Raw genomic sequence first — 57,442 nt, 5'->3', positions numbered from 1 at the left:
CCACGTCTTCGAGCGCGTGGACAAGGACTTCGTGGCCCGCGCCGAGTCCGCCGGCCAGGGCCTCATCCTGGGCGGCGACAACTACGGCCAGGGCTCCAGCCGCGAACACGCGGCCCTGGCCCCGCGCCACCTCGGTGTGCGCATCGTCCTGGCCAAGTCCTTCGCCCGCATCCACAAGGCCAACCTGATCAACTTCGGCATCCTGCCCCTGGTCCTGGCCGACCCGGCGGACTACGACGCCCTGGCCCAGGGCGCGGTCCTGCGCTTCGACCTGACGGCCCTGGCCGCCGGGCAGCCCCTTGAGGCCACGACGGCCGAAGGCCGACGGATCGCGCTCGGCCATGATTTGACGGGTAATGAAATAGCCATTATCAAGGCGGGCGGTTTGCTCAACTTCGTCAACGACAGGCAGAAATAGGCCCGGTCGGCGATACCATTTAACCTCAGACACTCCGTCGGAGACTCCATGCTCGATATACTGCGCCAAGGCGCTCAAAGTTGGGGAATCAAGATACTCTTCGGCATCATCATCGCCGTGTTCGTCCTGGCGTTCGGCATGAACCGCATGCACAACGACAAGACCACTGTGGTGGCCACGGTCAACGACGCTCCCATTCATCTGCAGCACTTCCAGGAGCGTCTGCAGCGCAACCTGGAGATGATCAGGCGCCAGAACCCGAACGTGACGTCCGAAATGCTAGCCCAGATGGGCTTCAAGCGGCAGATCCTCGACCAGATGGTTGGCGAGGAGCTCATGCTGCAGCAGGCCGCGACCTTGGGACTGAGCGTCTCCAAGGAAGAGCTCGCCAAGCAGATCCACCTCATCCCGGCCTTCCAGAAGGACGGAAAGCTCTTCGACCCTGAAACCTACCAGAGCGTGCTGCGGGCCAACAACCTCACCCCCGGCAAATTCGAGTCCGAGTACATGCGCAGCATGCTCATGGACAAGCTCCAGGCCTACCTGGGCCTCACGGGACGCCTGGGCGAGGAGCAGGCCCGGGACTATTACGACTACGGCCGCAGCACTGCCGTGATCGCATACCTGAAGTACCCTTGGGAAAAGTACAAGGACCAGGTCAACGCCACCGAGGAAAAGATCGCCGAGCAGTACGCCGCGCGCAAGGACGCTTTCGCCGTGCCGGCCAAGGCCAGGGTCGACTACATCGTCCTGACCCCCGGCGCCCTGGCCGACACGGCCTCCGTGACGGATCAGGAAGCCCGCGCGTATTACGACCAGCACAAGGACAACTTCAAGATCGAAGAGCAGGTCCAGGCGCGCCACATCCTGGTGCGCGTCGATGAAAACGCCACTGAAGCCGATGTCGCCAAGGCCATGGACACGATCAAGAAGGCTCAGGCCGTCCTGAAGACCGGCAAGAGCTTCGAGGAAACGGCCGCCAAATACACCGAAGACCCGTCCGGAACCCAGACCGGCGGGGAGCTGGGCTGGTTCGGCCGCGGCCGGATGGTCAAGCCCTTCGAGGACGCCGCCTTCGCCCTGGACAAGGGCGCGGTCAGCGAACCGGTCCGCACCCAGTTCGGCTTCCACCTCATCAAGGTCGAGGACAAGAAGGCCGCCGGCTTCGAGGATTTCGCCAGCGTCGCCGACACGATCCGCCGCTCCATCGCCGAGGACCGCGCCACCGAGACGCTGCAGGACCGTCTGGACCAGGCGCTGGAGATGGTCCTCATCGGCGATTCCCTCGATGCCGTGGCCAAGACGCTCGGCATCGAAGTCCGCACGACCGACTCCTTCACCCGCGAACAGGGTCCCGTGGAGCTTGCGGCCCTGTCCCCGGAAAACACAGCCACCCTCTTCGACCTTGCGCTGAACGCCACGACCCAGTCCCCCGTGCCCTTTGAGGACGGATACGTGCTCGCGACCAAACGCGAACAGCTGGACGCCTCGGTGCAGCCGCTGGACGCCGTCCGCGAAAGCATCGTGGCGACCATCGTACGGGAGGAAGCCATGAAGCTGGCCAAGACCGACGCCGACGCCGACCTGGCCCTGCTCATGAAGGGCGAAGCCCCGTCCGCGGCGTCCAACGCCACGGCCATGGAGACGGAACCCTTCGGGCGCCAGGGCTCCATCCCGGGCCTGGGCGCGAACCAGATGCTTTCCGAGAAGGCGTTCATGGCCCCTGCCGGCGCCTGGATTCCCGAATCCTTCGCCTTCCCCACCGGATATGTCCTGGCCAAGCCCGTCAAGGTCGTCCCGCCCACGCCTGAGGAATGGGAGACGGAAAAAGACCTGTGGGTTTCGACCCTCAATGAACGCACCGAAGGCCAGGCCATGCAGGCCTTCATGGCGGATCTGCGCGCCAAGGCAGATGTTCGCCTGACGAACCCGGCCCTACTCGACAACTGACGCTTCCCGAACACGACATGCGCGAAGGCCCGCCTCGAATACCGAGGCGGGCCTTCGTTTTTTGAAAAGTACTCCGCGAATCAGGACTCCGCGCGCTTCAGAGCGTCACCCACTCCACCTCCGGGTCCCGGCCCCGTTCGAGTGTGAGTCTGGCCAGCCCGCCTTCCCCGCCCCTCGGCCAGAAAAGGGAGCCGGGGTTGAGGAGCCTGACTCCGTTGCCCAGCCGGCGCCAGTCGCGGGTGTGCGTGTGCCCGTAGCAGACGATGTCCGCCCCGGGGAACTGCTCGGCCACGGCCTCGCCCACGCGGGAGCGCGGTCCCCAGCCGTGGCCCATGCCCACCCGAAAGCCTTCCAGTTCGAGTTCGCGCAAGCCGGGCAGCGATCCCCGCAGCGGCGGCAGGTCGCAGTTGCCCTGCACGGCGTAGAAACGGGGATGGGAGTTGAGAAAGGCCCACGTCTCCTCGCCCACGCAGTCCCCGCAGTGCAGGAGAACGTCCGCGTCGCGGCAGAAGCGCTCGAACACGGCCGCCAGCAGCCGGTCCGGCCGTTCGAGATGGGTGTCGGAAATGACCGCGACGATCATGAGGCCCCTTTGCCTTTCATCGGTTGAATGACGAACTCGCATTCGATCCACAGCGGTTCGCCGGCTCCGCCGAGACTGCCCGAGGTGGCCTTGAGCGTTGACAGGAAGGAAAGGAGAAAGGCCTGGAACTCCTCCCCGCCGGAGATGCGGTTGAGGACGAACTCGCCGATGCTGCCGTCCGCTCGGATGTTCAGGCTGACCAGGGCGTAGCCCGGCCGCTCGGGGGACATGCTCTCCCACAGGCTCCTGATGGCGCGCTGCACCGCCCTGGCCCTGACGAGTTCCGTCTCGCTGCGCGGGCCCGAGACCCGCTTCCCGGTGTCGGGGCGGGCCTGCATGGATACGGTGATGTTCAGCGGCGCAGCGGCGGCGGGCTGGACCGAGCCGTCAGGTGGGCGTTCCCGGAAGATGCGCTGCCGGTACCAGTTGATGGCGTCGATGTTGAGTTCGAGAACGCTCGGCAATCCGTAGAGATGGCCGAAGAAAAGGTACCAGGCCGGGCCGGCGTGCAGGCAGAGGGCGAGAAGGACGCTTGTCACCGCCCACCCGAGCCGGGGCGCCTTCCGCTCTGGCCTGACCATGCCGCCTCAGGACCGTCGCTTCCCGTTGCCTTTGCGCCACCAGGATTCATCGGGCCGGGCGAACCACCACTGCGACTGGTCGGTCTCCCGGATGACCGCGGCGAACTCGCGGGCCACGTCGGTCCTGAGCCGCGGCAGGGCATGGGCCAGCCACTTGGCCGCATAGGGGTTGCCCAGGTCCTGCTCCTCCTTCAGGTTGGCGATGAAGTCGAGCTGGTCCGCGTCATGGGCCAGTTTCGACTCCAGCGTCTCGCCGGCTTCGAGCTCGCGCCACATATCCAGCACCTCCGCCCGCAGGCCCGTACCCTCCAGGGCGTGGGTGAAGGCCAGGACCGGGTCGCTCGTGTTGTAGATGCGGTTGACGTAGTTGAAGTCGCCGATGCGCGCCTCGTGCACGTCGTGAAACAGGCACAGGAACACGGTGCGAGCCACGTCGGCCCCGGCCCTGCGGGCCAGGATGTAGCCGATCATGGCCGTGCGGAAGGAATGCTCGGCCACGTTCTCGGCGCCGGAGCCGAGGAACTGGTAGCCCGTGCGCGGGGTGCGCCGCAGCATGCCAAGCTCGAAGACGAAATCGGCCAGGCGTTTCCAGGTGGGGTCGGCCACGACGGCGGCCTCAGGTTCGGTATTCAGCATTGATCTTGATGTACTCCTCGGTGAAATCGGACGCCAAAAGCGTCAGTTCGGCCCCTCCCGCGTTCAGCTCGATGTCGATGTCCACGGTGTCGCGACGCAGGGCCGAGGCCAGCAGGCTGTCCCAGTCGGCCTTGACCGGCGTACCCTGGCGAAAAATGGTCAGGCCGGCGATGCGCACCACCACGGCCTCGGGCGTGAAGGAGGCGCCGCTGCGGCCCAGGGCGGCCACGATGCGGCCCCAGTTCGGGTCGCGGCCATAGAGGGCCGTCTTGACCAGGGGCGAGTTGCCCACGGCCCTGGCGGCCAACTGGGCGTCGGCCATGCTGGCTGCGCCGCTGACGTTGACGCGCATGACCTTGGTGCCGCCCTCGGCGTCCTGCACAATCATGTAGGCCAGGTCCTGGCAGATTTCGAGCAGGGCCTCTTCGAGGATCTGCAGATCGGCACCGGCGGCGGTTGCGGCCGCGCCGTTGGCCAGGGCCAGCACGCAGTCGTTGGTGCTCGTGTCGCCGTCCACGGTGATGGCGTTGAAACTCTTCTCCACGCAACGCGTCAGGGCAGCCTGCCACCAGGCCGGGTCCACGCCCGCGTCGCAGAGGATGAAACCGAGCATGGTGGCCATGTTCGGGCAAATCATGCCGGCGCCCTTGCAGAAGCCGGCCAGTCGCACGGTTCCGGAGCCGAGGGACACTTCGCGCGAGGCGATCTTGGGAAAGGTGTCCGTGGTCATGATGGCCCGGGCCACATCGACGAGACCCGCCCGGCCGAGGTTGTCGCGCAGGGACGGCACGCCCAGTTCCCAGAGGTCCATCTTCAGCTGATCGCCGATGACGCCGGTGGAGGCGGGCAGGACCTCTGAGGGCTTGAGCCCCAGGCAGCCCAGCAGTTCAAGGGTTGCCCGGCATTTGTCAATGCCTTCCTGGCCGGTGCAGGCGTTGGCCTGGCCGGAATTGACGACCAGGGCGCGGATGCCGGCCGGCGAAGCGGCCAGGACTTCCCGGGCCACCAGGACCGGCGCGGCCTGGAAGCGGTTGGTGGTGAAGACGCCTGCGGCCGCGGCCGGCGCATCGCTGACCACGAGGGCCAGGTCCGAGCGGCCCGGACGTTTGAAACCGCACTGGGTGGTGGAAAAGCGGAAACCTGACGGGATGTTCATGACTCCTCCGGATACGAAAAAATCCCGCGCCCGAGCACGGGATTCCTCCCTGACAGGGGAAAAAACCTTTGTCAAAGGGGTTGGTCGCGATCGAAATAGTCTTCTGTCAGTTGGCAGCAGTTTGGCGCCCCCTTGGCCAGCTCGGCCAGGGTTATGGTGTCCAGCTCGCGCAACATGGCGTCCGTGGCCCGCTGCCAGGCAGCCCTGGTCAGGCAGTCATCGGTCCTCCCGCAAAGCTTCGGGTCGCTCAGGCAGGCCGAAAGCTCCACCGAGCCCTCCATGACGCGCACGATGTCGCCAAGGGTGATGTCTTCGGCGGACTTGTTCAGCTGATGCCCTCCCGCGGCGCCGCGCTTGCTCGCGACCATGCCCGCGTGCTTGAGGGGCTTGATGATCTGCTCGATGAATGGGATGGTGATGCCCGTCCGCTCGGAGATGTCGTTGACGCGGTGCGGGACGCCTTCGTTGTGCAACGCCAGGTCAAGGAGAATGCGGGACGCGTATCTGGATTTTGCGGAGAGTTTCATGTTTTCTCGAATGATGCGGGTTGATGTTGCGCGGCCGTCCGACCTTCGGCCAGACTCCTCGAATCCGTGGCCGCGCGTGGGGCGAGCCCCTTGCGCGGTTCTTCGTGGCCGGCTTCAAACCATCCCCTACCTTCTCGGCGCGCGCACCGCAATATTGCACCTTCACGGCTGCGGGAGTACGTGGGGAGTATCATGAAACACCTTCGCGACATACCGCTCAAAAATTTCTGCACCTACCGTATCGGCGGCGTGGCCCGGGATCTCTATTTCCCGGAAAGCATCGACGAGATGGCCGAAATCGTCCGCCTGCATCGCGCCCAGGCGCGCCCTTTCTGGATTCACGGCGGCGGGGCCAACACCCTCTTTCCGGACGGCGAAATCCGGCTGCCCATCATCTCCACGAGCGAGATGACGGCCACTTCGCGCGACGGCGGCACCGTCTTCGCCGAAGCCGGGAAGGTCATGGACGCCTGGGTCCTGGAGAACCTGCGCGAAGGTCTGGGCGGCGTCGAATGCCTGTCCGGCATCCCCGGCACCCTGGGCGGCGCGCTGTTCATGAACGCCGGGGCCTATGGCCAGGAAATCTCCGACTGCCTGCACAGCGTCACGGTCCTGACCAGGGACAGCCGCGTGGTCGAAATTCCCAAGGCCGAGTGCGGCTTCGGCTACCGGCGCGCCACGGCCCTGCACGACTCCGTCATCCTGGCCGGGACATGGATTCTGCCCCTGGCAGACACCGCAGCCCTGCTGGCCAGGCGCAAGGAAATCCTGGCCAGACGCAAGGAAAAGCAGCCCCTGGAATTCCCGTCCGCCGGCAGCGTTTTCAAGCGCCCCGAAGGGGCCTACGCCTCGGAGCTCATCGACCGGGCCGGCCTCAAGGGCGCCCGCGTGGGCGGGGCCCAGGTTTCGGAGAAGCACGCCGGTTTCATCGTCAACGTCGGGGACGCCACGTGCCACGACGTCCTCGAACTGGTCGAACTGTGCCGCCGGACCGTGCGCGAACGCTTCGGCTACGAGCTCGAACTTGAACAATGCCTCTGCCCCTTGTGCCCCGATCACGAATAAGCCAGGAGAGCGCCATGCCCGCAACCGCCAAGTCCGACATCTCCATCGCCCAGCAGGCCAAGATGCTGCACATCCGCGACATCGCGGCCAAGCTCGGCCTGAGCTACGACCAGCTCGAACCGTACGGCAAGCACAAGGCCAAGCTGCCCCTGCACCTGGCCGAAAAGGACCAGTGCAAGTACGGCAAGCTCATCCTGGTCTCGGCCATCACGCCCACCCCGGCCGGCGAAGGCAAGACCACGGTGTCCATCGGCCTGGCCGACGGCCTGAACCGCATCGGCAAGAAGGCCATGGTCGTGCTGCGCGAGCCGTCCCTGGGCCCTGTCTTCGGCATCAAAGGCGGCGCCACGGGCGGCGGGTATTCGCAGCTCCTGCCCATGGAGGACATCAACCTCCACTTCACCGGCGACTTCGCGGCCATCGAGAAGGCCAACAACCTCCTGGCCGCCCTCATCGACAACAACCTGCAGAGCAAGGGCCGGTCCCTCAACCTCGACGGCCGCACCGTGGCCTGGAAACGGGTCATGGACATGAACGACCGGTCGCTCAGGCGCCTGGTCTGCGGCCTGGGCGGCCTGGCCCACGGCGTGCCGCGCGAGACGGGCTTCGACATCACGGCGGCCTCGGAAATCATGGCCATCCTCTGCCTGGCCGACGACTTGCCGGACCTGAAGAAACGCCTGGGCGACATCTTCATCGGCTTCACCCATGGCCGCGAGCCCATCCACGCCCGAGACTTAAGCGCCCAGGGCGCCATGGCCGCCCTCTTGAAGGACGCCGTCAAGCCCAACCTGATCCAGTCCCTGGAGGGCAACCCCGCCATCATGCACGGCGGCCCCTTCGCCAACATCGCCCAGGGCACCAACACGGTCCTCGCCACGCGCACAGGCCTGTGCCTGGCCGACTACGTGGTCACGGAGGCCGGTTTCGGCTTCGACCTGGGCGGCGAGAAGTTTCTGGATATCAAATGCCAGTCCGCGGGCTTCGACCCCTGCGCCGTGGTCCTGGTGGCCACGGTCCGGGCCCTCAAGTACCACGGCGGCGTGGAGTTGCAGCATCTGTCCGTGCCCAACGCCAAGGCCCTGGCCAGGGGCCTTGAGAACCTGTCCAAGCAGGTCGAGAACGTGCGACTCTTCCACCTCACGCCCATCGTGGCCATCAACCGCTTCGCCACGGACACCGACGAGGAGCATCAGGTCATCCTCGACCACTGCCAGTTCATGGGCGTGCAGGCGGCCGTCATGGAAGGCTGGGAAAAGGGCGGGGCCGGGGCCGAGGAACTGGCCGAACTGGTCGCGGCCACGGCCGACCGCTGCACGGCCCACTACAAGCCCCTCTACGACTGGAAGCAGAGCGTGCGCGAGAAGATCGAGATCATCGCCACCCGCGTCTACGGCGCGGCCTCGGTGGAGTACGCCCCCGGCGCCCTGCTGGACCTGGACAAGATCAAGCGGCTGGGGCTCGAGCACCTTCCCATCTGCATCGCCAAGACCCAGAGCTCCCTCTCGGACCAGCCCGGCCTGCGCGGCCGTCCGCGAGACTTCACGGCCACGGTGCGCGAGGTCGAGATCGCGGCCGGAGCGGGCTTCCTGGTGCCCATCACCGGCAACATGATGCGCATGCCCGGCCTGCCGGAGATACCTTCGGCGGAAAAGATCGACATCGACGCCAACGGGGTCATCAGCGGCCTGTTCTAGTCCGATTGCCTGCCCAAATAAGCGAGCCCCTGCCAGACGATGGCAGGGGCTCGCTTCATTATTTTGGAAGATGGATCCCCGCCTTCGCGGGGATGACGCGATGGTGGGGTGAAGGAACCGGACTTTAACCGTAAACCGAACTGCCGCATGGAACGATGTGTCATTCCCGCGAAGGCGGGCTTGTGCCCGTCAGGGTAAATCCATGCCTTTCAGCTCAGGAATACAGTCACAAAATCAGGACACCTTGCTCCCGTTGACCACGCCGGAACTCGGCCCCAGCAGGGCCAGGCCGCCTTCCTTCTTGACCGCCAGGACCATGCCCTGGGAGACGGTGCCGCGCAGCTTGCGGGGCTTGAGGTTGAAGACCACGACCACCTGCCGGCCGACCAGTTCCTCGGGCTTGAAGAACTCGGCGATGCCGGCCACGACCTGCCTGGGGCTCTCCTCCCCGGCGTCGACCTTGAGGACCAGCAGCCTGTCGGCTTCGGGGTGCGGGGCCGCTTCGAGGACCGTGCCGACGCGCAGGTCGACCTTGGCGAAGTCCTCGAACTCGATGCACTCGGGGCAAGCCATCTCGATCTTGGGACCGGGCTTGGCCTCCTTGGGGGCCTTGACCTTCTTCGGCTCGGCGGGCTTGTCCTCCTTGGGCTCCAGGTCCTGGCGGGGAAAGAGGTTGGAGCGTTCGGCCACGGGCGTGCCCGGGGCCAGACCGAACCAGGACGACGTCTCGGCTTCCAGGTCCACGCCCTCCAGGGCGAACTTGATTCCGAGCTGGGTCAGCATGGTCTCGCTGGTGGACGGCATGACCGGCCACAGGTGCAGGGCGACCTTACGCATGCCTTCGAGAATCACATAGATGACCGTGCCCAGCCGGTTCATGTCCCCGTTCTTGTACAGGGTCCACGGAGCGGACGAGTCGATGTACTTGTTCAGGTGGCGAATGAGCTCCCACAGGGACTTGAGCGCCCTGGAGAACTGGAAGTGCTCGAACTGGGTCTGGAAATTGGCCATGGCGTTATGGCCGATTTCGAGAACCTCGCGGTCGAGATCCTCAAGCTCGCCGCATTCGGGCACCACGCCGCCGAAATACTTGTGCGTCATGGACAGGCTGCGCGAGAACAGGTTGCCCAGGTCGTTGGCCAGGTCGGCGTTGAAGCGGCCCACCAGGGCATCCTCGCTGAAGGACGAGTCCTGGCCGAAGCTCATCTCCGACAGCAGGAAGTAGCGGAAGGCGCTCAGGCCATACTTCTTGGCCATGTCCAGGGGCGCGACGACGTTGCCCAGGCTCTTGGACATCTTGGTCTCGTTCACGGTCCAGTAGCCGTGCACGCGCAGCCCCTTGTACAGGGGGATGCCTGCCGACATGAGCATGGTCGGCCAGAAGATGGCGTGGGGCTTCAGGATGTCCTTGGCCACGAGATGATGGGCGCCGGCCCAGTATTTGCGGAAATCCTCGCCGTCGGGGTAACCCAGGGCCGAGATGTAGTTGATGAGGGCGTCGAACCAGACGTAGGTCACGAAATCGCTGTCAAAAGGCAGCTCGATGCCCCAGGTCAGCCGCGTCTTGGGCCGGGAGATGCACAGATCGCCCAGGTCCTCCTTGAGCATGGACAGGACCTCGTTGCGGTAGCGCTCGGGCTGGATGAAATCCGGGTTGGCCTCGATGTGCTGGCGCAACGGTTCGAGGTACTTGCTCATGCGGAAGAAGTAGTTCTTCTCCTTGATGAAGGTCGGCACGGTCTGGTGATCCGGACACTTGCCGTCCACCAGCTCCTTCTCGGTGTAGAAGCGCTCGCAGCCGAAGCAGTAATGCCCGCCGTACTCGTCGAAATAGATGTCCCCGTTGTCGAAGACCTGCTGCAGCACGTGGCGCACGCAGAGCTTGTGCCGGGTGTCGGTGGTGCGGATGAACTGGTCGTTGGATACCTCAAGCTCGGGCCAGAGATCCTTGAAGAGCTGGCTGATGGTGTCCGAATAGGCCTTGGGATCCTGACCGTTGGCCTCGGCGGCCTGCACGATCTTGTCGCCGTGCTCGTCGGTGCCCGTGAGAAAAAACGTGGCGTCGCCCCTCAGCCGGTGAAAACGGCTCACGCTGTCGGCGACGATGGTCGTATATCCGTGCCCGAGGTGCGGCCGGGCGTTCACATAGTAGATGGGAGTCGAAATGAAAAACGGTTTCAACGCTGTGCTCCTTGTCTGCCGGAGGTTATTGCTGCTCTGTGGGCTTGGGGGCCTGGTCCTTTCGCGGGCCGGACCTGCGCCGCTTGTCGCGTGGGCGCCCGTCCCTGCGGTCACGGGGCTGGCCTGACCCTTCGGGCCTGCGCTCGCCGCCCTCGCCGCTTTCGGGCCTGGGCCTGGGCCGCTCGGCCCGGTCTGGACGGTCCTGGCGATCCGCGCGCTCCGAGCGGTCCGGGCGGTCCGGGCGGTCCGTTCGTTCTGAACGATCATGCCGGTCGGCGCGTTCCGCACGCTCGGACCTGTCAGTGCGCTCAGGACGCTCGGGTCTGTCCGTGCGTTCAGAACGCTCGGGCCGTGGACCGCGATCGCCGCCCTGGCGCGGGCGGTTGTCCTTGCGCATGGGCTTGGGCCGGCGGTCCTGGCGCCCGCCCTGACCCCGGACCTCGGGGTCCATGAGAGCCGCGAGTTCGGCGGGCACGTCATCGGACGAGTCGTCCTGCGCGACAACGCGCGGCTGGTCCGGCAGAACCATGGCCGCCCAGTCCGTCAGGGAAAAATCGAGTTCCTCGCCGTTTTCGGTCACCACGCTGACGGAGTCGCGGAACATGTTGGCCCGGAGAGTCTTCATGGGTCCCTGCGTGGTCATGTAGCGGCGGCCGAGCTTGGGGGCGCGACGCTGAAAATCGGCGTAATTGTCCTTCTCGTAGGCCAGGCAGCACAACAGGCGCCCGCAGACGCCCGAAATCTTGGCCGGGTTCAGGAACAGGTTCTGGTCCTTGGCCATCTTGATGGTCACGGGCTCGAAACGGCGCAGGTAACGGCGACAGCAACACATCTGCCCGCAGTTGCCGAGCGCCCCGATCATCTGCGTCTCGTGGCGCACGCCGATCTGGCGCAGCTCGATGCGGGTGCGGTAGTTGCGCACCAGATCCTTGACCAGCTCCCGGAAATCGACCCGGCCAGGCGCCGTGAAATAGAAGATCATCTTGCTCTTGTCGAAATAGATCTCGACGTCGACGAGCTTCATGTCCAGGTGCAGGCGGGCCATGGAACGCTGGCAGTATTTGCGTGCCTCGCTGGCCAACTCCCGGTTTTCACGGTCGATGGCGATGTCCTCGGCCGTGGCCGGACGGTAGATGGGCTTGACGGTTTCCGGGTCCACGCCTTCGGGCAGATCGTCGCGCAGGGCCACGATCTCGCCGAAGCCGATGCCCTCCTCGGTCTTGACCAGGACCATGTCGTGCAGGGAAAGCACGAAGGGCGTCGACAGGAAGAAGTATATCTGTCCCTGGCGTCTGAAAGAAACACCTACGTATTGAGCCATATATATTCCAAAGGATGATCCCGTCGCGCTGCGCGGGAGGTGATGACGGTTTCACGTTCGTGCGCCACGGCGCAAAAAACCGGTTCCAGGCCGATGCCCGGAACCGGTTGTGTAGCGGGAGAAGCCGAAAGTGACAAGCTAGAGAAGGCCGAGCCTGCGCGCGATTTCCCGGGCGGATTTACGCCCAGCTCCCATGGCCAGGACCACCGTGGCCGCGCCGGTGACGATGTCGCCGCCGGCGAAGACCATGGGGATGTCCGTCTCGCCGGTTTCGGGGTCGGCCTGGATGTAGCCCCACTTGTTCAGCGTCAGCTCCGGGGTCTCGCGCAGCAGGACCTGGTTGGGGCCCGTGCCGATGCCCAGGATGGCCAGGTCCGTGGGGATGTCGAAGAAGGCCCCATCCACCGGCACCGGCTTGCGCCGCCCCGAGGCATCGGGTTCGCCCAGCTCCATGCGCTGCACGGTCAGGCTCCGCAGATGGCCCTTCTCGTCGCCGTTGAAGGCCACGGGGGCGACCAGGTTTTCCAGGCAGACCCCCTCCTCCAAGGCGTGCTCGAGCTCTTCGAGGCGGGCCGGCATCTCTTCCTTGGTGCGGCGGTAGACGATGGTCACCTTCTCGGCTCCCAGGCGCAGGGCCGTACGCGCGGCGTCCATGGACACGTTGCCGCCGCCCAGGACCGTGACCTGGCGGCCGGCGGCCACGGGCGTGTCCACTTCGGGAAACTTGTAGCCGCGCATGAGGTTGACGCGGGTCAGGTACTCGTTGGCGCTGTACACGCCCAGGAGGCTCTCGCCGGGAATGTTCAGGAACTTGGGCAGGCCCGCGCCCACGCCGATGAACACGGCCTTGTAGCCCTGATCGAAGAAGTCCTGGACGGACACGGTCTTGCCCACGACCCAGTTGGTCTTGAAGACCACGCCCATGCGCTTCAGGAATTCCACTTCCGTGTGCACGATGGACTTGGGCAGGCGGAACTCGGGGATGCCGTAGGTCAGCACGCCGCCGACCTCGTGCAGAGCCTCGAAGACGGTCACGGACACGCCCAGGGCCGCCAGGTACCCGGCCGCCGTCAGGCTGCTCGGGCCCGAGCCCACGCAGGCGACCTTGAGATCCTCGCGCAGAAGCTTGCAGTCATCCCCGCCGGTGACGGCGTCGCACGGATTCACGGCGTAATAGGAATCGGCCACGAAACGCTCCAGGCGGCCGATGGCCACAGGCTGGCCCGTGGGGTTCAGCTTGCACCTGGCCTCGCACTGCTTCTCCTGGGGACAGACCCGGCCGCAGACCGCGGGCAGGCTGTTGGTGGCCTTGATGACCTTGTAGGCCTCGTCGAGCCGCCCTTCGGCCACCTCATGGATGAAGGCCTTGCAGTCCACCTCGACCGGGCATCCGGCCTGACAGGTGGGGTTCTTGCATTGCAGACAGCGCCTGGCCTCGGCCTGCGCCTGCTCCAGGGTATACCCCAGGGCGACCTCGTTGAAGTTGCCCCGGCGGACATGGGGGTCCTGCATGGGCATGGACACGCGTGGGAGAAGCTTAGCTTTCTTTGCCATGGCACTCACAGTAGCACTTGTAGGACTGTTTTTCCTGCGGAACGTACGACCCCAACCGCATCATCAGCTCGTTGAAATCCACCTTGTGGGCGTCGAACTCCGGCCCGTCCACGCAGGCGAAGCGGATGGCGTTGTCCACGCGCACCCGGCAGGCGCCGCACATGCCGATGCCGTCCACCATGATGGAATTGAGGCTGACCACCGTCTTCACGCCAAAGGGCCGCGTCACTTCGGCCACGGCGCGCATCATGGGCACCGGCCCCACAGCCACGACCTCCTTGACCTCCGGGTCCGACTCCAGGCGCTCCTTCAGCACCTGGGTCACGAAGCCCTTCTGCCCCTTGCTTCCGTCGTCCGTGGCGATCAGGACTTCGTGGCTGAACTTGGACAGTTCCTCCTCGAAGAGCAACAGATCAGCCGAACGCGCGCCGATGATGGACACCACCTTGTTCCCGGCCTGGGCATGGCCCTTGGCGATGTGGTGCATGGCCGCGATGCCCGTGCCGCCGCCCACGCAGATCACGGTGCCGACCTTGTGAATGTCCGTGGCCCGGCCCAGGGGGCCGCACAGGTCAAGGACCGCATCGCCTTCGCCCAGACTGTCCAGAATGGCCGTGCTCTTGCCCAGGACGAGGTAGACGATGGTGATGGTCCCTTTCCCGGCATCGGCGTCGGCGATGGTCAGCGGAAAGCGCTCGCCGTCCTCCGCCACGCGCAGGATGACGAAATTGCCCGGCTTGGCCTTGGCCGCGATCTCGGGTGCGTCCAGGGTCATCTCCGTGACCCGGCCTGGGATGAGAATTCTTTTTTTCAGTATGGTCGTGCTCACCAATTCCTCCATGCCCTAAGCGGGGCGTCTTATTGAACAAGTGGCCCAGAATTCCGCCGCTTCATCGCTGCTTGTCAAACTACCTGGGCGATTGTAAAGAAATATGACCGTCAAAGGAAGGATGTGCCCATGACCTCAGACCCCATCAGCGCGTATTCCAGTCAGAGCCTCGGCTCCGACGCGCAGTGGAGTTCGGGGTTTTCGCGGCAGATGCTGTCCGCCCGCGTCTCCACGCGCACGGTCGGCGTGCAGCTCGGCAAGCTCGGCGTCAGCCTGAGCACCCAGAACATCTCATTCGCCGACGAGCCCGAGCCCAAGATCCTGAAGGACTTCGCCCAGGAGCTTGAACTGCAGTACCTGACCCAACACGTTCGGCCCTTTGCGGCCGCAGGCAGCTATGCCGCCAATGCGACCACCAGGCGCCTGGGCGCCATGGCCTACGGCCAACAGGCCAACCTGCGCAGCGTCTCCCCCATGATCAGCGTCGTGGTTTAGACCCCGTCGCGGCCATCTCGCCAAAAAGATTATCGATTGTCAATGACCGTCCGAGCGGGACCGAAAGCGAAAGGGCCGCCCGAAGGCGGCCCTTCCCCGTCACTGCGCCAGAAACGCCTCGAGCCTGGCCAGGGCCCGGTCGATGCCCGCCGGCTCGGAGCCGCCGGCCTGGGCCAAATCCGGACGCCCGCCGCCACCGCCCTTGATCTCGCCCGAGACCTCCTTGATGAGCGCCGGGGCCGTGAAACGGCCGTGCAGGTCCTTGCTGACCGCAAGCACCAGCATGGCCTTGCCGTCTATCTCGGCGGCCAGGGCAATGATGCCGCTTGAGATCTTGGAGCGCAGGTCGTCCATGAGATTCCTGAGCGCGTTCATGTCCGGGGCCTCGACCTTCCTGGCCAGCACCTTCATGCCGGCGATGTCCTTGGCCTCGGAGGCCAGATCCTTGCCGCTCTCGGACATGACCTTGGCCTGCAGGGCCTGCAGTTCCTTGGACAGGGCCTTGGCCTGGTCCTGCAGGGCCGCGATCTTCTTCGAGACCTCGTTCGGGGCGGCCTTGAGCAGGGCGGCAGCATTGCGGACCTCCTCGCGCTGGGCCTGCCAGTGGCGCAGGGCGTCCCAGCCCGTCAGGGCCTCGATGCGGCGCACGCCCGCTGCGATGCCGGCCTCGGACAGGATGACGAAGGAACCGGCCTGGCCCGTGGACTCCAGGTGGGTGCCGCCGCACAGTTCGACGGATTCGCCGGCCATCTCGACCACGCGCACGTCGGCCTCGTACTTCTCGCCGAACAGGGCCATGGCCTGCTTCTCATTCACGGCCGCGTCATAGGACATGACCTGCGTGGTGATGGGCGCGTCGGCCAGGATGGCGCGGTTGACCTCGTTCTCGACCTGCTGCAGCTCCTCGGCCGAAAGCCCGGAGATGTGGGTGAAGTCGAAGCGCAGGCGCGACGGGCCCACCAGGGAGCCGGCCTGCTTGACGTGCTCGCCCAGCACCCGGCGCAGGGCCGCGTGCAGCAGGTGGGTGGAAGAGTGGTTGCGGGCCGTGGCCACGCGCTCGCCTTCCTCGACGAAAAGCTCCACTTCCTGGTCGGCCAGGATCTCGCCGCCGGAGACCTCGATCTTATGCACGAAAAGCGTCGGCGCGGGCTTCAGGGTGTCGACCACGCGGGCCGCGCCCGTGGGGGCCTGCACCCGGCCCGTGTCGCCCATCTGGCCGCCGGACTCGCCGTAGAACGGGGTCTTCAGCGTGACCATGAAGCCCGTGCCGCCGGTCAGGCGCTCGACGGGCTGGCCTTCGGCGTCCAGCAGGGCCACGATGCGGCTCACGGCGGACAGGCAGTCGTAGCCGATGAAGGCGGATTCCAGGCCCGAACCCATGAGGGCCGCGAACTGCCCGGCCAGGCCCTTGTCGCCGGAGCCGGCCCAGGCTTCCTTGGATTTCTTCTTCTGCACGGCCATGTGCTCGCGAAAGCCCGCCTCGTCCACGGCAAAACCCTGCTTCTCGGCGATGTCGTTGACGATATCGAGGGGGAAGCCGTAGGTGTCGTAAAGCTTGAAGGCCGTCTCGCCGCCGATGGTCCGTTCGCCCTTGGCGGCCAGGGCCGCCATCTCGTCCTCGAGGATACGCAGGCCCTTGTCCAGGGTTTCGCCGAAACGCTCCTCCTCCTGGCGTACGACGCGGACCATGAAGTCCCGGCCGGCCACGAGTTCGGGGAAGGTCGCACCCATCTCGGCCACGACCTGGGCCGTGGTCTCGCACAGGAAGGGCTCGCCAAAGCCCAGCAGCTTGCCGAAGCGGTAGGCGCGGCGGATCAGGCGGCGCAGGACGTAGCCGCGGCCTTCGTTGGAGGGCAGCATGCCGTCGGCCAGCAGGAAGGCGATGGAGCGGCTGTGGTCGGCGATGACGCGAAGCGCCGTATCCGAGTCGGCATGCTGGCGGTAGGCCACGCCGGCCTTCTTGGCCATGGCCTGGATCAGGCCCTGGAAGAGGTCGGTGTCGAAATTCGAGCGCTTGCCCTGGCAGATGGCCGTGATGCGCTCCAGGCCCATGCCCGTGTCGATGCTCGGCTTGGGCAGGGGCGTCATGGTCCCGTCGGCCGAGCGGTTGAACTGCATGAACACGAGGTTCCAGATTTCCAGGAACCGGTCGCAGTCGCACTTGCCGATGCCGCAGTCCGGCCCGCAGGCCATGTCCGCGCCCTGGTCCACGTAAATTTCGGAGCATGGGCCGCAGGGGCCGGTGTCGCCCATAGCCCAGAAATTGTCCTTCTCGCCCAGGCGGAAGATGCGCTCCACCGGCACGCCGGCCACCTTCTGCCACAGCTCGCCGGCCTCGTCGTCGTCGCGGAAGATGGAGACGTAGAGCCGCTCCTTGTCCAGGCCCAGCTCCACGGTCACGAAGTTCCAGGCGAAGCGGATGGCGTCTTCCTTGAAGTAGTCGCCGAAGGAGAAGTTGCCGAGCATCTCGAAGAAGGTGTGGTGGCGCGCCGTGCGGCCGACGTTCTCCAAGTCGTTGTGCTTGCCGCCCACGCGCAGGCACTTCTGGGACGTGGCGGCCCGGCTGTAGTCGCGTTTCTCCTGGCCCAGAAAGATCTTCTTGAACTGGACCATGCCGGCGTTGGTGAAGAGAAGGGTCGGGTCGTCCTGGGGGACCAGGGATGAGCTGGGCTGCACGCTGTGGCCGTGCTTCTCGAAATATTCCAAAAACCGTTTGCGGATTTCACCGGCGCTGATCACGTTGTCTACCTCGTTGATCCCCGTTCTCGCCAGGGCATGATATGGTGAAAGGCATGGATTCCCGCCTTCGCGGGAATGACGTCGTGCCATGACGCCAAGGTTGCGTCATTCCCGCGACGTGCGCCCGACAGGGTAACTCCATGCCTCTGATGTTACTGAAAATCAGCCGAAACTACTCGGCTGGCGCCGCCGCGGGCGCTTCCTCGGGCACGGGCATGCCCAGCTGTTCAAGCAGGGCGCGTTCGATCTGCATGCGCAGCTCGTCGTTGTCCTGCAGGAAGGCGCGCACGTTCTCCTTGCCCTGGCCCAGGCGCTCGGAGCCGAAGGCGTACCAGGCGCCGCTCTTCTCGACGACGCCCTGTTCCACGCCCAAGTCCAGCAACTCGCCCACACGGGAGATGCCGGTGCCGAAAAGCACGTCGTACTCGGCCTCGCGGAAGGGCGGGGCCATCTTGTTCTTGACCACCTTGACCCGCACGCGGTTGCCGTACGACTCCTCCTTGTCCTTCAGGGTCTGGATGCGTCGCAGATCCATGCGCACGGAGGCGTAGAACTTGAGGGCGTTGCCGCCCGTGGTCGTCTCGGGGCTGCCGTAGCCGGTCATGCCGATCTTCATGCGCAGCTGGTTGATGAAGATGATGGACGTGCGGGACTTGTGGATGGTGCCCGTCAGCTTGCGCATGGCGTGGGACATGAGGCGGGCCTGGCTGCCGACCTGGGTCTCGCCCATGTTCCCCTCCAGTTCGGACTGGGGGATGAGGGCGGCCACGGAGTCCACCACGACCACGTCCACGGCGCCGGAGCGGACCAGCATGTCCGCGATTTCCAGGGCCTGCTCGCCGTAGTCGGGCTGGGAGATGAGCAGATCTTCGGTCTTGACCCCGAGCCTGCGCGCGTAGTTGATGTCCAGGGCATGCTCGGCATCGATGAAGGCCGCCACGCCGCCGCGCTTCTGGGCCTCGGCGATGATGTGCAGAGCCTGGGTGGTCTTGCCCGAGGATTCCGGCCCGAAAATCTCCGTCACGCGGCCGCGTGGAATGCCGCCGACGCCCAGGGCCAGGTCCAGCCCGATGGATCCCGTGGGGATGACCGGAACGACCTGATGGGACGTGTCGGAAAGACGCATGACCGAGCCCTGGCCGTAGCGGCGCTCGATGGTGGCCAGCGCGGTTTCCAGCGCTTCGCGGCGCGCGTCTTCGGGGGATGCGGTTTTTGGTCGGGCCATGAGATGCTCCATGAAAGTTGGGGTTCGGCGAAAACAGAGAAACAAGCGCTCGTAGCAAATAAGGGTATGGAAGACAATGCCGGGAAACCGGTGCCCGGCGGCGCCCCCGGTTCGACAATATGCCCACGCCGAGCCGGTTTCCCCCGGGGACGCCGGTTGCGTTCGACGCCCCGCGCTCGCCTTCAGGCGATGCGCCGCCCGACGAAGGCGGCGACGAGAATGACCGCCATGCCGACCACGGCGTGGGGCGTCACGGCTGCGCCGCGGGCCAGGGCCGCCAGCAGGACGGCCAGGGGCGGGGTGAGGTAGGAGAGGTAGCCGATGACGGTCATGTTGCCCGTGGTCACGGCCCGGTTCCAGAGGGTGAAGGACAGGCCCAGAGGCACGAGCCCCAGATACAGGGCCGAGAGCAGGGCTCCGGCCGGCGGCAGTCCCTGGGGGGCGCCGGCGGCGTAGACCGCGGTCGAGCAGGCCGCGGCCAGGACGGTGAAGGCGGGCATGTAGTCCCCGGTGGGCCGCAACCGGGACAGGGCAACGGAGAAGCCGCTCCAGATCAGCCCGCAGCACAGGGCCAGGGCGTAGCCGGGGAGATAGCGCGGGTCGAACTGCAGGCTTCTGCCGCCGGACACGACCAGCCCCGCCCCCAGGAGCCCGGCCAGGGCCACGGCCAGCACCGGCATTGACAGGCGGCGCTTGGCCAGGACCGAGGAAAAGACCACGATCCAGAAGGACCAGGTCGTCGTCAGAATGGCCCCCTCCACCAGAGGCGCGTGGTCCAGGGCCAGGTAGTAGACCGCATGGTAGCCGAAGATGCCGACGAGCCCCAGGGCGGCCATGCGGGGAGAAGGCCAGGGGATGGCCGCGCGCTTCGAGATGACCATTTCCTGAGCGGTCAAATACAGCGCGGCCGGCACGAAGCTGAAGAACAGCAGCTCCGGCACCGAGAGGCCGTCCAGGCCGCTGCCCGTTGCCGCCGGCAGGCTGGCCCAGCAGAGCACCGCGCCCATGGCGTAGAGGTAGGGTTTCATCGGCGCGGCCTAGAAGAGCTTGCTGCCGAGCTTGGCGTTCACGGCCGGCGAGACGAAGGTCGCCTCGCCGCTGTCCTTGCCCGGATACTGCACGCCGAGCACGAGGGCTTCCGAGACGACCGGCCCCATCTGCCGAGCCGGGAAGTTGAGCACTCCGAACACCAGCCGCCCCACGACCTCGTCCACGGGGTGGGAGGTGAACCTCCCGTAGCTCGTGCGGCGCCCGTATTTGCCGAAATCGATGACCATCCTGTACGTCGGCTTGGGGGTCTCGGCGCAGGGCTCGGCCTCGACGATGCGCCCGAGACGGGCGTCGAGCAGGGCGAAGGATTCTTCGAAGCTCACCTCGGGCTTCAATTCAGCAGCCATGATTTCTCCTTGTGCGATGGGGCCCTCACGCCTGCCGCAGCGAGGCCAGGGCCAGTGTCAGGCCCAGGCAGACTAGGACGCCGCCGATGCCCCGCTCCACGTGGTGCCGGGCCGAGGCGACGACCCGCTGGGCCGGAACGGAGGAAAAGGCCAGGGCCACCAGGACGAACCACGCCAAATGGGCCAGGGACATGAACGCCCCGTAGCCGAGTTGGACCGGCAGGGGTGTCCGTGGGCTGATCACCTGTGTGAACAGGCTGACCACGAAGAGGGTGGTCTTGGGGTTGGTGGCGTTGGTCAGAAAACCGCGGCGCAGGGCGCCGAGGTCGGACAGGGGCGGCAAGGGCACCGCGCCGGGCGCCGCGGGCATGGCCCGAAGCATGCCGATGCCGAGCCAGACGAGATAGGCTGCGCCCAGATACTTGATCAGGCTGAAAAGCATCTCCGACCGGGAAATGACGAGTCCCACCCCCAGAAGGCTATAAGCCACATGGACCAGCACGCCCAGGGAGATGCCGGCGGCGGTCAGCACTCCGGCCCGCCTGGAGATGACCATGCTGTTGCGGGTGACCATGGCGAAATCCGCGCCGGGGCTGATGACGGCCAGGATGGTGATGGTGGCGACGGTGACGAGTTCGAGCATCTTCCTTATCCGCAGAGGATGGCGGCCCGGGCGCAAAGCCGGGCGGACGCATGGGCCTTACGCCGTGTTGCGCAGGAAACGCAAGCCTTTGCTTCTTCCCGCTTGTCCCTCGGGGAGAACTCGGATAGCGAGGGAAACGCAGCGCTCAAACGGTTCAAGGAGTCCCTATGTCCATCAGAACCAAGGTCTTCCTCATCATCTTCGTTCTCTTCGCCGCCCTTGGAGCTGCGGATTTCATTATCCAGCGCTTCATCATCTACCCCAGTTTCCTGGAGCTGGAATATCGGGAAGCCGGCGAGAACCTGCAGCGCATCTTCCACGCCATCGACCGCGAAACCTACCACGTGGGGCGTCTGTGCCGCGACTGGGCGACGTGGAACGATTCCCACGACTTCATGGCCACTGGCTCCGAGCGCTTCATCGAAAGCAACCTGAGCGACGATTCCCTGGACAACATCTCCCTGAACATGATCGCCTTCTGCGACACCAGAGGCAACATCGTCTGGAGCCGCGTCCGCGACCTGGAGGAAAAGACGACGCTGCAGCTCGGCTTCATGGACGGGGGACACATCGACCTGAAGCACACGACGCTCTCCGTGCACCCCTCTCCCGAAGGCGGCAGGGGCAACAGGGGCATATTCAACACCGAAGCCGGGCCCATGCTCTTCGCCTCCCGGGAAATTCTGCGCTCCGACGGGTCGGGCCCCTCCAACGGCTTCCTGATCATGGGACGCTTCCTGAACCAAGCCATGCTCGAGACCCTGAAGGAGCAGACCCGCCTGTCCTTCGAAATCGTCGCCCCCTTCGACACGTCGAAGATGCTCTGCCGCACGGCCGGCATGAAGCCCATGACCGTCGGCGACCTGCACTACTTCACCAAAACCGAAGGCGGGAACATGGTGTCCTGTGCAGGATACCAGGACGAAACCGGCGAAACCCTTTTCGGGGTCCAGTACCTCTTTCCCCGCGAGACCACCCGCAAGGGCCTCGCCAGCATCCGTTACGCCGTCTTTCTGGTCATCGGTTCCGGCGTGACCGTGCTCGTGATCCTGAACCTGATGATGCAGGCCGTGGTCCTGAGGCCCCTGAAGCGTCTGACCGACCATGCCGTCAAGCTGCAGGAGGAGGGTGACTATTCCCTGCGCCTGGGGCTCGAGCGCAAGGACGAGATCGGAGTCCTGGCCAAGAGCCTCGATTCCCTGGTCCAGACCATCAGCGACCGCACCGTGGAACTCCAGCGGGCCAACGAACAGCTCACGCAGCTCTCCCTGAACGACGCCCTGACCGGCATCGCCAACCGTCGCATGTTCGACGTCTACCTCAAGCAGGAATGGCGACGGGCCATGCGCGAGCAGGCACCCCTGTCCATCATGCTGGCCGACGTGGACCATTTCAAGAACTACAACGACACCTACGGGCACCAGCAGGGCGACATGTGCCTCATCGGCGTGGCCGCTGTCATGCAGCTGCACATGCAGCGTCCGGCCGACCTGCTGGCCCGGTACGGCGGGGAGGAGTTCGCCGTGATCCTGCCGGGCACCGACGCCGAAGGGGCCGGGCACATCGCCGGGGTCCTGGCGCAGGCCGTTCGGGATCTGCGCATCGAGCACTCCGGGTCCGACGCAGCGCCCTGCGTGACCCTGAGCATCGGCGTCGTGACCACGATCCCCTCGCCCGAGGAAGGGGACGGCAGCATGGACATACTCCTTGAACAAGCCGACCAGGCCCTGTACCAGGCCAAGAATTCCGGCCGCAACAAAGTCCAGACCTGGACGCCCGAACAGTTAAAGGCCGAATAGCGCGCCCGCCGGATCTCTCCTCGCCGGGCGCGGGAAACGAACCCGCCGCCTTCATCCTCCGGCAGTAAGCCGGACCCAAAGGAAATCTATGTCATTCGAATCACTCGGATTACCCATCCCGCTTGTTCAAGCCCTGGCCGCACGCGGGCTGCGCGAAGCCCTGCCAGTGCAGGAGGCCGCCCTGCCCGTCCTGGCCGCCCGCGAATCGGCCATGCTCGTCTCCCGAACCGGGTCGGGCAAGACCCTGGCCTATCTCCTGCCCATCCTGGCGGGCATCGACCCGCAAAGCCCGCACGTGCAGGCCGTGATCCTGGCCCCGACCCACGAGCTGGCCATGCAGATCAACCGCGTGGCCAAGGAGCTGTCGGCGGAGGCCGGCCTCGGGGTCAGAGTCCAGTCCCTCATCGGCGGCGCGGCCGCCAGCCGGCAGATCGAGGGGCTGAAGAAAAAGCCGCACATCGTCGTCGGTTCGGCCGGACGCATCACCCACCTCCTGGACCTGGGCAAGCTGAAGCTGCGCGACACGGCCTGGCTGGTGCTCGACGAAGCGGACCGCCTGCTCATCGAGGAAGGGCTCGAACATGTGCGGCGCATCACCGGCGAACTGGGGCCGCAGACGCGCTTCGTCTTCGTCTCGGCCACCGAAGGCCCGGCCACGACCCGCATCGCCAAGGGCCTGGCCCCGGACCTCAAGTTCGTGCGCGTGCAGGCAAGCATCAGCCCCACCATCCGCCACTGCTACCTCGTGTGCGAGGAGCGGGACAAGATCGAGTGGCTGCGCAAGGCCCTGCGCGGCCTCGAACCCAGCCGCGCCCTCGTCTTCGTGCACCGCGGGGCCAGCGCCGAACGCATCTCCGAGCGCCTCGACTATCACCAGCTGGCCGTGGCCGACCTGCACGGGGCCAGGGACAAGTTCGAGCGCCAGGCCGCCCTGGACAGCTTCCGCAGGGGCAAGGCCCGGGTGCTCATCGCCTCGGACATCGCGGCCCGCGGCCTGGACATTGCGGACGTGGAGCTGGTGGTCAACCTCGACGCCCCGAGCCAGAGCCGGGACTACCTGCACCGCGCCGGACGAACCGGCCGCGCCGGGGCCGCCGGGCTCGTCCTGACCTTGCTGACCGAGCCCGAAACCCGCCTGGCCAGACGCTATGCCGAGGAACTCGACATCGCCATGGAGCCCGTACGCATGGTGCGCGGCGCCTTGGCGCCGTCCGACGCGTCCGGTGCGCAGCCCCTGGCCCCTGCGCCGCGCAAACGCGGACCGGCGGCCCCCGGTTCACCGCGCACGCCAGGCAAGGCCCAGACAATCCGGAAATCCGAGCCATCAGCCCCAAAATCCGGGAAAGGGCCGCGTCGCCCGGAAGCCAGGCACGGAGAATCTGCCGACAAGCAGCAGCAAAACCCGAACCAAAAATCCGGCGGCCATGCCAAACCGACCGCAAGACGGCCCGACGCCGACAGACCCGGCTCCCCGTCCAGCCGCAAGCCCGCGCAGGCAGGAAGGCCCGCGGGCAGCCCTCCCGCACGGCGTCCCAAATCCAAGAAACCCGCATGAAACGTCCGCAGGTCGCCCGGATGAACCGCCACATCCAGACGGCCTGCGTTCACGCCTCTTTGTAACGCAACCCCTCAAAATCATGATTGACAACAATCTTGTTTCGGCAGTAGTTCATCCGCCAGTGTTATGATTTGATTTTCGGTGTTATCCTTTCGGCTCTTTCTTGAATTCAATACTCTTCCAACGTGATTTCCGGGGCGAACCGTATTCCACGCACGTACCCGGGACAGGAGGTGCGCCGCGATGATGAGAATCTTTCTGCTCTGTTTCACCCTGGTCTTCTGCGCCGCCAACTCGGCCCTGGCGCATTTCGGCATGCTCATTCCCTCCGCGGGCAGCGTCGCGGACAAGAAGGACGCGGCCCTGACCCTGACCCTGTCCTTTTCCCACCCCATGGAAATGGTCGGCATGCCGCTGGCCTCCCCCGCATCCTTTAAGGTCTTCGCCGACGGGGAATCCGCGGACCTGCTGCCTGCCCTGAAACCTGCAAAGGTCATGGGCAACGAGGCCTGGAGCGCCGGCTACGCCGTCACGAAGCCCGGCGTGTACCAGTTCGTCATGGAGCCCAAGCCCTACTGGGAGCCGGCTGAGGACTGCTTCATCGTCCACATCACCAAGACCGTCGTGCCGGCTTTCGGCGAAGAGGAGGGCTGGGACCGCCCCCTGGGCCTCAAGACCGAGATCGTGCCCCTGACCCGCCCCTTCGGCAATTACGTGGGCAACGTCTTCCAGGGACAGGTGCTCCTCGACGGCAAGCCCGTGCCCGGAGCCATGGTCGAAGTGGAGTTCTACAACCGGGACGGCAAGCGTGAAGCCCCCAACGATTACATGATCACCCAGGTCGTCAAGGCCGACGAGGGCGGCGTGTTCACCTACGGCGTGCCCTTTGCCGGCTGGTGGGGCTTCGCCGCCCTGAACACGGCTGACGCGAAGATGGACCACGACGGCTCGCCCAAGGACGTGGAACTCGGAGCCGTGCTGTGGACGGAATTTCTTGAACCCATGCGCAAGTAGGGCTACACGACTGCCTCGACAGATGCGTTCACCCCGACCCGCCGGCAACCCTCCCGGCGGGTCCGACACACGGCCGTAACGGGCCGGAGACTGCGGGAGCCGATCGTGCACATTTCCGAAGGAGTCCTCTCCCCCGCCATCCTGGGCGCCGGCGCGGCCCTGGCCGCCGCAGGAACGGCCGTGGGCCTGCGCCACCTCGACTACGACCGGCTCATGACCGTGGCCATCCTGTCCGCGGCCTTTTTCGTCGGCTCCCTCATCCATGTGCCCATCGGCCCGGCCAGCGCCCACCTCATCCTGAACGGCCTCCTGGGCGCGATCCTGGGCTGGGCAGCCTTCCCGGCCATCCTCGTGGCCCTGGTCCTGCAGTCCGTACTTTTCCAATACGGCGGTTTCACGGTTCTGGGGGTCAACACCTTCAACATGGCCTTCCCGGCCGTGCTGTGCTTTTACCTGCTGCGGCCCCTGCTGACGCGAAACGCCCGGCTGCGCACCGCGGGCGCGTTCTGCTGCGGAGCCCTGTCCGTGGCCGGGGCCGGGTTGCTGACCGCCCTGTCCCTGTCCTTCACCAGCGAAGGCTTTCTGCAGGCCGCGCGCATCCTCTTCGTTGCCCACATTCCGGTCATGATCGCGGAAGGGATCGTCACCGCGCTGGCCGTGTCCTTTCTGGCCCGAGTGCGGCCGGAACTTCTGAACCTCACCTGAACCGCATTGAGGAGAAGCCCCATGCGCCGCATTCTGCTGCCCCTTGTCCTCGCCCTGTTGACCCATACCGCGGCCCTGGCCCACAGGGTCAATGTTTTCGCCTATGTCGAGGGTGGAGACGTGGTGGTCGAGTGCAGCTACAGCAAGTCCAAGCGGGTCAACCGCGGGGCCATCGAGGTGCTGAGCCTGCAGAGCGGAGAAACCCTGCTGACCGGGGAAACGGACGAAGACGGCCACTTCCGCTTTCCGGTGCCCGAAGCGGCCAAACGGACGGCTTCCGGACTGCGCATCGTGCTGCGGGCCGGGGAAGGCCATCAGAACGAGTGGGTTGTGGACGCCGCGGAGTTCATGCCCTCAGGTTCGGAATCAGCCGAAGGGGCGGGTGCGGCGCAGCCGACCGTCGCCCCGGAGCGGACCGCGCCCGACAACGCCGAAGGGCCCGGGGCGCTGTCGCGCGGCGACGTGGAGGAAATCGTGAACGCGGCCCTTGACGCCAAGCTCGCGCCCATCAGGCGCGCCGTGCTGGAACGGACGGAGGAGGGCCCGGGCATGCGGGAAATCATCGGCGGCATCGGCTGGATCTTCGGAATCGTCGGCCTGGCCGCATATTTCAAGGGCCGGTCCCGTGTTTGACGAGCCTTTCGCCTGCGGCGACTCCCCCGTGCACGGGCTCGACCCCAGGGTGCGCCTGGCCGCGGCAACCTTTTTTTCCGTCTGCGTGGCGCTCCTGAAAGCGCCGGCCGCCGCAGGCGCCGCCCTGCTCCTGGCCGCGACGGTCCTCGCCCTGAGCCGGCCGCCGGCGCTCCTGCTGGTCAGGCGCCTGGCCGTGGTCAACGCCTTCATCCTCTTTCTGTGGGCCACGGTGCCCGCAACCATGCCCGGTCAGGAACTGCTGACCGTGGGGCCCCTCTCCTTCAGCCGCGAGGGCGTGGCCCTGGCCTGGCTCGTGACCCTCAAGTCCAACGCCATCCTGCTGGCCTTCCTGGCCCTAGCCGCGACCATGAACGCCCCGACCATGGGACACGCCATGGACCGTCTGGGCGTGCCGCCCAAGCTGGTCTTTCTCTTCCTCTTCACCTATCGCTACCTGCACGTCATCGCCGACGAATGGCGGCGGCTGATCACGGCGGCCAGGCTGCGCGGCTTCGCACCCCGGACCGGCATGCACAGCTACCGGACCATCGCCCATCTGCTGGCCATGGTCCTGGTCGGCAGCTTCGACCGTTCAGGTCGCGTCTACCAGGCCATGGTCCTGCGCGGGTTCTCCGGACGCTTCGCATCCGTGGTACGCTTCCGGGCCAGGACCCGCGACGCACTCTTCGCCCTGTTCTGGCTGGCGGCCACGGCCGCGCTCACCGTGATGGACCTGTACCCGGAGGCCCTTGGTGTCTGAACCGTCCCTTTTCGCCCTGGAAAACGTGTCCTTCGCCTACCCTTCGGGGCGCGAGGTCCTGCGCGACGTGAACTTCGCCTTCGAACCCGGCCGCAAGATCGGCCTCTACGGATCCAACGGCAGCGGCAAAACGACCCTTTTCCATATCATCATGGGCCTCGCGGCGCCTTCGACGGGGAGGGTGCTCTTCCACGGCGTCCCCGTGAGCGGCGAAAGGCAGTTCCGCGCCCTGCGCCGCGAAGTGGGCCTGGTCATGCAGAACGCCGAGGACCAGCTCTTCAACCCCACGGTCCTCGACGACGTGGCCTTCGGCCCCCTGAACCTCGGGCTGTCGGCCGACGAGGCGAGGGATCGAGCGGAGGATACCCTGCGGGAACTGGGCCTTGCGGGCTTCGGAAGCCGTCTGACCCACCGTCTTTCGGGCGGCGAGAAGAAGCTCGTCTCCCTGGCCACGGTCCTGTCCATGCGGCCGAGCGTCCTGCTCCTGGACGAGCCGACCAACGGCCTGGACCCGCAGACCCGGGAGCGCATCATCGAAATCCTGGGCGCCCTGCCCACGGCGCGCATCATCATCTCCCACGACTGGGACTTCCTGGCGCAGACCACGACACGGTTCATGACCATCAAGGACGGCAGCCTGCTGACCGACATCCCCCACCTGCCGCACCGCCACGTGCACGCCCATCCCCTGGGAAACGAGCCGCACCATCACCACGACTAGACGTCTGCGGCAGGAGCGCGGAATTCCTGCAGCCAATGGCCCAGTTCGGCATGGAGCCCCCGGGCCTCGTCGAGGCGCCCCTCCTTGGCGGCCAGCTCCAGGTTCCGGGCCGCGTCGCCCAGTTCCTGCAAGCCCATGTTGAACAGGGTCCCCTTCAGCATGTGGGCCGCGTCGGCCATCTCAGACCAGCCGTCGCGGGCCAGAGCCTCATCGAGGCGACGCAACGTCTCTCCGACCGTGTCGCGCCCGATGGCGTACAATTCCCGCACTTCGTCCAGGCCGAAGCCATAGACCCGGCACAGGTGCTCAAGCACCCTCCGCTCCAGACTTTTGTCCACGTCGAACTCCTTTTCGGTGATATGCAGACCCCAAGGATCATTGCGCCCCCGGGCCGTTTCGGTCAACTCCCGGCGCATCCGCGCCGCGCCTGCGCCGGGAGTTGACCACGGACACGAATTGTCCTTATGAGATTTCACGGTGTGAAGTCTTCTCAGTTCACGCGCCCCAAGGAGACCCAAATGGACCCAGCATTGGCCAAGCCCTTCATCAAAGCCACCAAGGACGTGCTCGCCGCCATGGCCGCCCTCGACGTCGTCGCCGGGACGCCCTACATCAAGAAGGACAAGATGGCCCGCGGCGACGTGTCGGCCGTGATCGGCATCACCGGCGACAAGCACGGCACCTTTTCCATTTCCTTCGACCGCAAGACCGCCGTGCACATCGTCAAGCAGATGCTCGGCGACGCCATCGAGGACATCCTGCAGGACGTGCAGGACGCCGTGGGCGAGATCACCAACATGATCTCCGGCCAGGCCCGCGTCGGCCTGGTCGACATGGGCCTGAAGCTCCAGGGCTCCACGCCGTCCGTCATCATGGGCGACAACCACACCATCGCCCACATGACCTCGGCCCTGGCCATCGCCATCCCCTTCTCCTGCGAAGCCGGGACCTTCACCCTCGAATTCTGCTTCGACTAGCCCCATGAGCGGCGCGGGGAACATCAACGACCAGGTTTCGCAGCTCCTCCTCGGGGCCAGCGCCCGCGCCATCGAGGCGCCCAAGGAGTTCGACCTCATGGAGATGCCCGTCGAAGGCGTGGCCGCCTTCTGGCTCTCCGTAAAAAAAACCCTCGATTCCAGGAAAAAGGACGACGGCTTCCTGCTTGAGGAGGCCCGCCACACACGCGAGCCCCACGTGCGCTTCCTGCTGGAGCTGGCCGCCTCGTCCTTCCCCGCCTCCCGCTGCGAAGATCTGGCGCAGGTGCGCAAGCGGAACATCCTGGCCGAACTGCACCGCAAGTACGTCCTCATGGCCATCGGGCTTCTGGGCATCGTGTCCAAGGAGAACCCGCAGAAGGTCATGATCCGCTTCCTGTCCAAGTTCCACATCGCGCCGATCTTCGAGAAGCAGGTCTTCGACGTGGCCCAGGTCATGCTCAAGAACCTGGACAACTCCGAGCTCAACAAGGCCAAGTTCCTGAACATCGACCACAAGCTCAAGATCGAAGCCCTGATCATCAACCTCATCTTCTACTGCATGCTGGCCAGGCGCAGCGGGGTGGAATCCCTGCTGGACTACCAGGAGTTCATTTCCTCCCAGTACTTCAAGGACGGGCTGGCCCTCATCCGCGACGGGTTCGACTACGACTTCGTCAAGTTCCGCCTGAATCTGGTCAAGAAGGAGATCCTGGAGGCCACGGAACTGAAGATGGACCTGTCCATGCACATGATGTCGGCCATCAAGTCCGGCGTACCCTTCGCCGACCTCTACCTCATCGCCAAGGCCTACCTGCCGTGAAAAAAGGCCGCCCCCTCGCGGGAGCGGCCTTGCATCGTCGATTGAAACGCCCGGGATCACTCCTGGGCTTTCTTTTTCTTTTCGGGCCCTTTCAGCTGGACCTGCTGGTTGTTTTCCTTGACCTTGGCCGGCTTGCGGTAATCCTTGTGCATGAACAGGCAGCTGGTGGGACAGTGGTCCACGCAGATGCCGCAGTACACGCAGGAATACGGGTCGACCTCCCAGGTCTTGGCGTCCTTGTTCACGGTGATGCACTGCGAGGGGCACTTCTTCTGGCACATGCCGCACATGATGCATTCCTCGATCCTGATGTCGAGGTTGCCGCGCACGTTCTCGAAGGTCTCCCGGACCTGGAACGGGTAGAGCCGCGTATGTGTCTTGCTCAGGAAGTTCCTGAGCACGGTCGCTGTCATATCGAACATGGGGCCTCCTTAACGTTCCGTACAGCTGATGCAGGGATCGATGGACAGAGCGATAATCGGCACGTCGGCCATTTCGCAGCCGGGGAGCATCGCCAAGAGCGGCGGCACGTTGGCGAATGTGGGGGTGCGGATGCGGACGCGGTCCAGATACTTGTCCCCGGTCGCCCTGACGTAATACATCAGCTCGCCGCGGGGCTGCTCGGAACGGCAGACGATCTCGCCCGTGGGCTTGCCCTTGACCTTGGCGGCGATTTCGCCGTCCGGGATCTTGGCGATGAGCTGGCGCACGATGTCGATGGACTGGTACAGCTCGCGGAAGCGGACCATGGTCCGGGCCCAGCTGTCGCCGTCCTTCTCCACCACCGGCGCGAAGTCGACGTACTTGTAGGCGCCGTAGCCCAGCATGCGCATGTCCTGGGCCACGCCGGAACCGCGCAGCTGCGGGCCGGCCGCGCCCAGTTCGTAGGCCTGCTGGTAGGTCAGCACGCCGACGCCCACGGTGCGCTTCTTGACGGTGTAGTCGTTGGTCAGGACGGCCTTGATCTTGTCCAGTTCCTGCTCCAGCTCGTCCACGACCTGCACGACCCAGCGCAGCTGCTCGGGGCTCATGTCGCGGCGCACGCCGCCGATCTTGTTGACGGAGATGATGACGCGGTTGCCGGCCGTGGCCTCCATGACGTCCATGACGCGTTCGCGGATGCGCCAGGCGTGCATGAACATGCTCTCCATGCCGAAGGCGTCGGCCAGCAGGCCCAACCACAGCAGGTGCGAGTGCATGCGGTGCAGCTCGGACCAGATGACGCGCAGGAAGTCCGCGCGCTGCGGGACCTCGATGCCCATCAGGCCTTCAATGCACATGCAGTAGGTGTGGGCGTGAATGCAGCTGCAGATGCCGCACACGCGCTCGACGATCTGGACCATCTGGTCCATGTCGCGGATGGAGGCCAGAGTCTCCAGGCCTCGATGAACGTAGCCCAGGGTCGGCAGGGCTTCCTTGACGATCTCGTCCTCGAGGACGAGCTTGAGGTGCAGCGGTTCGGGCAGAACCGGGTGCTGGGGGCCGAAAGGTACGATGGTCGCCATGCTATGCTCCCTCCCCGGCTGATTCGGCCTTGTTGACCGTGAACTTGCAGAAGGGGAACTTCTTCACTTCCTCCTCCAGATAGAAATGCCCGCCGAAATCCAGGGCAATGCCTTCGAACGTGATGCCGAAGTGGTCCTGGGTCTCGTTCTCGATGATCAGGGCGGCGAAATAGATGCCGGAAATGCTCGGCACCACCCTGTCCGCCTTGGCCACGTTCAGGCGCAGGTGCGTCAGCTTCAGGTCCAGGTCGAAGTGGTACAGCAGGTCGAAGCTGTCGCCCAGATCAACGCAGCTCATGGTCACGAAGCGGTACCCCTTGTTCTTGAGGGACTGGACTTCGGATGCGAGCTGGCTCTTCTCCAGATTTGTGGTTTCAAATGCCATATCTTACCTCGTGACCTGACGGTCTTCGCGATTTTCGTAAAACTCCCTGGCCTTCTTGAGGTCGGCCACCAGCGGCTCCGTGTCCTTTTCGGGCCGGCGCTTCTTGAGCTTCTCCAGGGCCAGGACCACGCCGTCGATGATGGCCTCGGGCTTGGAGGGACAGCCGGGGACGTAGACATCCACCGGGATGACCTTGTCTATGCCGCCCAGGACGTTGTAGGCCTCACGGAACACGCCGCCCGAGGTGCCGCACGCGCCGATGGCGATGACGGCCTTGGGGTCGGGCATCTGGTCGTAGATGTTCTTCAGAGCCTTGGCGTTTCGGGGGTTGACCGTGCCGGAGACGACAAGGATGTCGGCGTGCTTGGGGTTGCCGATGTTCAGGATGCCGAAGCGCTCGACGTCGTACACCGGGGTGAGGCAGGCCAGCACCTCGATGTCGCACCCGTTGCAGCTCCCGCAGTCGAAATGGATGAGCCACGGAGACTTCACCCGGGATGTGTGCAGCAGATCTTGAAAAAAGCCCATATCTGAACTCCGTTGGTACTTAGAAGGACTTGGCGTACAGAAGCGCCATGTTGAAGAAGGACAGGCTGATGCCCACTGCCCACACGTAGGTCAGCATCCATTTCCACGTCATTCTGGGCGTCACGTTGTCGATGATGATCTCGGCCATGTAGGTCACGGCCAGCAGGATCACCAGGCCGATCCAGCTCGTGCTCCAAAACAGGCTGCAGATGGCCAGGATGAGCACGATGTCGTACCAATGGGCGATTTCCAGAATGGCCAGATAGGGCCCGGAGTATTCGGTCAGCACGCCGCGCACTAGTTCCTGGTGGGCATGGTGGCTGGCCGAGATGTCGAAGGGCGACTTGCGCAGCTTGATGGTCAGCGCGAAGGTCAGCACGAGGTACAAGAGCGGGAGCATGAGGAAGATCGGGCGCTCGTAGTCCAGGATGGCGTCGATCTTGAAGCTGCCGGTGACGAAGTAGATGCCGACGAAGACGATGATCAGAAGCGGCTCGTAGGTCAGCATCTGGATCAGCTCGCGCTGGGCGCCGAGCTGGGAGTAGGGCGACGGAACTGCCAGAGCGCCAACGACCATGAATACCGCGCCGATGGTCATGACGAAGAAGATCATGAGCAGGTCGGCCTGCATGGCGAAGAGGGCCACGCACAGGATCGAGGCGACCAGGTACATGTGCACGCAGAAGATCTGCCAGTAGTTGACGACCTGGGGCTCTTTGCCCAGCAGCTTGATGACGTCGTAGAAGGGCTGCAGGATCGGCGGCCCGAAGCGGCCCTGGAACCAGGCGGTGAGGCGGCGGTCGATGCCGGCCAGCAGGCCGCCGGCGAGAGGTGCCAGAATAATTGCCAGGATGACGAAGCTAATAGTCTTGAAGTCCATTTAGAACACCCCCGCCAGCAAGATGATCAGAATGCCGATGGCGACCAGGTTGATCCACCCGGTGATCCGGGATTCGCCAATGAGGTTTTCCATGTACCAGTTCGAGGTCTTGAAGTCGGCCCAGACGCCCAAGGGTCCCTTGAAGCCGAGCTTGCGCGCGTCGCCGGGGTCCTGCAGGCCGCAGACGTACGGGGTGACATAGGAGCCGCGCTTGATGAGCCGCTTGGAGGACGAGGCGCGCACCGCGTAGATGACGCCCAGGGTCATGACCACGAACACCGGGTACAGGGCGAACATGCCGATGTTGTTGGAGATGACGCCACGGGCCGAGATGTAGAGGTCGGTGTCGTAGAAGCGCTCCAGGACCGGCAGCACCATGGAGGTGTAGAGGCCCGGGGCCACGAAGCTGATCAGCACGGCCGCCACGGCCAGGGCCAGGAGCGGCAGACGGATCAGGCAGGGCTGGGACTCGGCCTGCGGAGCCTTGTCCGGCACCACCGAGGTCATGAGCAGCCCGAGCCAGCGGCCCCAGAAGACCATGGTCAGGGCCGAGCCGACGGCCAGCATGAGCACGACCAGCGGCAGATGGGCCGAAGCCTCGACGGCCATCCACTTGGACAGCAGGGCGCCGAAGGGCGGCAGGAACATGGTCACGATGCCGATCACGGCGACCATGGTCGTACGGGGCATGACACTGATCAGCCCGCGCATGTCCTCGATGTCGCGGCTGCCGATGTGCTGCTCGATGGTGCCGACGCACAGGAACATGAGGGCCTTGGAGATGGCGTGGAAGACGATCAGGAGCACCGCGGCCGACATGGCCGCCGGGGTGTTGATGCCTGCGCAGGCCACGATCATGCCGAGGTTGCTGATGGTCGAATAGGCCAGGATCTTCTTGCCGTTGCTCTGGGACAGGGCCAGGACCGCGGCTCCCAGGAACGTCACGGCGCCGAACAGGGCCACGTATTTGCTGAAGACCGTGCCGGCGAAGGCCGGGGCCAGACGGATGACCAGGTACACGCCCGCCTTGACCATGGTGCTCGAGTGCAGCAGCGCGGAGATGGGCGTCGGGGCGACCATGGCGCCGCACAGCCAGCTCTGGAAGGGGAGCTGGGCGGCCTTGGTGAAGCCAGCGAAGCACAAGAGGCCCACGGGCAGCAGGATCAGCTTGGAGGCGGATTCGGCGGTGATGATCTCCTGCAGGGACAGGGGCAGGCCCTGGGAACGGAAGATGACGAGGGCCAGGACAAAGGCCACGCCGCCCAGCATGTTCATCCACAGGGCGCGGGTGGCGTTCTTGACCGCGATCTCGGTGTCGTCATGCTTGATGAGCATGAACGAGCAGAACGTCGTCACTTCCCAGAAAAAGTACAGCCACAGCAGGTTGTTGGAGAAAACCAGGCCGTTCATGGCGCCCAGGAATAGAACCATGAAGAAGAAGAAACGCCCCTGCCTGGACGTAGCCAGCTTCAGATGGTGCTCGTGCTCCTTCATGTAGGCCAGGCCGTACACGCAGATGAGCGACCCGACGATGGAGATGACCATGCACATGATCATGGAGAACTGATCCACGTAGAGTGCGGGACCCATGTTCTCGCCGGGGTGCATGAACAGTTCGAGAAAGGCCAGGGGCACGATCTGCAGCAGGGTCAGGACGGCGATGAGCTTGTTCTTCATCCGGTAGGCGATTCCCAGGATGACGAACAGGAGCGCGAAGTCGAGCACCGCGATCAGGCTGTCGGGGTTGATCCCGAGAAAACTCTCGGGCGTGAAGGAAATCGCCCCCGACTGCACCAGCGCGAGCGATGCGACGGAGACGACCACGCCGGTTCCAATAACCAGCGCGGACCTCAGGGGTTTGACATTGATCAGACACAACACTGCCGCGATGAACGGCAGGGCGATGCTAATCCCTATCAGTTGCGGGGCTAGCATAGGCAAAAAACCTCCTTGCAATTTTGTCCAGTCACCATAGACGCCAGTATAAGTTCAGCCGGCAGGACCGACTGACGACTTCCCACGAAAGGAGCAGGGACAAGGAGAATGTGAACAAAAATCCTCGGGATTTTTGCAAAACGCTTGGCTATCCAAAAGAGGGGCAATAGGTCAATATAAAAGCGCTTATTTGATCAACCGAGCAATCTTTTACTCGTACGCATATAAATTGTTCAGCCAAACAATACATTGATTGATCAACCCGCTCGCGGATGCGCCGGGGCCGCGAGCGGCGCATCAAGCCGCTGTTGCAGTCGCTACAGGTACAGAATCCAGTTCAGAAGTGCGTCGCCCCAGAGCAGCGTCAGCACGGCGCCGAGGCAGAGGAAGGGGCCGAACGGCACAGCCGTGCGCATGCCCTGGGCGTCGGGGCGGCGCATGTAGACCACGGCCACGAGCAGGGCCGAGACCGCGGCGAGCAGGATCATGAGGGGGAGGCGGGACAGGCCGGTCAGGGCCCCGAGGCTGAGCATCAGCTTGATGTCCCCGGTGCCCAGGGCGTCGAGACCTCGCAGGCGCAGGTAGGCCTGCTGCAGCAGGAGAAAGACGCCCGCTCCGCACAGACTCCCCAGCGCCGTGTCCAGCCATTCAGCGGGCAGGTAAAGCGGGGTGGTCAGGGCCAATGCGGCGGCTGGCCAGGTCAGGATGTCCGGCAGGATGAAGGAGTCGAGGTCGATGAAGCTGGCCACCAGGAAGATGCCGAGAAAGACCATGTACACGGCCCACTGCAGGGTGGGGCCGAATTTCAGGGCGAAAAGCAGGGAGAGCAGCCCGGACAGGAGTTCGACGGCCGGATAACGCCAGTGGATGCGCCCCCGGCAGGACCTGCATCTGGCGCCGAGCAGCACGTAGGACAGGACCGGGATGTTCTCCCACCAGGACAGGACGTGCCCGCAGGCAGGACAGTGGGAGCCGGGGCTGACCACGGACTGCCCCGTGAGGTAGCGGTGGACGCAGACGTTGTAGAAGCTGCCCAGGCACAGACCCAGGATAAGGGCCGCGGCGTGGAAGAGAACTGGCGGGAGCTGCATTTCAGGCATGGGGCTTCCGGTGGGACGGCACGTGGCCGGGACGTGCCGGGTTGCGGGTGCTGCGTTTCAGGTCAGCACCTCGTTGGCCCAGGCCGAGGCCTCGGCGGACAGCCTGCTGATGAGCGCCATGGACAGCCCCATCTGCGCAGCCTTGCCGTTCAGTCTGGCCCAGTTGCACCTGTCGATTTCGTCAAGAAGCCCGATCCAGGCCGAGTCGGGGCTGGTCGGGTCTACCAGCGCCTTCTTCAGGGCGGGGTCCAACGGGATCTCCTCCAACACCGTCGACATGGATTGGTCCAGGATGGCGTCCAGCAGCGAGAAAAAGCCCATCAGGAACATGCTGTCCTGATCGAAGGGACTGGGGTGGCGCATGGCCAGCAACTGCAGGAAGCGGGCCCGCTGCACGGAAATGCGGACCAGTTCCTGGGCCTTGTCCGTGGTGTTCATGTCCGAGAGGATGACCACCTGCAGCCACTGGCGCATGTTCTGGCAGCCCAGCATGGCCACGGCGCGTGGGATGGACGTAACCTCGACCTGCAGGCCGAAGAAGGCCGAATTGATGTATTTGAGCAGGCGGTAGGAGATGGACAGGTCCGTCTGGATGATCTGCACCAGGCGGTCGGGGTTCGTGTCCAGGGCGCCCAGTTCCTTCAGGAGCTTGAGCTTCGTGACTTGGCTGGCCGAGAGCTTGCGGCCGGGGATGATCTCGGGGCGGTTGAAGAAGAAGCCCTGGAAATAGGTGAAGCCGAGATTCTTGCAGACCTTGAAGATGTCGTGGGTCTCGACCTTTTCGGCCAGAAGGGCCGCCTTGTATCCCGAAACCCCTTCGACGATGGACCGGACCTCTTTCGGGGCCTTGTGCAGGATGTCGACCTTGATGATGTCCACCAGCTCGCACAGGGGTTCCAGGCCCGGGGCGCCCTCGTAGTCGTCCAGGGCCAGGACGTAGCCCCGCTTCTTCAGCTCGTGGCAGGCCTGGATGACCTCGGGCTCGGGCCGGACCGACTCCAGGATCTCCACCACGCAGCGTTCGGGGGGCAGCACGTAGGGCGCTGCGCCGACAAGGACGTTGCGCGGAAAATTGATGAGCGCCTTGGATCCCTGACGCAGCCCTGGCGCGGCCAGGCTGAAGCCGTCGGCGATAATTTGGCTTGTGGCCTGGTCGCCGTCCGTGAAGACGGCCGACTGGATGTCCTCTTCATGGCGGAAAAGCAGCTCGTACCCCCACACCTGCATATCCGCGGTGAAAATGGGGTGCCTGGCGACACAGATCTTGTCGTAGAGTTGTTCCGGGTACTGTTCTTCCATCATGGGGTTCCAGAGTCGTCCTTACAGTTGCCCGGGATGATTTTCAAGCCGCGCCCTTAAAACGCCCCGCCCATGACCTCGTCGGTCCAGGCCGCCGCGTCGATGGACGCCCGGTCCACCAGGTCCATGGGCATGTCCATGGACGCAGCCCTGGCTTCGAGCCGTCCCCAGTTGCCACGATCGAGTTCGTCGAGGAGTCCGAGCCAGACCGCGGCCGGGTTCTTCGGGTCGGTCAGGGCGGCCTTGATGTCGGCATCGAGGGAAACTTCCTCCAGCAGCTGGTCCATGTACTGGTCGAGGATGGCGTCCAGGACGGAGAAAAAACCCAGCAGGAACATGCTGTCGGAGCCGAAGGGGGTTGGCCGGTCGGCCGCCAGAAGCTGCAGGAAGCGGCCTCGCCGCACGGAGATGCGCACCAGTTCCTGGGCCTTGTCCGTACTGTTCATGTCGGACAGGACGATGACCTGCAACCACTGGCGCAGGTTCTGCCGGCCGAGCATGTTCACGGCCCGCTGAATGGACTCGATCTTGCCCCGCAGGCCGAAGCGGGCCGAGTTGATGTACTGCAGGAGACGGTAGGAAATGGAAAGGTCCGTCTGGATGATCTCCACCAGCCTGTCGTGCTCCGTGTCGGACTGGTTCAGCTCCTTGAGGAGCTTGATCTTCGTGGTCTGGCTTGAGGAGAGCTTGCGGCCCGGGATGACCTCGGGCTTGCTGAAGAAATACCCCTGGAAATAGGCGAACCCGAGGCGCTTGCAGACCGTGAACATGTCGAGGTTCTCGACCTTCTCGGCCAGAAGCCTCGCCTTGTAGGGGCGCAGGCCCTTGACGATGTCCATGACCTCGGCCGGCTTCTTGTGCAGGATGTCGACCTTGATGATGTCCGCGACCTCGCACAGGGGCTCAAACCCGGGCTGCCCGACGAAGTCGTCCAGGGCCAGGGTGTAGCCGCGCTTCTTGAGCTCCCGGCAGGCCTCCATGACTTCGGCCTCGGGCTCCACCGTCTCCAGGATCTCCACCACGCAACGCTCGGGGGGGAGCACGAAGGCCGCCGCGCCCACAAGCACGTTGCGCGGGAAATTGACCAGAGCTTTGGTCCCCTTGCGCATGCCGCGCGAGGCCAGGGTGAACCCGTCGGCGATGACCTGGGTCGTGGCCTGGTCGCCGTCGGTGATGGCGGCCGCCTGCGTGTCGCCGTGCCGGAAGAGGAGCTCGTAGCCCCAGACCTTCATATCGACGCCGAAAATAGGCTGGCGGGCGACGAAGATCCGGTCGTAGAGCTTTTCGGGTTCAGTCATGTCCCTGCCTACGGCATGAGGGCGGCCCGGGGCAATCCCTCATCCTCGGCCAGTCCGAGCATGAGGTTGGCGTTGGCCACGGCCTGGCCCGACGCGCCCCGGCAGAGGTTGTCGATGGCCGAGAGCGCGATGAGGCGGTCCGTGCGCGGGTCCGTGACCAGGCCGATGTCGCAGAAGTTGGTGCCGCGCACCCACCTCGTCTCGGGCAGGGTCCCGGCCGGCAGCAGCCGGACCCACTTCTTCCCGGCGTAGAAGCTCTCATAGCAGGCGCGGACCTCTTCTGATCCCGCGCCCGGCGCGAGCTTGGCGTAGGCCGTGGTCAGGATGCCGCGGTTGATGGGCAAAAGGTGCGTGTTGAAGGACAGGCGGAGTTCCCGGCCCGCGGCCAGGCCCAGTTCCTGCTCGATCTCGGGGGTGTGGCGGTGCCTGGTCAGGTTGTAGGCCCGGAAGGTGTCGGAGACCTCGCAGAAGAGCGTGCCCACCGTAGCCTTGCGACCGGCGCCGGTGGTGCCGGACTTGGAGTCGATGACCAGGTCGTCGGCCGAAACAAGGCCGGCCTGCAGGGCCGGGTACAGGGCCAGGATGGCCGATGTCGGGTAGCAGCCCGGGTTGGCCACCAGGGAGGCGCCGGCGATCTTTTCGGCGTAGAGTTCGGGCAGTCCGTAGACGGCCTCGGGCAGCAGGGCCTCGCGGGTGTGCGTCACGCCGTACCAGCTTTCGTAGACCTCGCGGTCGCGCAGGCGGAAGTCGGCGCTCAGGTCCACGACCCTGGCCCCCTTCTCCCGCAGCTCGGCGGCCATCTCCATGGCCGTGCCGTGGGGAACGGCCAGGAAGACCAGGTCGCAATTTTCGGCCAGGTAGGAGCTGTCCGGCGCGGTGATCTCCAGGTCCCCCAACTCCGTGCCCTGCAGGAAGGGGTAAATTTTCCGCAGGGGCTGGCCGGCCTCCTTGCGGGAGGTGACCTGGGTCAGCTGCAGCCCCGGGTGGTCCAGCAGGATGCGGGTCAATTCCATTCCCGTGTAGCCGGTCACCCCGACCAGTCCGACGCGCTTTGCCATGCCTGTCTCCTATTTCGCCTTCTGCACGTATTTCATTCTCAGTTCGAAAAGCATGTCCTTGAGCAGGCGGGCTTCCTGGTCCGTCAGGTTGCCCCTGGTCTTGTCCTGGAGCATGCACAGGATGTCGACGGTCTGCTTGGCCGCCAGCAGGTTCTCCATCATCTGACCCGTCTCGGGCTCCGGCACCTCGCCCAGGTGCACTAGGGCCGACGAACTCATGGACAGCACGAACGTGGCGAAATCCAGCTGCGGCAGTTCCGGGCAGCCGCAGGTCAGGTCTTCGTATTCAGTTTTCTTCTCTTCGCTCATAACGTCTCCTTCAGGCCTTCATTCCGGGATATCCCTCTTCCAGGGCCCCGTCGTAGGCGGCCATGGCATCTTCCATGTACGACCTGGCGGCACTGTAGCCGCCGGCCGCGGCGAGCCCGACCTTCAGGGCGTGCAGGCCGGCCAGGGCGTCGGCCCAGTCCACGTGTCCCATGTGGCCGAGGCGGACCACGCATCTCTTCAGCTCACCCTGGCCCCCGGCCATGACCACGCCGCATTGCTCGGCAGCGGCCTTCAGCACCACGGAACTGTCGATGCCGGCGGGCATCCTGATGGATGTAAGGCCCCAGGTGAAATGCGTTTTGGCCAGCAGCTCCAGGCCCATGCTGGCCGCACCGGCCCGGACCATGGCCGTCATGGCCCACTGCTTGCGGAACACGCCCTCCAGAGTCTGCTCGCGGAACAAGTCCAGGCTCACGGCCAGGCCTTGCAGCAGGTTCACGGGCGAGGTGAACAGCGTCTGGTTGGCCAGGCTCTTGTCGCGCTCGGCCAGCAGGTTAAAATAGAAGTTCTTGGGCCCCACGGCGCGCACCTTGTCCCAGGCCCGCGCGCTCAGGGACAGGAGGGCCAGGCCCGGAGGAAGCATGAGCCCTTTCTGGGAGCCCGTCAGCAGGCAGTCCACGCCCCAGGCGTCCATGGGACAGGGCGAGATGCCCACGGCCGAGATGCCGTCAACCACCAGGAGGACGTTTCTGTCCCTGGTCACGGCACCCAGCTCACGCACCGGGTGCAGCACTCCCGTGGAGGTCTCCGAAGCCTGCACCAGCACGGCGGCGATGGACGGGTCGGCGTCCAGAGCCTCCCGCACGGCCGCATCCGTGACGGCGTGCCCGTTCTCCGTCACCAGGGAGGTGACCGCCAGCCCTTGGGACTCGGCGATCTCGCGCCAGCGCTCCCCGAACTTGCCGCCCTCGACCACGAGCACCTTCTCGCCCGGGGCGAAGAGGTTGGTCACGGCCGCGTGCATGGCCCCGGTGCCCGAGCAGGACAGGGGCAGGACCTGCTGCGAGGTGCCGAAGAGATACTGCAGACCGGGCTGGATGCGCTCCATGACGCGCACGAAATCCTGCTTGCGGTGGTGGATCATGTCCTTGGCCAGGGCCAGGCGGACCTCTTCGGGCAAGGGCGTCGGTCCGGGTGTCAGCAATCGAAGTTTGTTCAACATACCGGTATGTCCAATGAAATTTGATGGTTACTTATGCGCCTCGCTCCAGTCCGCGCCGACGCCCCAGTCCACGGCCAGCGGCACGGACAGGTCGTAGACCGAGCTCATGACGGCAGCCACGGCCTGACCGACCTCACGGGCTGCGTCCTGCGGGACCTCCAACAGGAGTTCGTCGTGGATCTGCAGGATCAGGCTCGCGCCTAATTCGCCAATAACCCTGCTCTTGTCCACTTCGAGCATGGCCTTTTTGATGATGTCGGCCGCCGAGCCCTGGACCACGGTGTTGATGGCCATGCGCCGGGCCTGCTGGGCCAGGTTGACGTTGCGGGAATTGATGTCGGGCAGCATGCGCCGCCGCCCGGCCAGGGTGGTCACGTACCCGACGGACCGGGCGCCCTCCTCGATCTCCTCGTAGAACTGCCGCACGCGGGACAGCTTGCTGAAGTAGACCTCGATGAACTCCTTGGCCTCCTTGAGGCTTATGCCGAGCTCGCGGCCGAGTTTCTGCGGCCCCATGCCGTACAGCAGGCCGAAGTTGATGGTCTTGGCCTTGCGCCGCTCGTCGGGCGTGACCTCGGCCTTGTCGAACAGAATCTTGGCCGTGCGGGCATGGATGTCGTCACCCGCGGCGAAGGCGTCCAGGAGCGTCGGGTCGCCGGACATGTGCGCCAGGACCCTGAGCTCGATCTGGGAGTAGTCCGCGGCCACGAGGGCCTTGCCCGGCGCGGCCACGAAGCAGGACCGCATGCGCGGACCGAGGCTGCCGCGGATGGGAATGTTCTGCAAATTGGGGTTGCTGCTCGACAGTCGGCCCGTGGCCGTGGCCAGCTGGTTGAAGGTCGTGTGGATGCGCCCCTCGGCGTCGGCCAGCTGCGGCAGGGGCTCGAGGTAGGTCGAGCGCAGCTTCTCGTACATCCGGTACTCCTGGATGTCGTCGACGATTGCGTGCTGCCCGACCAGGCCATCCAGCACGGCGCTGGAGGTGGACTGGGCGCCGCCCGGGGTCTTCTGTTTGCTTTTGAGGCCCAGCTTCGAAAACAGGACGTCGGCCAGCTGCTGGCTGGAGCGGATGTTGAACTCCCCGCCGGCCTGGTCGTGGATCCTCTGGGTCAGCCGGTCCAGCTCGGCCTGCACCATGTCCAGGAAATCGCGGAACTTGGCCTGGTCGATGCGGATACCGCGACGTTGCATGCGCACCAGGACCTCGGTCAGGGGCTGCTCCAGCCCCTTGAGGAGCCCGAGCAGTTCCGACCCGGCCAGGCGTGAACGCAGCACCCGGCCCACGGCCAGCACGGTCTGCCCCAGATTCTCGGGGTGGACCTCGATCTCCTCGCCCAGGCCGTCACGAATGCGCTCAAGGGAATAGTTCCGCTCCTCGGGGCTCAGCAGGTAGGCGGCCAGCTCAATGTCGAAGACTTCGGCGCAGCCCGAGAGGTCGGGGCGGCCCAGCTCCAGCAGGGTCTTGTACGACGTCACGTGCACGCGCGCCCCGGTCAGGGCCCGGCCGAGCTCCGCGTCCCGCCCCATGAAAAGCAGCTCGCTGACGTCCGTGCCCAGGATCCAGCGGCCGGACTCTCCGAAGAGGCCCACCTCGCGGCCGGCCATGGGTCCCAGCTCCGAAACCACGCGGGGTTCGACCCGCGGCGTCCGGGACGGGGCCTCGGGCTCCGGGGCCCCGGACAAACCGCCGCCCGCTGCCGCAGGCTTGGCCTTGGTTCCCGCCAGCGACTGGAACTCGGACAGAAGGGAACGGAACTCGTATTCCCGGAAAAACTCCAGGGCCGCGTCGTCCACCCGCCCTACGGCCAGGTCGTCCAGGCCGTATTCCGTGCACACGTCCGTACGCAACGTCGTCAGCTGCCGGTAAACGAAGGCCTGATCCATGTGCGGCCCGAGCAGAGTCTGCTCCTTGGCCGTGAGGCGGTCGAAATTGTCCTTCAGCAGATTCAGGCTCGGGAAGCGACGCAGGAAGCCCATGGCCGTCTTGGGACCGACCTTGGGAATGCCCGGGATGTTGTCGGCCGAATCGCCGATCATGGCCTGGAAGTCGGCCCACTGGCCGGGGGTGAGGCCCGTCTCCTGCGTGAAGTCGCCGAGGGTGATGATCTTCTCCTTGCCCTGGGCCGGGTCCCACATGACCACATCCTCGTCCAGGCACTGGCGCAGGTCCTTGTCCGCTCCGACGATGACGATGCTTCTCCGGTCCTTGAAGCGGCCCGCCAGGGAGGCGATGCAGTCGTCGGCCTCGCAGCCCTGGGCCTCAAGCACAGGGACGCCCAGCAGGCGCAGGCCGTCCCTGAGGGGCTCCAGCTGTGCGGCCAGGCCTTCGGGCATGCGCGGACGGTGGGCCTTGTAGTCGGGGTAGAGTTCATTGCGGAAGGTGGGCCCTCGCCCGTCGGTGACGAAGACCAGATGGGTGGGCTTCTCCTCGCGCAAGAGCTTCAGCACGAGCTTGAAGATGATGTACATGGCGCTGGTCGGGAACCCGTCCGAGCGCTTGAAATCAGGGTATGCGTAGAAGCCGCGGTAGATGAAGGCGTGGCCGTCGATCAAAAAAAGGGGCTCGGTCTTCAGGCCGAGCCGTGTCTGCAAAGTCATGCGCCCTCCGGTCCGGGGAAGGTCGGCCCGTCAGGCGGAGCCGTTTTGGCCGTTCTCCGGATCCTTTTTCTTTTTCTTTGTCTCGGAACTGCTATGCAGGCGCTCCCAGATGAACTGGCTGGCGTGCTGGCAGCCCAGCTTCTCCATGGGGATCTCGGCCCGGGCCATGGACTTGTGCCCGCCGGCCGAGCCCACGTCGCCGAACAGGCGCTTGGCGAACTTGCCCATGTCGCGGCGCAGGCCGTCACCGCGGAACACTATCACGAGCTTGTCCTCGCTGATGCCGCTGACCATGGTCGTGGACAGGCCGTGCACGCGCAGGAAGAAGTCGGCCAGGATGACCAGGATGTCGGCCGAGTCGACCTTGCCCATGAAAATGGTGATGGTGTTGCCCATGAGCCGCATCTTGCGGAAGGCCTGGGTGAAGTACTTGAGCCACTCCAGGCGGAACTCCGAGCGGATGATCTTGTGCAGCAGCGGCCTGCTGTAGAACTTCGACAGGTAGCGGAAGGCCTTCATGTCGTTGTCGTGGAACTCGCGCTCAAAGCTCTGGGTGTCGGTCTTGATGCCGTAGAGCAGGGCCGTGGCCAGGAGCTTTCCGGGCCGCAGGTCCAGGTTGTAGAGATATTCGGTCATGATAGTCGAGTTGGAGCCGTACTCGGACACGATCTCGACGTAGTCGGCATCGACGGGCGTGCCGGCCACCTTGGGGTGGTGGTCGATGACCACGGAAAACTTGATGTTTGCGAAATCGGGGTGGTGATGGGGCTGGGAGTCCACCAGGGCGAAGCGGTCGTACTGGGCGGCCAGGGGAGGCGTCAGCTTCTTGGTGGCGATGCGCAGGAGCCGGATCATGGCCAGGTTGTCGGGCCTGGTGATGTCGTTGACATGGGCGATGGCCACCTGCTCGACGCGGCCGGCCAGGATGCGCTTCAGGGCCAAAGCCGAGGCCAGGGCGTCGGGGTCGGCATTGATGAGGATCAGCCAACGCTCGTTCTTGTTCAGCAATTCCTGAAGCTTGGCGAGCTTCGGATCCAGCTTTCTGAAATATGCCATGACCTTCTCACTTCAGTTTTTGGGCCAGACCGGCAACCACCAGATACACACTTGCACTGATGCTGGCAATTTCGCGGTTGAGCTGCCCGAGATCCCGCGCGAATGCCCGCACGGTGCCGTCGTAGGCCAGGGGACCAAGGCCCATCTCCGTGGAGACGAGAATCAGTTTTCCCCCGCGCCAGGAAGAAATTTCCGCCAGCAGTTCCTCACGCCGGACTTTCCCGGACGCGGCGTCCAGACTCGAGAGGGCGAACATCCAGAAGTCGAGGCTGTCCACCAGGATCCCGCCGCCCAGGGTCGAGAGCCCGCGCAGCGCGGCGGCCAGGTCCGTGTCGGCCTCGCGCACCGCGATGTCCGGCTCGCGGTCCAGGCGATGGGCGCGGATCTGCTCCCGGAAGGCCAGATCCCGGGACTTGCCCGTCGCCACGAGGGTCCAGGGCTTCGGGGCGGCCCGCAGGAGTTCCAGGCCGAAATCGGACTTGCCGGACTTGTTGCCGCCCAGCACCAGCTCAATCATGATCCATCCCCCATGCGTCGAGCCATGAACGCAGCAGTCCCAAGGACCGCGTCAGCTCATCCAGCCGGAAAAGCTCCGCCACCAGCACGCAGTCCCCTCGCACCGAGCCCAGGATGGCGCGCAGCAGCCCCGGATCGGGCAGGTCTTCGAGAGCGGCGTGACCGCGGCCCGACTCCCCGCCGTAGACGTGCAACATGCGCACGCGCTCAAGGAAACCGGGGAGTTGCAAAATGCGTTCCTGTCCATAGCTGACCAGATGCCCCACATCCAGGCACACGCCCAGGCCCAGGCTCTCGATTTCCGGCCAGATGTCCCTCAGGTCGCTGTCTCTGCTGTTTTCCATGCGAAGGGACGACGCCAGATCGGGCCGCCGGCGCACCAACCGCGTCAGCTCCCCGGGAGGCGGAGGATGGAGCACATACCCGCAGGGATGCAGAAAGGCAATTTTTTGCTCGATGGCCTCCAGAGCCCCGCAGACCGCGTCCGGGCCGGATTCCCAGGGCAGGTCCACGGGCAGATGGGCATGGTAGGACAAGCCCAGGTCGGGCAGGTCCGGGGGCAGGTCGCGCTCGTCGTAATCCTGACAGCCCCGCGTTTCGAGGAGCATGAGCGCGACCTCACGCACCAGGGGCGCCAGAGCGAGGCAGTTGGGGCCGACCCGGTCGGGGATGACGCATGACGGTGCGGCCAGACGGAAGCTCATGGGGCCGGAAAGAGGCTCAGCTGCCGCTCGTTCTTCCTGACGTGGCGGCGGATGGCGCTCTTGCGCAGCATGTCCTGGGGCAGGCGGCGCACCAGGGAGGACAGGCCGAGCTTGAAGGTCTTGCCGAACATGCGGCGGCTGGCGCAGTGGCTCATGAAAAGCGACGACCGGGCTCTGGTCAGGCCGACGTAGAACAGGCGGCGCTCCTCGTCGAGATCGACCCCGTCCTCCACGGTCTTGCCCAGCAGCATGTCCATGCCGGCAAAGGGCAGGATGCCCTCCTCCAGGCCCGGCAGGAAGACCGCCTCGAACTCCAGGCCCTTGGCGCCGTGCAGGGTCATGACCTGGACCTTCTGGGCCCTGGACCTGATGGCGCACAGCTCCGTCTCCAGGCGGACCATGTTCAGAAGGCCCCGCCAGCCGCCGAAGCTCTGGTGGGCCTTGACCAGATCAAGAAAGGCCCGGCTCTTCCAGAACAGCTCGTCGAAGGGGGGCGTCAGCGAAAGATGCACGGCCATGGCCAGGGGCCCCTTCTCGACGATGGCCTCGGGACAGGGCGGCAATTCCTGCTGCACGGCCTCGGGCATGCCCAGCACGTTGCCGGCGATGCCCATGACCACCTCCACCCGCTGGTCCGTGAAGAACGGCTCCTGCTCGGGCACGGACACAGGGATGCCCGCGCCTTCCAGAGCCTTGACGATGGGCGGGACAAGGGCCTTGAGGCGCACGAGCACGGCGATGTCGCCCGGCGAGAGCGCGGCCCCGCCGTGAGCGTCGGCCTGCCAGTGGCCCGTGCCGCCCAGGAGCTCGCGCATGCGCGAGGCGATCCAGCCCGCTTCCTGGTCCGCGCTCTGGGCCTCGAACAGGGTCATGGACGCAACGTGCCCGAGCTGCGCCACGAGGGACTCCCGTTCGGGGAAGAGGCTCGCGGCCAGGTCGAGGATCTGCTGGGACGAGCGGTAGTTGCGCACCAGCCTGACCTTGCGCATGTCGGGCCAGATGCCGCGCAACCGCGTCTCGATGTCGCGCACGGCGCCGCGGAAGCCGTAGATGGCCTGGTTGGGGTCGCCGATGGCGAAAAAACCCCGGCCGCTCTTTCCGCTCAGGCCCGTGACCAGGGCGATCTGCAGGGGCGAGAGGTCCTGCACCTCGTCCACCAGCACGTGGTCCCAGTCCGGGACATGGTGCCCGAGTTGGAGGTGTTCGAACCAGAATTCGAGCAGATCGGTGTAGTCCACCAGGTTGAAGCGCGCCTTGTGGTCCAGGTAGCGGCGGGTCTGTTCGCCGGGGATGCGCACGCCATTCTCCCGGGCCAGGGACTGCTCGTTCCAGGCCGTCTTCAGGGCCTTGCCCTGCAGCTCGGGGTTGGCGGCGGCGAAAAGGCGCCGACTCGATTCCTCCGAGAGCAGGATGGGCGCCTCGCCCATGACGCGGGCCCAGTATTCGAGGGCCAAGGCGTGCAGGGTGTCGGCCTTGGGCAGGGCCGCCCCGGCCGGGCAGGCGCGCTGCAGGCGGTCCTTGAGCTCCCGCGCGGCCTTGCGGGTGAAGGTCAGGACCAATATGCGCGACGGGTCCGCTCCCTGGTCCAGCAGGTGCCGCACCCGGCCCATGAGGGTCTGGGTCTTGCCCGTGCCTGGCCCGGCCAGGACAAGGACAGGACCCGGCCCGGCCAGGATGGCGGCTTGCTGCATCTCGTTCGGTTCCTGCAGGGGTTCCTCGCGCTTCGGGGCCGCCTGGCCCTGAGGTCTGCGCCAGCGCTGCCCGACCTCCTCGGCCTCCGCGACCGGAGCGGCCATGGACAGCATGCGGCCGTGCCTGAATTCGAGCAGTTCCTGGGGGGAAAACATGGATATGCGCCCGAACTCGCCGTCATACCCGCTGTGGCGGTACACAGCCCCATGGCGCATCCGGCGCAGGGCCTCGGCCAGCATCTTCGAGGACCGCTGCAGATCCTCCACGGGGACTGAACGCAGAATGGCGAACTCCGAGCCGAAGTCCCGGATGAGCTGGTTGTACATGCCCTGGACCTTCTTGGTCGCGGGCCCGGCCCCGAGGATCTCCGAGAGGATTTCCGGCAGGGGAACCAGGGACGTGAAGGACGGCTGGTGGGCCGGCCGCACGGGCACGGCCCGGTCCGCCAGGGCAAAGACCCGGTTCAGCACGCCGATGGTCAGAGGCTTGCCGCAGACCGGACACAGGCCCTTGTGCCGAGCGGACTCCGCGGGCTCCAGCATGACCCCGCACTTGCGGTGGCCGTCGAGGTGGTATTTCCCCTCCTCGGGATAGAATTCGAGGGTGCCTTCGAAGCGCGCGCTCCCCTCCTCGCGGCGCAGGGCGCGGCGCATGTCGGCAAAGGACATCTCACCGGAAAAGATGTTGCCCTCGCGGCCGAGCTTTTCCCCGGAATGGGCATCGGAGTTGGAGACCAGGGAGAAACGGTCCAGGGCGCTCCACAGCCAATTCATCTCGGGGTCCGACGACAGGCCCGTCTCCAGGGCGAAAATCTCGCCGCTCAAATCGCCGAAGCAGTCCTCGATGCGGTCGAACCCGGACTTGGAACCGAAGACGGAAAACCAGGGCGTCCAGATGTGGGCCGGGATGAGATAGGCCTGCGGGTCCGTCTCCAGGACCATCTCCAGGAGGTCGCGCGAATCAAGCCCAAGGATGGGCCGCCCATCCGAGGCCAGGTTGCCGACCTGGGCCAAACGAGTGTTGAACCTCAGGGCCGCGTCCAGGCCGGGCATGAAGACCAGGTTGTGGACTTTGCGCACCTTGCCGCCGCGCTTGTAGATGGAGCTGATCTCCGTGCACAGCGCGAAGCGGATGCCCGAGGCGTCGAGATTGCCGGAAAACCAGGGCAGCTCCGCCTCCAGGCCCTTGGCCTCGCGCAGTCGGAACAGACCGTCCTCTCCCGGTTCAAGCTGGGACTGGATCATCTCCATCCAGCCGGGATGCGTGAAGTCTCCCGTGGCCAGCACGTCGATGCCCTTGACCGCGGCCCAGGCCACCAGGTTTCTCGGCGTCAGGTTCTTGCTCGTGGCCCTCGAAAACCGGGAATGGAGGTGGAGGTCTGCGATGTAGGTGTTCACGGTGCATCCTGGTCCGCTCGGGGGCGGAAAAATGATTCATCCTGGACCAGGACGGCCCTGGCCCCTCCGGAAGGGTTGTTCTGCAGGTCGATGAAGGTCCCGTTCTGGGCCGCGAGGCGGCGTGCGATGGCCAGGCCCAGCCCCGATCCGACGGGTTTGGTGGTGACGAAGGGGTCGAAGCACTTCTCTTCGACGCCTTGGCTCAGCCCCGGGCCATTGTCGGAAATGGAAAGGACCAATTTTGCGTTTTCGCGGGACGCGGAGATGACGATCTCGGGGTCGTCCGCATCTTCCAGGGCCTGCATGGCGTTGACCAGCAGGTTGACGAGGATCTGATGAAACTGGTTGCGGTCGAAGGGGCAGGAAGCGTCACCGACATCGACGCGGATCCTGACCCGGGGATGCTGCAGGCGCAGGGGCATGAGCACATGCTCGATCTCTTCGCCCAGAACAAGGTGATCTGGGCTTGGCGCCTGCGGGCGGGCGAAGATGAGAAAATCCTTGAGCAGGAAGTCGAGGCGGTCGATATCGCGCAGGATGACCCTTGAGAGGCGCTCCGAGAAGTCCTTCTCCAGATCGTCGGACAGCAGAAGCTGCAGACTCGTCTTGATGCCGGCCAGAGGGTTCTTCATCTCGTGGGCCAGGCCGGCGGCCAGCTCGCCCACGCTGGCCATCTTCTCCATTTCCTTGATCTGGCGTTCCATCTTCTGCACTTCGGTGATGTCCGAGAAGAGGATCATCCAGCCCTGGTTTTCAGGCAGCTCCGTCATCTTGAAGCCAAAGACAAGGTCGCGGTCCGTGCTCACGACCATGTGGCGGCGGGTGGATTTGCGGCGATCCCCCCAGAAGGGAACGAACTCCGGATAGAGGGAATCGAGCAGCGCGCCGATGGCCCGGCTGCGGTCGTAACCAGGAAGCCAGTCCAGGGCCCGCTGGTTGATGCTGGTAACGCGCCGGTCGTCGTCGACCACCAGCAGGCCCGCGTCGAGCCAGTCGAAAACGCGGTACTTGATTTCCTCGGACCTGCGCAGGGCCCCTTCCTGTTCGATGAGACGCTGCAGAAGCCTGTTTTCCGCCGTGCGGCTCAGTTTGACCAGGGAGGCGACCAGAATGAGGGCCAGGGTGAACAGGCTGTAGTTGTAGGCCAGATCGGAACCGCGGATGTGCATCTGCCCCCACAGCCCGGGAAAATAGAACTGCACGCACGAAATGAGGAACAAAAGGACCCAGACGACGAGGGAGGAGAAGACGATCGTCTGGAAACCGACGATGCGGCCGTAAAAGAAGAGGCACAGGATGTAGAGGATCATGAAGGCGCTGAACGACCCGCCGGTCAGCACAATCCACCACGTGGTCAGGAAGAGGTCCGCGGTGAGCTGGAAGCGGAACAGGGCCATGGAGCCGATGAACCGTTTCGACGCCAGGAGATAGGCGACGCTCAGAGCGAACCCGGAGGCGAAGAAGAGAATGTACTGGACATCCCTGTCGACTTCCAGCCGCAGACCCCGATCCGAAAGGTTCAGGATTTCGGACACGGCCAGCATGAGAAGAAAGACCATGATTCCGAGACGGATCACGGAAAATTTGACGAAAAAGCTTTTGAGTTCGGCGGAGGGTGTCAGCTCGGGGTTATTGTCCACAATCCCTTGGGTCTCCCTGGAGTTTTTCCACCGTGTGCCTGAGGGCCGGAAGGATGGCCGCCAGATTTTCCCGCACGGCCTTGGGGCTGCCCGGCAGGTTGACCACCAGGGATTTCCCCATGGTCCCGGCCACTGCCCGGGAAATGACGGCGTGCGGGGTCTTGGCCAGGGAAGCCAGGGTCATGGCCCGCTCGAAGCCCGGCAGCCTCTTGTCCAGCAGGGGCAGTGTCGCCTCGGGCGTGATGTCGCGCGGCCCCACTCCAGTCCCGCCCGTAGTGAAGACGAGGTCAAAGCCGTGGTTCAGGCAGCAGTCGACCAGGGCGGCCTTGAGTATGAGCGGCTCGTCCGGGATGATCACCCCCCTGGCCAGGCTCAGCTCCATGGCCCCGGCGACGGTATCGCGGATGCACGGTCCGCTCGCGTCCACACGCTCGCCGCGCGACCCCTTGTCGCTCAGGGTGATCCAGGCCAGGGAAAATCCGCTGCGGGAAAGGGCACAGTCCCTTTCGCCGGCCGTGACGGCTCCCGAGGCCTGTCCGGTCCAGGCAGCGAGGCACAGGCCGTCCGCGCTGCAAAGGCGGATCCTGTTCTCCACCTGCACGCGGCATGCGCCATCATCCAAAACATCCCCGGCGCGCAGTTCCTGCGCCGTATCGATAAGGCCGTGAGCCAGGCCATGGTCCATGCCCACCGCGATGATCACGGGTCCCGGCTGCCAAGGGTTCTTCCAGGTTATGCGCATCCCATCCCCTTTGTTTCTTTCAGAGTCGACGCCTATCGCTACCAAAGGCAAGCGCCATTGTCATTACCGCAAAGCCGCGACTACTTGTCCGCAGAACTCTTCCCGCGTATAGTTTGTTTCTGAAATCAACAGGAAAGGACACCCATGAAAGGAATCATTCTGGCCGGAGGATCCGGCACGCGACTCTACCCCCTGACGCTGGGCACCAGCAAGCAGCTCCTGCCCGTCTACGACAAGCCCATGATCTACTATCCCCTCTCCATCCTGCTGCTGGCGGGCATCAGGGATATCCTGATCATCTCCACCCCCCACGACCTGCCGCGCTTCCGCGACCTGCTCGGCGACGGCAGCCAGATCGGCGTGCGCTTCACCTACATCGTGCAGCCCTCGCCCGACGGGCTGGCCCAGGCCTTCATCCTCGGCGAGGACTTCATCGGCCTGGACAGCGTCTGCCTGGTCCTTGGCGACAACATCATCCATGGCGAGGGGCTGTCGGTGGTGCTCGAAAACTGCGTGGGACTGGACAAGGGCGGCATCGTCTTCGGCTACCCGGTCAGGGATCCCCAGCGCTACGGAGTGGTGGAATTCGACGACGCCGGCAAGGTTGTCAGCATCGAGGAAAAGCCGTCCAGGCCCAAATCGAAGTTCGCCGTGCCGGGCATCTATTTCTACGACAACGACGTCGTGGCCATCGCCAAGGCCCTGCGTCCCTCGCCTCGCGGCGAGCTTGAAATCACGGACGTCAACCTCGAGTACCTGCGCCGCGGCACCCTACACGTGGAACTCCTCGGCCGCGGTTACGCCTGGCTCGACGCCGGCACCCACGAATCCCTGCAGCAGGCCGGCAGCTTCGTGCAGGCCATCCAGGAACGCCAGGGCTTCAAGATAGCCTGCATCGAGGAGATCGCCTTCAGGAAGGGTTTCATCGATTGCGCACACCTGAAGGCGCTGGCCGCGAAGTTCTCCAAGAACGACTACGGCCGCTACCTCGATGAACTGGCTGACGATGAATAAAAAAACAATAATTTCATGAGTTAAGTTGGTAAAGGAACACCTGTGGAAAAGATTGTTCCAAACATTTTCCCATGTTCCTTCGCTAGAACGCAGTCCGGGTCGAACACCGCGGAAAGCTTTGTTCGGAACCGCTGGGCATCCTAAAAAATAAACATTATTTCAGCATATTGACTACATTAGTCACATTCGAAGCGGCCTAATAATACCAACAAATTCTTTTCTCATTTCTTTTGCAGAAAGAGGGGAAGGACGACCCGTTCCCCTTTTCACACCGTTGAAGTCTTCGGCCATCTCCAGTACAGAGACACGGATCAAGAAGAGCCAATAATTTCAATATGTCTCATACAATTTCAAGGAAAGTGAGGTATCCATGGACCTTATGAAAATGCCGGCGGATCTGCCCGAAGTGACCCTCAACGCCAACTCCGAACTGGTGCTCCGGAAGCGCTACCAGAAAAAGGGGTTGGACGGCAGTCCCATCGAAACCCCCAAGCAGATGTTCTGGAGGGTTGCCGCCAGCATCGCGTCCATGGAAGCCGGCTACCCGGACTCCACGTGGAAGGTCGAAGACCTCGCCCGGACCTTCTACAGGCTCATGATCGACTACGACTTCCTGCCCAATTCCCCCACGCTCATGAACGCAGGCACGGATCTCGGACAGCTGGCCGCCTGCTTCGTCCTGCCGGTCGGCGACTCCATGGACGAGATCTTCGACGCGGTGAAGCACGCCGCCCTGATCCACAAGTCCGGCGGCGGCACGGGGTTTTCCTTCAGCCGCCTGCGTCCCAAGGACAGCCGCGTCGGCTCCACGGGCGGCGTGGCCTCGGGTCCCATCTCGTTTCTGAAGATCTTCAACACGGCCACTGAGCAGGTCAAACAGGGCGGCACGCGGCGCGGGGCCAACATGGGCATTCTGCGCGTCGACCACCCCGACATCCTCGAATTCATCCGGGCCAAGGAGCGCGAGGGCGACCTCAACAACTTCAACCTGTCCGTGGCCCTGACGGAAAAATTCATGCAGGCCGTGGAGAAGGACGAAGAGTACGCCCTGGTCGCCCCGCACACAGGCGAGGTCATCGAGCGCCTCAAGGCCCGCGAGGTCTTCGAGCTGCTGGTGCGCAAGGCCTGGGAAAGCGGCGACCCCGGTATCATCTTCATCGACCGCATCAACCGCGACAACCCCAACCCCGACCAGGGCGAAATCGAGAGCACCAACCCCTGCGGCGAGCAGCCCCTGCTGCCCTACGAGGCCTGCAACCTGGGCTCCATCAACCTGGCCCGCTTCGTGGTCGACAGGGACGGCGCCAAGGAGGTCGACTGGGACAGGCTGCGCGAGGTCATCCACCTGAGCGTGCGCTTCTTGGACAACGTCATCGACGCCTCGGAGTACCCGCTGGAGCGCATCACCCATACCGTGCGCCGCAACCGCAAGATCGGCCTGGGCGTCATGGGCTGGGCCGATATGCTCTACCAGCTGCGCCTGCCCTACAGCAGCCGTCGGGGCATCGTCCTGGCCGAGAAGCTCATGGAGTTCCTGCAGCGCGAATCCAAGTCCGCCTCTGCCCAGCTGGCCAAGGAGCGCGGCCCCTTCCCGGGCTTCGAGACGTCTGTCTACAGCGACCAGAACCTCGGGCCATACCGCAACGCCACGACCACGACCATCGCCCCCACGGGCACGCTGTCCATCATCGCCGGGTGTTCCTCGGGCGTGGAACCGCTTTTCGCCCTGTGCTTCGTGCGCCAGGTCATGGACGGCGAGAAGCTGACCGAGGCCAACTCCTTTTTCGTGCAGGCCCTGCACGACGCCGGCTGCCATTCCGAAAAGGTCATGGCCGAGGTCGTCGAGAAGGGCACGGTGCACGGCATGGAATTTCTGCCCGAGGACCTGCGCAAGGTCTTCGTCACGGCCATGGACATCGATCCTGTTTGGCACCTGAAGATGCAGGCCGCCTTCCAGAAGCACACGGACAACGCCGTGTCCAAGACCGTCAACCTGCCCAACTCCGCCACCCAGGAGGACATCTACAAAATCTACTGGATGGCCTACGAGGAGGGCTGCAAGGGCGTGACCGTGTATCGCGACGGCTGCAAGAGCGTGCAGGTCCTGTGCACGGGCGAGGGCGGCAAGGACGGCAAGAAGGCCGAGGAAGAGACGCGGCCCATGGACCGTCCGGACATCGTCTACGGCTTCACCCAGAAGGTCCGCACGGGATTGGGGGATCTGTACCTGACCGTGAACGAGATCGACGGCAAGCCCTTCGAGGTCTTCACCACCATTGGCCGTTCAGGGCGTTCCATCACGGCCAAGGCCGAAGCTATCGGCCGCTTGGTGTCACTGGCCCTGCGCTCCGGCGTGCACGTGCGCGAGATCGTCAAGCAGCTCAAGGGGATCGGCGGGGAACATCCCGTCTTCCAGAAAAAAGGCATGCTCCTGTCCATTCCAGACGCCGTGTCCTGGGTGCTGGAAAACAAGTACCTGCAGGGGACGTCCCCCCGCAGCTTCGACAAGTCCCTGTCCAAGACCGAGTGCCCGGAGTGTTCGACGGAACTCGTGTTCCAGGAAGGGTGTTTCGTCTGCCCCTCCTGCGGGTACACCAAGTGCGGTTGACGGGTCATGCCTCTGCCTAACGGTATCGAGCCGGACCTTGGCCTGTTCCTGCGCCGGATGATGGGCATCCTGGCCTGCAGGTCCAAGAGTCCGGCCGAGAAATTGCGCCTCGGGGGCGTGCTCATTCAGGAGCGCCTCGGCAGTTCCCAGGCCTCGGTCATGCTGTTCGACGAGGACAGACAGGAGCTCAAGGTCGTGGCCGCAACCAGGCAGGAGATCGTGGGGCTCTGCCAGCCCCTGTCTCCCCGCTGCGTTTCGGGCTACGTCTGCACCTTCAAGGAACCCCTGCTCATCACGGACATCGCGGCCGACGGGCGCTTTTGTTGCCGCAGCGCCGCCTACCGCACGGCCTCCCTCATGTCCGTGCCTCTGCTCTCGGAGCAGGGGAGCGTCATCGGGGTCATCAACGTCTCCGACAAGGAGGGGGGCGGCGCCTTTTCCCAGGCCGACCTTGGGCTGCTTCTGGAATACGCCGGCTGGGTCACGCCGCTCATCGACAACATCGTCGTTCTGGACAGGCTCGAAAAGGAGAAGGAGCGGTACCGGGATCTGGCCCAGGAACTGGAGATCAAGCAGAAGGAGCTGATCATGGCTTCCACCGAACGGGCCGAACTGGTCCAGATGGTGGTGCACGACTTCAAGAGCCCCCTCTCGGCCGTCATCTCCAACATGGACCTGCTGACCTATCTGGGCCCCAGCGAGTCCCAGAGGCCCATCATCGAGACGGCCTTCAAGGGCGCCTCGAAGCTTCTGGAGATGATCGACGAGTTTCTGCATGTGGCCCGCGTTGACGAATTGCACGAGCGCGGCTTCAGCCCCATGCCGGTGTCCTTTCTCCCCCTGGTCGAAAGCCAGCTCGCTGAGATCGCGCCCCTGGCCAGGGACAAGGGCATCGTCATCGAGAACGGGTGTGCCCTCGACGTGCGGGTTCTGGGCGACAGGATGCTCCTTGGGCATCTGGTGCAGAATCTCGTGTCCAACGCCGTCAAGTACACGCCGGAGAACGGCCTCATCCGGCTCGGCATGGACAGCTGGGAATCGCGCCGCACCGAGGACCCGTCCCGCACGGTCCTCAAGTTCTGGGTCGAGGACAACGGCGAGGGCATCGAGGATCGCTACAAGGAAACCGTCTTCGAGAAGTTCGTGCGTACGGAGAGATCCATGGAGAGCGGCATCAAGGGCACGGGGATCGGGCTTTTCGTCTGCCGCAAGATCGTGAGCATGTTTCAGGGCAGAATCTGGGTCGAGGACGCCACGCCCAAGGGCAGCAGGTTCTGCGTCATTCTCTTCATTCCGGATTCTCTGGACGGGAACGAACATGGATAAGAACATGACCGTGCTGGTGGCGGAAGACATTCTTTCCGCCCGCGAGACGGTGATCCATATCTTGCGGGCCTTGGGCTTTTCCAGATTCCTGGAGGCCGAGAACGGTGCGGTGGCCCTCGAGCATGTCCGCAGAGCGACTCCCGGGCTCATCATCTCGGACTGGAACATGCCCAAGATGAACGGGATGTCGCTGCTGCAGACCGTGCGTTCCATGGAGGGGGCCAGGCACGTCCCCTTCATCTTTCTGACCTCCAAGTACGAGACGCAGGACATCGCCCTGGCCTCCGAGGGAGGGGCCTCGGCCTATCTGGTCAAGCCGGTGACCATCAAGGCCCTGTCCGAAGCCCTCGAAGCGGTGTTCGGCAGCACGTTCGAATGGGATTTCGAACTGCTCAAGACGGAAGTGAAAACCCTGTGCGCATCCGGAAAATGCGACCAGGCCGACGACCTTCTGCGCCGCTTCGAAAGCCTGCATCCCGACAACTACCCGCGTATCCGTCTGGAACGGGTCCATCTGCTCATGGGCATTGCGGAGTTCGAAGCGGCCGAGAAGGAAGCGTGCGCGATCCTGTCCTCCAACCCGCTCTTCACCAAGGCCTGGGAAACCCTGGTCATGCTGCAGTCCAGGATGGGGAAATTGGACCAGGCTTTGGGCGCGGCGGAAAGGGCCATATCCATCAGCCCC

52 protein-coding genes (2 of these 52 cut by a window edge) are annotated in these 57,442 nt (G+C 64.8%); 18 read left to right on the top strand and 34 right to left on the bottom strand.

What is annotated here, in order from left to right; all coding sequences use genetic code 11:
- Both G394_RS0103110 and G394_RS0103105 read left to right on the top strand, forming a co-directional pair.
- Positions 1-418: the final stretch of an aconitate hydratase gene (locus tag G394_RS0103110; protein ID WP_028576407.1), read on the top strand. Its footprint begins 1,505 nt before the window's first position; the window shows 418 of its 1,923 coding nt (coding positions 1,506-1,923); its start codon lies off the left edge, out of view; the stop codon is at positions 416-418.
- Between the two features lie 48 nt (positions 419-466).
- Positions 467-2,368 carry a peptidylprolyl isomerase gene (locus G394_RS0103105; RefSeq protein ID WP_028576406.1) on the top strand — a complete coding sequence of 634 codons (1,902 nt, stop codon included), beginning with the start codon at positions 467-469 and terminating at the stop codon, positions 2,366-2,368.
- Positions 2,369-2,465: 97 nt separating this feature from the next.
- Here G394_RS0103105 and G394_RS0103100 read toward each other — a convergent pair whose 3' ends face one another.
- The 5 genes from G394_RS0103100 to G394_RS0103080 form a co-directional block, all read right to left on the bottom strand.
- Positions 2,466-2,951 (bottom strand): metallophosphoesterase family protein, encoded by a 486-nt coding sequence (locus tag G394_RS0103100; RefSeq protein WP_028576405.1) that lies wholly within the window; start codon positions 2,949-2,951, stop codon positions 2,466-2,468.
- Positions 2,948-3,490 (bottom strand): hypothetical protein, encoded by a 543-nt coding sequence (locus G394_RS0103095; protein ID WP_043774558.1) that lies wholly within the window; start codon positions 3,488-3,490, stop codon positions 2,948-2,950. Before G394_RS0103095 ends, G394_RS0103100 begins: the two co-directional genes overlap by 4 nt.
- A gap of 48 nt (positions 3,491-3,538) precedes the next feature.
- Complete coding sequence (locus tag G394_RS0103090; protein WP_043774630.1) at positions 3,539-4,168, bottom strand: HD domain-containing protein; 630 nt, start codon at positions 4,166-4,168, stop codon at positions 3,539-3,541.
- Complete coding sequence (gene argJ / locus G394_RS0103085) at positions 4,149-5,324, bottom strand: bifunctional glutamate N-acetyltransferase/amino-acid acetyltransferase ArgJ (RefSeq protein WP_028576402.1); 1,176 nt, start codon at positions 5,322-5,324, stop codon at positions 4,149-4,151. The genes G394_RS0103090 and argJ overlap by 20 nt, the downstream gene beginning before the upstream one ends.
- Positions 5,325-5,395: 71 nt before the next feature.
- Positions 5,396-5,851 carry an RrF2 family transcriptional regulator gene (locus tag G394_RS0103080; RefSeq protein WP_028576401.1) on the bottom strand — a complete coding sequence of 152 codons (456 nt, stop codon included), beginning with the start codon at positions 5,849-5,851 and terminating at the stop codon, positions 5,396-5,398.
- Between the two features lie 192 nt (positions 5,852-6,043).
- Here G394_RS0103080 and murB point away from each other — a divergent pair, with 192 nt between their 5' ends.
- Together murB and G394_RS0103070 are read left to right on the top strand one after the other, a co-directional pair.
- Complete coding sequence (murB, locus tag G394_RS17740) at positions 6,044-6,916, top strand: UDP-N-acetylmuramate dehydrogenase (protein ID WP_051306906.1); 873 nt, start codon at positions 6,044-6,046, stop codon at positions 6,914-6,916.
- 14 nt (positions 6,917-6,930) lie between these two features.
- Positions 6,931-8,613 (top strand): formate--tetrahydrofolate ligase, encoded by a 1,683-nt coding sequence (locus tag G394_RS0103070; RefSeq protein WP_028576400.1) that lies wholly within the window; start codon positions 6,931-6,933, stop codon positions 8,611-8,613.
- A gap of 234 nt (positions 8,614-8,847) precedes the next feature.
- Here the strand turns inward: G394_RS0103070 and metG are convergent, their stop codons facing one another.
- The 4 genes from metG to G394_RS0103050 all read right to left on the bottom strand — a co-directional run bounded on the left by metG (position 8,848) and on the right by G394_RS0103050 (position 14,498).
- Entirely contained in the window at positions 8,848-10,794 is a 1,947-nt protein-coding gene (gene metG / locus G394_RS0103065; protein ID WP_028576399.1) for a methionine--tRNA ligase, read from the bottom strand.
- A gap of 25 nt (positions 10,795-10,819) precedes the next feature.
- Complete coding sequence (locus G394_RS17735; RefSeq protein WP_043774556.1) at positions 10,820-12,115, bottom strand: regulatory iron-sulfur-containing complex subunit RicT; 1,296 nt, start codon at positions 12,113-12,115, stop codon at positions 10,820-10,822.
- A 138-nt stretch (positions 12,116-12,253) separates the two neighbouring features.
- Positions 12,254-13,669, bottom strand: coding sequence for an NADPH-dependent glutamate synthase (gltA, locus tag G394_RS0103055; protein WP_084435255.1), 1,416 nt, complete (start codon positions 13,667-13,669; stop codon positions 12,254-12,256).
- A complete protein-coding gene (locus G394_RS0103050; protein ID WP_028576397.1) occupies positions 13,653-14,498 on the bottom strand; it encodes a sulfide/dihydroorotate dehydrogenase-like FAD/NAD-binding protein in 846 nt (281 codons plus the stop codon). Before G394_RS0103050 ends, gltA begins: the two co-directional genes overlap by 17 nt.
- Positions 14,499-14,627: 129 nt before the next feature.
- Here G394_RS0103050 and G394_RS0103045 point away from each other — a divergent pair, with 129 nt between their 5' ends.
- Positions 14,628-14,993: a hypothetical protein gene (locus G394_RS0103045; RefSeq protein ID WP_028576396.1), complete on the top strand. Its 366-nt coding sequence runs from the start codon at positions 14,628-14,630 to the stop codon at positions 14,991-14,993.
- A 99-nt stretch (positions 14,994-15,092) separates the two neighbouring features.
- On the opposite strand, the gene alaS is transcribed toward G394_RS0103045, so the two are convergent.
- The 5 genes from alaS to G394_RS0103020 all read right to left on the bottom strand — a co-directional run bounded on the left by alaS (position 15,093) and on the right by G394_RS0103020 (position 20,997).
- Positions 15,093-17,732, bottom strand: a complete 2,640-nt coding sequence (alaS, locus tag G394_RS0103040; RefSeq protein ID WP_028576395.1) for an alanine--tRNA ligase — start codon at positions 17,730-17,732, stop codon at positions 15,093-15,095.
- Between the two features lie 172 nt (positions 17,733-17,904).
- Entirely contained in the window at positions 17,905-18,957 is a 1,053-nt protein-coding gene (recA, locus tag G394_RS0103035) for a recombinase RecA (protein ID WP_028576394.1), read from the bottom strand.
- Positions 18,958-19,139: 182 nt separating this feature from the next.
- Positions 19,140-19,985, bottom strand: coding sequence for a DMT family transporter (locus G394_RS0103030; protein WP_028576393.1), 846 nt, complete (start codon positions 19,983-19,985; stop codon positions 19,140-19,142).
- A 9-nt stretch (positions 19,986-19,994) separates the two neighbouring features.
- On the bottom strand, positions 19,995-20,354 hold the full coding sequence (locus G394_RS0103025) for a t-RNA-binding domain-containing protein (protein ID WP_028576392.1): 360 nt from the start codon (positions 20,352-20,354) through the stop codon (positions 19,995-19,997).
- 25 nt (positions 20,355-20,379) lie between these two features.
- Positions 20,380-20,997 (bottom strand): LysE family transporter, encoded by a 618-nt coding sequence (locus tag G394_RS0103020; protein ID WP_028576391.1) that lies wholly within the window; start codon positions 20,995-20,997, stop codon positions 20,380-20,382.
- Positions 20,998-21,164: 167 nt separating this feature from the next.
- On the opposite strand from G394_RS0103020, the gene G394_RS0103015 reads away from it, so the two are divergent.
- From G394_RS0103015 to G394_RS0102985, 7 genes are all read left to right on the top strand, one after another.
- Positions 21,165-22,796, top strand: coding sequence for a sensor domain-containing diguanylate cyclase (locus G394_RS0103015; RefSeq protein ID WP_028576390.1), 1,632 nt, complete (start codon positions 21,165-21,167; stop codon positions 22,794-22,796).
- 88 nt (positions 22,797-22,884) lie between these two features.
- Positions 22,885-24,351 carry a DEAD/DEAH box helicase gene (locus G394_RS17730; RefSeq protein ID WP_051306905.1) on the top strand — a complete coding sequence of 489 codons (1,467 nt, stop codon included), beginning with the start codon at positions 22,885-22,887 and terminating at the stop codon, positions 24,349-24,351.
- Between the two features lie 246 nt (positions 24,352-24,597).
- Positions 24,598-25,368 carry a DUF4198 domain-containing protein gene (locus tag G394_RS0103005; protein WP_028576389.1) on the top strand — a complete coding sequence of 257 codons (771 nt, stop codon included), beginning with the start codon at positions 24,598-24,600 and terminating at the stop codon, positions 25,366-25,368.
- 105 nt (positions 25,369-25,473) lie between these two features.
- Positions 25,474-26,073 (top strand): cobalt transporter CbiM, encoded by a 600-nt coding sequence (cbiM, locus tag G394_RS0103000; RefSeq protein WP_028576388.1) that lies wholly within the window; start codon positions 25,474-25,476, stop codon positions 26,071-26,073.
- A 21-nt stretch (positions 26,074-26,094) separates the two neighbouring features.
- A complete protein-coding gene (locus tag G394_RS0102995) occupies positions 26,095-26,706 on the top strand; it encodes a hypothetical protein (protein ID WP_028576387.1) in 612 nt (203 codons plus the stop codon).
- Positions 26,699-27,466 carry a cobalt ECF transporter T component CbiQ gene (gene cbiQ, locus G394_RS0102990; RefSeq protein ID WP_028576386.1) on the top strand — a complete coding sequence of 256 codons (768 nt, stop codon included), beginning with the start codon at positions 26,699-26,701 and terminating at the stop codon, positions 27,464-27,466. Before G394_RS0102995 ends, cbiQ begins: the two co-directional genes overlap by 8 nt.
- Entirely contained in the window at positions 27,459-28,187 is a 729-nt protein-coding gene (locus tag G394_RS0102985; RefSeq protein ID WP_028576385.1) for an energy-coupling factor ABC transporter ATP-binding protein, read from the top strand. The genes cbiQ and G394_RS0102985 overlap by 8 nt, the downstream gene beginning before the upstream one ends.
- Here G394_RS0102985 and G394_RS17725 read toward each other — a convergent pair.
- Entirely contained in the window at positions 28,184-28,525 is a 342-nt protein-coding gene (locus tag G394_RS17725) for an Hpt domain-containing protein (protein ID WP_169725519.1), read from the bottom strand. The genes G394_RS0102985 and G394_RS17725 overlap by 4 nt on opposite strands.
- A gap of 180 nt (positions 28,526-28,705) precedes the next feature.
- Between G394_RS17725 and G394_RS0102975 the strand changes: the two genes are divergently transcribed.
- Entirely contained in the window at positions 28,706-29,164 is a 459-nt protein-coding gene (locus G394_RS0102975) for a chemotaxis protein CheX (protein WP_028576384.1), read from the top strand.
- Between the two features lie 4 nt (positions 29,165-29,168).
- Positions 29,169-29,984 (top strand): hypothetical protein, encoded by an 816-nt coding sequence (locus G394_RS0102970; RefSeq protein ID WP_028576383.1) that lies wholly within the window; start codon positions 29,169-29,171, stop codon positions 29,982-29,984.
- 56 nt (positions 29,985-30,040) lie between these two features.
- On the opposite strand, the gene G394_RS0102965 is transcribed toward G394_RS0102970, so the two are convergent.
- The 19 genes from G394_RS0102965 to G394_RS17710 form a co-directional block, all read right to left on the bottom strand.
- Complete coding sequence (locus G394_RS0102965; RefSeq protein ID WP_028576382.1) at positions 30,041-30,406, bottom strand: 4Fe-4S binding protein; 366 nt, start codon at positions 30,404-30,406, stop codon at positions 30,041-30,043.
- Positions 30,407-30,415: 9 nt separating this feature from the next.
- Complete coding sequence (locus G394_RS0102960) at positions 30,416-31,489, bottom strand: hydrogenase large subunit (RefSeq protein WP_028576381.1); 1,074 nt, start codon at positions 31,487-31,489, stop codon at positions 30,416-30,418.
- Between the two features lies 1 nt (position 31,490).
- The gene (locus G394_RS0102955; RefSeq protein WP_043774551.1) at positions 31,491-31,874 is read right to left on the bottom strand and encodes an NADH-quinone oxidoreductase subunit C; all 384 of its coding nucleotides are present in this window, start codon (positions 31,872-31,874) and stop codon (positions 31,491-31,493) included.
- A gap of 3 nt (positions 31,875-31,877) precedes the next feature.
- Complete coding sequence (locus G394_RS17720; RefSeq protein ID WP_084435253.1) at positions 31,878-32,402, bottom strand: NADH-quinone oxidoreductase subunit B family protein; 525 nt, start codon at positions 32,400-32,402, stop codon at positions 31,878-31,880.
- Positions 32,403-32,421: 19 nt separating this feature from the next.
- Positions 32,422-33,282, bottom strand: a complete 861-nt coding sequence (locus tag G394_RS0102945) for a respiratory chain complex I subunit 1 family protein (protein ID WP_028576379.1) — start codon at positions 33,280-33,282, stop codon at positions 32,422-32,424.
- Entirely contained in the window at positions 33,283-35,217 is a 1,935-nt protein-coding gene (locus tag G394_RS0102940; protein ID WP_028576378.1) for an NADH-quinone oxidoreductase subunit 5 family protein, read from the bottom strand.
- 317 nt (positions 35,218-35,534) lie between these two features.
- Positions 35,535-36,317, bottom strand: coding sequence for a prepilin peptidase (locus tag G394_RS0102935; RefSeq protein ID WP_043774549.1), 783 nt, complete (start codon positions 36,315-36,317; stop codon positions 35,535-35,537).
- Between the two features lie 57 nt (positions 36,318-36,374).
- A complete protein-coding gene (locus tag G394_RS0102930; protein ID WP_028576376.1) occupies positions 36,375-37,619 on the bottom strand; it encodes an EAL and HDOD domain-containing protein in 1,245 nt (414 codons plus the stop codon).
- 53 nt (positions 37,620-37,672) lie between these two features.
- Positions 37,673-38,914: an EAL and HDOD domain-containing protein gene (locus G394_RS0102925; protein WP_028576375.1), complete on the bottom strand. Its 1,242-nt coding sequence runs from the start codon at positions 38,912-38,914 to the stop codon at positions 37,673-37,675.
- Between the two features lie 8 nt (positions 38,915-38,922).
- Positions 38,923-39,972, bottom strand: coding sequence for an N-acetyl-gamma-glutamyl-phosphate reductase (gene argC, locus G394_RS0102920; RefSeq protein WP_028576374.1), 1,050 nt, complete (start codon positions 39,970-39,972; stop codon positions 38,923-38,925).
- A 9-nt stretch (positions 39,973-39,981) separates the two neighbouring features.
- Positions 39,982-40,281: a DUF1844 domain-containing protein gene (locus tag G394_RS0102915; protein WP_028576373.1), complete on the bottom strand. Its 300-nt coding sequence runs from the start codon at positions 40,279-40,281 to the stop codon at positions 39,982-39,984.
- 10 nt (positions 40,282-40,291) lie between these two features.
- Positions 40,292-41,464 carry a pyridoxal-phosphate-dependent aminotransferase family protein gene (locus G394_RS0102910; protein WP_028576372.1) on the bottom strand — a complete coding sequence of 391 codons (1,173 nt, stop codon included), beginning with the start codon at positions 41,462-41,464 and terminating at the stop codon, positions 40,292-40,294.
- Between the two features lie 27 nt (positions 41,465-41,491).
- On the bottom strand, positions 41,492-44,062 hold the full coding sequence (polA, locus tag G394_RS0102905; protein ID WP_028576371.1) for a DNA polymerase I: 2,571 nt from the start codon (positions 44,060-44,062) through the stop codon (positions 41,492-41,494).
- Positions 44,063-44,092: 30 nt separating this feature from the next.
- The gene (locus tag G394_RS0102900; protein WP_028576370.1) at positions 44,093-45,118 is read right to left on the bottom strand and encodes a DHH family phosphoesterase; all 1,026 of its coding nucleotides are present in this window, start codon (positions 45,116-45,118) and stop codon (positions 44,093-44,095) included.
- A 7-nt stretch (positions 45,119-45,125) separates the two neighbouring features.
- The gene (locus G394_RS0102895) at positions 45,126-45,635 is read right to left on the bottom strand and encodes a bifunctional adenosylcobinamide kinase/adenosylcobinamide-phosphate guanylyltransferase (RefSeq protein WP_028576369.1); all 510 of its coding nucleotides are present in this window, start codon (positions 45,633-45,635) and stop codon (positions 45,126-45,128) included.
- On the bottom strand, positions 45,628-46,338 hold the full coding sequence (gene cbiR / locus G394_RS17715) for a cobamide remodeling phosphodiesterase CbiR (RefSeq protein WP_051306904.1): 711 nt from the start codon (positions 46,336-46,338) through the stop codon (positions 45,628-45,630). Before cbiR ends, G394_RS0102895 begins: the two co-directional genes overlap by 8 nt.
- Positions 46,335-49,427: a UvrD-helicase domain-containing protein gene (locus tag G394_RS0102885; protein ID WP_028576368.1), complete on the bottom strand. Its 3,093-nt coding sequence runs from the start codon at positions 49,425-49,427 to the stop codon at positions 46,335-46,337. The genes cbiR and G394_RS0102885 overlap by 4 nt, the downstream gene beginning before the upstream one ends.
- Complete coding sequence (locus G394_RS0102880; protein WP_028576367.1) at positions 49,424-51,067, bottom strand: sensor histidine kinase; 1,644 nt, start codon at positions 51,065-51,067, stop codon at positions 49,424-49,426. Before G394_RS0102880 ends, G394_RS0102885 begins: the two co-directional genes overlap by 4 nt.
- Complete coding sequence (locus G394_RS17710; RefSeq protein WP_084435251.1) at positions 51,057-51,809, bottom strand: MogA/MoaB family molybdenum cofactor biosynthesis protein; 753 nt, start codon at positions 51,807-51,809, stop codon at positions 51,057-51,059. The genes G394_RS0102880 and G394_RS17710 overlap by 11 nt, the downstream gene beginning before the upstream one ends.
- A 144-nt stretch (positions 51,810-51,953) precedes the next feature.
- On the opposite strand from G394_RS17710, the gene rfbA reads away from it, so the two are divergent.
- The 4 genes from rfbA to G394_RS19940 form a co-directional block, all read left to right on the top strand.
- On the top strand, positions 51,954-52,823 hold the full coding sequence (rfbA, locus tag G394_RS0102870) for a glucose-1-phosphate thymidylyltransferase RfbA (protein ID WP_028576366.1): 870 nt from the start codon (positions 51,954-51,956) through the stop codon (positions 52,821-52,823).
- Between the two features lie 370 nt (positions 52,824-53,193).
- The gene (locus G394_RS0102865) at positions 53,194-55,431 is read left to right on the top strand and encodes a vitamin B12-dependent ribonucleotide reductase (RefSeq protein ID WP_028576365.1); all 2,238 of its coding nucleotides are present in this window, start codon (positions 53,194-53,196) and stop codon (positions 55,429-55,431) included.
- A gap of 6 nt (positions 55,432-55,437) precedes the next feature.
- Complete coding sequence (locus tag G394_RS0102860) at positions 55,438-56,757, top strand: GAF domain-containing sensor histidine kinase (protein WP_084435249.1); 1,320 nt, start codon at positions 55,438-55,440, stop codon at positions 56,755-56,757.
- Positions 56,750-57,442, top strand: partial view of a response regulator gene (locus G394_RS19940; RefSeq protein WP_051306903.1) — the 5' portion only. 471 nt of this gene lie beyond the right edge of the window; only the first 693 of its 1,164 coding nucleotides appear in the window; it begins with the start codon at positions 56,750-56,752; its stop codon lies off the right edge, out of view. The genes G394_RS0102860 and G394_RS19940 overlap by 8 nt, the downstream gene beginning before the upstream one ends.

Origin of the sequence: Desulfomicrobium escambiense DSM 10707, from assembly GCF_000428825.1 — a bacterium.
GTDB classification, from domain to species: Bacteria; Desulfobacterota; Desulfovibrionia; order Desulfovibrionales; family Desulfomicrobiaceae; genus Desulfomicrobium; species Desulfomicrobium escambiense.
Note: the sequence above shows the minus strand (reverse complement) of the source record. Positions and strands in the feature narration are given on the sequence as shown.

Bases quoted from the DNA above. Each gene is read 5' to 3' on its own strand.
- G394_RS0103105 (WP_028576406.1), top strand. From the start codon at position 467: ATGCTCGATATACTGCGCCAAGGCGCTCAAAGTTGGGGAATCAAGATA.
- G394_RS0103100 (WP_028576405.1), bottom strand. From the start codon at position 2,951: ATGATCGTCGCGGTCATTTCCGACACCCATCTCGAACGGCCGGACCGG.
- G394_RS0103090 (WP_043774630.1), bottom strand. From the start codon at position 4,168: ATGCTGAATACCGAACCTGAGGCCGCCGTCGTGGCCGACCCCACCTGG.
- argJ (WP_028576402.1), bottom strand. From the start codon at position 5,324: ATGAACATCCCGTCAGGTTTCCGCTTTTCCACCACCCAGTGCGGTTTC.
- G394_RS0103080 (WP_028576401.1), bottom strand. From the start codon at position 5,851: ATGAAACTCTCCGCAAAATCCAGATACGCGTCCCGCATTCTCCTTGAC.
- murB (WP_051306906.1), top strand. From the start codon at position 6,044: ATGAAACACCTTCGCGACATACCGCTCAAAAATTTCTGCACCTACCGT.
- G394_RS0103070 (WP_028576400.1), top strand. From the start codon at position 6,931: ATGCCCGCAACCGCCAAGTCCGACATCTCCATCGCCCAGCAGGCCAAG.
- G394_RS17735 (WP_043774556.1), bottom strand. From the start codon at position 12,115: ATGGCTCAATACGTAGGTGTTTCTTTCAGACGCCAGGGACAGATATAC.
- gltA (WP_084435255.1), bottom strand. From the start codon at position 13,669: ATGGCAAAGAAAGCTAAGCTTCTCCCACGCGTGTCCATGCCCATGCAG.
- G394_RS0103045 (WP_028576396.1), top strand. From the start codon at position 14,628: ATGACCTCAGACCCCATCAGCGCGTATTCCAGTCAGAGCCTCGGCTCC.
- recA (WP_028576394.1), bottom strand. From the start codon at position 18,957: ATGGCCCGACCAAAAACCGCATCCCCCGAAGACGCGCGCCGCGAAGCG.
- G394_RS0103030 (WP_028576393.1), bottom strand. From the start codon at position 19,985: ATGAAACCCTACCTCTACGCCATGGGCGCGGTGCTCTGCTGGGCCAGC.
- G394_RS0103025 (WP_028576392.1), bottom strand. From the start codon at position 20,354: ATGGCTGCTGAATTGAAGCCCGAGGTGAGCTTCGAAGAATCCTTCGCC.
- G394_RS0103020 (WP_028576391.1), bottom strand. From the start codon at position 20,997: ATGCTCGAACTCGTCACCGTCGCCACCATCACCATCCTGGCCGTCATC.
- G394_RS0103015 (WP_028576390.1), top strand. From the start codon at position 21,165: ATGTCCATCAGAACCAAGGTCTTCCTCATCATCTTCGTTCTCTTCGCC.
- G394_RS17730 (WP_051306905.1), top strand. From the start codon at position 22,885: ATGTCATTCGAATCACTCGGATTACCCATCCCGCTTGTTCAAGCCCTG.
- G394_RS0103005 (WP_028576389.1), top strand. From the start codon at position 24,598: ATGATGAGAATCTTTCTGCTCTGTTTCACCCTGGTCTTCTGCGCCGCC.
- G394_RS0102995 (WP_028576387.1), top strand. From the start codon at position 26,095: ATGCGCCGCATTCTGCTGCCCCTTGTCCTCGCCCTGTTGACCCATACC.
- G394_RS0102975 (WP_028576384.1), top strand. From the start codon at position 28,706: ATGGACCCAGCATTGGCCAAGCCCTTCATCAAAGCCACCAAGGACGTG.
- G394_RS0102970 (WP_028576383.1), top strand. From the start codon at position 29,169: ATGAGCGGCGCGGGGAACATCAACGACCAGGTTTCGCAGCTCCTCCTC.
- G394_RS0102965 (WP_028576382.1), bottom strand. From the start codon at position 30,406: ATGTTCGATATGACAGCGACCGTGCTCAGGAACTTCCTGAGCAAGACA.
- G394_RS0102960 (WP_028576381.1), bottom strand. From the start codon at position 31,489: ATGGCGACCATCGTACCTTTCGGCCCCCAGCACCCGGTTCTGCCCGAA.
- G394_RS0102955 (WP_043774551.1), bottom strand. From the start codon at position 31,874: ATGGCATTTGAAACCACAAATCTGGAGAAGAGCCAGCTCGCATCCGAA.
- G394_RS17720 (WP_084435253.1), bottom strand. From the start codon at position 32,402: ATGGGCTTTTTTCAAGATCTGCTGCACACATCCCGGGTGAAGTCTCCG.
- G394_RS0102945 (WP_028576379.1), bottom strand. From the start codon at position 33,282: ATGGACTTCAAGACTATTAGCTTCGTCATCCTGGCAATTATTCTGGCA.
- G394_RS0102940 (WP_028576378.1), bottom strand. From the start codon at position 35,217: ATGCTAGCCCCGCAACTGATAGGGATTAGCATCGCCCTGCCGTTCATC.
- G394_RS0102935 (WP_043774549.1), bottom strand. From the start codon at position 36,317: ATGCCTGAAATGCAGCTCCCGCCAGTTCTCTTCCACGCCGCGGCCCTT.
- G394_RS0102930 (WP_028576376.1), bottom strand. From the start codon at position 37,619: ATGATGGAAGAACAGTACCCGGAACAACTCTACGACAAGATCTGTGTC.
- G394_RS0102925 (WP_028576375.1), bottom strand. From the start codon at position 38,914: ATGACTGAACCCGAAAAGCTCTACGACCGGATCTTCGTCGCCCGCCAG.
- argC (WP_028576374.1), bottom strand. From the start codon at position 39,972: ATGGCAAAGCGCGTCGGACTGGTCGGGGTGACCGGCTACACGGGAATG.
- G394_RS0102915 (WP_028576373.1), bottom strand. From the start codon at position 40,281: ATGAGCGAAGAGAAGAAAACTGAATACGAAGACCTGACCTGCGGCTGC.
- G394_RS0102910 (WP_028576372.1), bottom strand. From the start codon at position 41,464: ATGTTGAACAAACTTCGATTGCTGACACCCGGACCGACGCCCTTGCCC.
- polA (WP_028576371.1), bottom strand. From the start codon at position 44,062: ATGACTTTGCAGACACGGCTCGGCCTGAAGACCGAGCCCCTTTTTTTG.
- G394_RS0102900 (WP_028576370.1), bottom strand. From the start codon at position 45,118: ATGGCATATTTCAGAAAGCTGGATCCGAAGCTCGCCAAGCTTCAGGAA.
- G394_RS0102895 (WP_028576369.1), bottom strand. From the start codon at position 45,635: ATGATTGAGCTGGTGCTGGGCGGCAACAAGTCCGGCAAGTCCGATTTC.
- cbiR (WP_051306904.1), bottom strand. From the start codon at position 46,338: ATGAGCTTCCGTCTGGCCGCACCGTCATGCGTCATCCCCGACCGGGTC.
- G394_RS17710 (WP_084435251.1), bottom strand. From the start codon at position 51,809: ATGCGCATAACCTGGAAGAACCCTTGGCAGCCGGGACCCGTGATCATC.
- rfbA (WP_028576366.1), top strand. From the start codon at position 51,954: ATGAAAGGAATCATTCTGGCCGGAGGATCCGGCACGCGACTCTACCCC.
- G394_RS0102865 (WP_028576365.1), top strand. From the start codon at position 53,194: ATGGACCTTATGAAAATGCCGGCGGATCTGCCCGAAGTGACCCTCAAC.
- G394_RS0102860 (WP_084435249.1), top strand. From the start codon at position 55,438: ATGCCTCTGCCTAACGGTATCGAGCCGGACCTTGGCCTGTTCCTGCGC.